The organism is Kribbella pratensis (assembly GCF_004366075.1).
In the GTDB taxonomy this organism is placed as follows: Bacteria; Actinomycetota; Actinomycetes; order Propionibacteriales; family Kribbellaceae; genus Kribbella; species Kribbella pratensis.
The window spans coordinates 863,238-919,204 of sequence record NZ_SODU01000002.1; the positions used below are offsets into that span (position 1 = coordinate 863,238).

Annotated in this window: 56 protein-coding genes, 1 tRNA gene, 1 other RNA gene and 1 pseudogene (2 of these 59 cut by a window edge); 39 read left to right on the forward strand and 20 right to left on the reverse strand. The window is 68.5% G+C overall.

Going from position 1 to position 55,967, the window contains the following annotated elements; translation table 11 throughout:
- Both EV137_RS19285 and EV137_RS19290 read left to right on the forward strand, forming a co-directional pair.
- Positions 1-396 carry the 3' portion of a carbohydrate ABC transporter permease gene (locus tag EV137_RS19285; protein ID WP_133786602.1) on the forward strand. Its footprint begins 543 nt before the window's first position, so the window shows 396 of its 939 coding nt (coding positions 544-939); the start codon falls outside the window, past its left edge; it ends in the stop codon at positions 394-396.
- Positions 389-1,291, forward strand: a complete 903-nt coding sequence (locus tag EV137_RS19290; protein WP_134002274.1) for a carbohydrate ABC transporter permease — start codon at positions 389-391, stop codon at positions 1,289-1,291. The genes EV137_RS19285 and EV137_RS19290 overlap by 8 nt, the downstream gene beginning before the upstream one ends.
- Positions 1,292-1,541: 250 nt before the next feature.
- On the opposite strand, the gene EV137_RS19295 is transcribed toward EV137_RS19290, so the two are convergent.
- Positions 1,542-2,075: a TetR/AcrR family transcriptional regulator gene (locus EV137_RS19295; RefSeq protein WP_238175418.1), complete on the reverse strand. Its 534-nt coding sequence runs from the start codon at positions 2,073-2,075 to the stop codon at positions 1,542-1,544.
- Positions 2,076-2,285: 210 nt separating this feature from the next.
- On the opposite strand from EV137_RS19295, the gene EV137_RS19300 reads away from it, so the two are divergent.
- On the forward strand, positions 2,286-3,074 hold the full coding sequence (locus EV137_RS19300; RefSeq protein ID WP_255517831.1) for a nitroreductase/quinone reductase family protein: 789 nt from the start codon (positions 2,286-2,288) through the stop codon (positions 3,072-3,074).
- Here the strand turns inward: EV137_RS19300 and EV137_RS19305 are convergent.
- Genes EV137_RS19305 through EV137_RS19320 form a run of 4 tightly spaced genes read right to left on the reverse strand, consistent with a single transcriptional unit; the run spans position 3,051 to position 7,312 of the window.
- Positions 3,051-3,806, reverse strand: a complete 756-nt coding sequence (locus tag EV137_RS19305) for a class I SAM-dependent methyltransferase (protein WP_134130239.1) — start codon at positions 3,804-3,806, stop codon at positions 3,051-3,053. The genes EV137_RS19300 and EV137_RS19305 overlap by 24 nt on opposite strands.
- Positions 3,807-3,814: 8 nt before the next feature.
- Positions 3,815-4,285 carry a nucleotidyltransferase domain-containing protein gene (locus EV137_RS19310; protein ID WP_134130240.1) on the reverse strand — a complete coding sequence of 157 codons (471 nt, stop codon included), beginning with the start codon at positions 4,283-4,285 and terminating at the stop codon, positions 3,815-3,817.
- 13 nt (positions 4,286-4,298) lie between these two features.
- Positions 4,299-6,566, reverse strand: a complete 2,268-nt coding sequence (locus EV137_RS19315; RefSeq protein WP_238175420.1) for an ABC transporter permease — start codon at positions 6,564-6,566, stop codon at positions 4,299-4,301.
- 44 nt (positions 6,567-6,610) lie between these two features.
- Positions 6,611-7,312, reverse strand: coding sequence for an ABC transporter ATP-binding protein (locus EV137_RS19320; RefSeq protein ID WP_133786596.1), 702 nt, complete (start codon positions 7,310-7,312; stop codon positions 6,611-6,613).
- Positions 7,313-7,453: 141 nt separating this feature from the next.
- On the opposite strand from EV137_RS19320, the gene EV137_RS19325 reads away from it, so the two are divergent.
- The 3 genes from EV137_RS19325 to EV137_RS19335 all read left to right on the forward strand — a co-directional run bounded on the left by EV137_RS19325 (position 7,454) and on the right by EV137_RS19335 (position 9,845).
- Positions 7,454-8,242 carry a sensor histidine kinase gene (locus EV137_RS19325; RefSeq protein ID WP_134130242.1) on the forward strand — a complete coding sequence of 263 codons (789 nt, stop codon included), beginning with the start codon at positions 7,454-7,456 and terminating at the stop codon, positions 8,240-8,242.
- The gene (locus tag EV137_RS19330) at positions 8,239-8,898 is read left to right on the forward strand and encodes a response regulator (RefSeq protein ID WP_134130243.1); all 660 of its coding nucleotides are present in this window, start codon (positions 8,239-8,241) and stop codon (positions 8,896-8,898) included. Before EV137_RS19325 ends, EV137_RS19330 begins: the two co-directional genes overlap by 4 nt.
- A gap of 65 nt (positions 8,899-8,963) precedes the next feature.
- On the forward strand, positions 8,964-9,845 hold the full coding sequence (locus EV137_RS19335) for a class I SAM-dependent methyltransferase (RefSeq protein WP_134002293.1): 882 nt from the start codon (positions 8,964-8,966) through the stop codon (positions 9,843-9,845).
- 69 nt (positions 9,846-9,914) lie between these two features.
- On the opposite strand, the gene EV137_RS19340 is transcribed toward EV137_RS19335, so the two are convergent.
- From EV137_RS19340 to EV137_RS19350, 3 genes are all read right to left on the reverse strand, one after another.
- Positions 9,915-10,002 (reverse strand) — tRNA-Ser (locus tag EV137_RS19340).
- Between the two features lie 108 nt (positions 10,003-10,110).
- Entirely contained in the window at positions 10,111-10,926 is an 816-nt protein-coding gene (locus tag EV137_RS19345) for a TIGR03620 family F420-dependent LLM class oxidoreductase (protein WP_166679935.1), read from the reverse strand.
- A 46-nt stretch (positions 10,927-10,972) separates the two neighbouring features.
- Positions 10,973-11,308, reverse strand: coding sequence for a DUF3140 domain-containing protein (locus EV137_RS19350; protein ID WP_134130245.1), 336 nt, complete (start codon positions 11,306-11,308; stop codon positions 10,973-10,975).
- 94 nt (positions 11,309-11,402) lie between these two features.
- Between EV137_RS19350 and ffs the strand changes: the two genes are divergently transcribed.
- Together ffs and nadE are read left to right on the forward strand one after the other, a co-directional pair.
- Positions 11,403-11,499: signal recognition particle sRNA small type (gene ffs / locus EV137_RS19355), an RNA gene on the forward strand.
- Between the two features lie 34 nt (positions 11,500-11,533).
- On the forward strand, positions 11,534-12,352 hold the full coding sequence (gene nadE, locus EV137_RS19360) for an NAD(+) synthase (protein WP_134130246.1): 819 nt from the start codon (positions 11,534-11,536) through the stop codon (positions 12,350-12,352).
- Here the strand turns inward: nadE and EV137_RS19365 are convergent.
- From EV137_RS19365 to EV137_RS19375, 3 genes are read right to left on the reverse strand one after another with little or no spacing between them, the layout of a single operon-like run.
- Positions 12,345-13,193 (reverse strand): alpha/beta fold hydrolase, encoded by an 849-nt coding sequence (locus tag EV137_RS19365; RefSeq protein ID WP_134002301.1) that lies wholly within the window; start codon positions 13,191-13,193, stop codon positions 12,345-12,347. The genes nadE and EV137_RS19365 overlap by 8 nt on opposite strands.
- A 25-nt stretch (positions 13,194-13,218) precedes the next feature.
- Positions 13,219-13,623, reverse strand: a complete 405-nt coding sequence (locus EV137_RS19370; RefSeq protein ID WP_133786587.1) for an SRPBCC family protein — start codon at positions 13,621-13,623, stop codon at positions 13,219-13,221.
- Between the two features lie 2 nt (positions 13,624-13,625).
- Positions 13,626-14,102 (reverse strand): MarR family winged helix-turn-helix transcriptional regulator, encoded by a 477-nt coding sequence (locus EV137_RS19375; RefSeq protein WP_134130247.1) that lies wholly within the window; start codon positions 14,100-14,102, stop codon positions 13,626-13,628.
- A 163-nt stretch (positions 14,103-14,265) separates the two neighbouring features.
- Between EV137_RS19375 and EV137_RS19380 the strand changes: the two genes are divergently transcribed.
- A complete protein-coding gene (locus tag EV137_RS19380; protein WP_166679936.1) occupies positions 14,266-15,891 on the forward strand; it encodes a long-chain fatty acid--CoA ligase in 1,626 nt (541 codons plus the stop codon).
- Between the two features lie 6 nt (positions 15,892-15,897).
- On the opposite strand, the gene EV137_RS19385 is transcribed toward EV137_RS19380, so the two are convergent.
- Positions 15,898-16,713: a nucleotidyltransferase domain-containing protein gene (locus tag EV137_RS19385; protein ID WP_134130248.1), complete on the reverse strand. Its 816-nt coding sequence runs from the start codon at positions 16,711-16,713 to the stop codon at positions 15,898-15,900.
- A gap of 70 nt (positions 16,714-16,783) precedes the next feature.
- Here EV137_RS19385 and EV137_RS19390 point away from each other — a divergent pair.
- The 8 genes and pseudogenes from EV137_RS19390 to EV137_RS19425 all read left to right on the forward strand — a co-directional run.
- Positions 16,784-18,931: pseudogene (locus tag EV137_RS19390) on the forward strand (DNA polymerase III subunit gamma and tau); the annotation flags it as partial.
- A gap of 776 nt (positions 18,932-19,707) precedes the next feature.
- Positions 19,708-20,394, forward strand: coding sequence for a Crp/Fnr family transcriptional regulator (locus EV137_RS19395; protein WP_166679937.1), 687 nt, complete (start codon positions 19,708-19,710; stop codon positions 20,392-20,394).
- A gap of 112 nt (positions 20,395-20,506) precedes the next feature.
- Positions 20,507-21,400 carry an N-acyl homoserine lactonase family protein gene (locus tag EV137_RS19400; RefSeq protein WP_134002313.1) on the forward strand — a complete coding sequence of 298 codons (894 nt, stop codon included), beginning with the start codon at positions 20,507-20,509 and terminating at the stop codon, positions 21,398-21,400.
- On the forward strand, positions 21,397-21,843 hold the full coding sequence (locus tag EV137_RS19405; protein ID WP_134130251.1) for an SRPBCC family protein: 447 nt from the start codon (positions 21,397-21,399) through the stop codon (positions 21,841-21,843). Before EV137_RS19400 ends, EV137_RS19405 begins: the two co-directional genes overlap by 4 nt.
- Positions 21,844-21,956: 113 nt before the next feature.
- Positions 21,957-22,583 carry a YbaB/EbfC family nucleoid-associated protein gene (locus EV137_RS41475; protein ID WP_238175421.1) on the forward strand — a complete coding sequence of 209 codons (627 nt, stop codon included), beginning with the start codon at positions 21,957-21,959 and terminating at the stop codon, positions 22,581-22,583.
- Between the two features lies 1 nt (position 22,584).
- Positions 22,585-23,184 carry a recombination mediator RecR gene (recR, locus tag EV137_RS19415; RefSeq protein ID WP_130386913.1) on the forward strand — a complete coding sequence of 200 codons (600 nt, stop codon included), beginning with the start codon at positions 22,585-22,587 and terminating at the stop codon, positions 23,182-23,184.
- The gene (locus EV137_RS19420) at positions 23,177-23,821 is read left to right on the forward strand and encodes a DUF5063 domain-containing protein (RefSeq protein WP_133786583.1); all 645 of its coding nucleotides are present in this window, start codon (positions 23,177-23,179) and stop codon (positions 23,819-23,821) included. Before recR ends, EV137_RS19420 begins: the two co-directional genes overlap by 8 nt.
- 4 nt (positions 23,822-23,825) lie before the next feature.
- A complete protein-coding gene (locus EV137_RS19425) occupies positions 23,826-24,467 on the forward strand; it encodes a hypothetical protein (RefSeq protein WP_134130252.1) in 642 nt (213 codons plus the stop codon).
- Here the strand turns inward: EV137_RS19425 and dinB are convergent.
- Positions 24,464-25,666, reverse strand: coding sequence for a DNA polymerase IV (gene dinB / locus EV137_RS19430; RefSeq protein WP_134130253.1), 1,203 nt, complete (start codon positions 25,664-25,666; stop codon positions 24,464-24,466). The two genes, EV137_RS19425 and dinB, sit on opposite strands and share 4 nt — an antisense overlap.
- 81 nt (positions 25,667-25,747) lie before the next feature.
- Between dinB and EV137_RS19435 the strand changes: the two genes are divergently transcribed.
- The gene (locus tag EV137_RS19435; RefSeq protein ID WP_238175422.1) at positions 25,748-26,959 is read left to right on the forward strand and encodes an MFS transporter; all 1,212 of its coding nucleotides are present in this window, start codon (positions 25,748-25,750) and stop codon (positions 26,957-26,959) included.
- On the opposite strand, the gene EV137_RS19440 is transcribed toward EV137_RS19435, so the two are convergent.
- On the reverse strand, positions 26,842-27,429 hold the full coding sequence (locus EV137_RS19440; RefSeq protein ID WP_134002323.1) for a dihydrofolate reductase family protein: 588 nt from the start codon (positions 27,427-27,429) through the stop codon (positions 26,842-26,844). The two genes, EV137_RS19435 and EV137_RS19440, sit on opposite strands and share 118 nt — an antisense overlap.
- 31 nt (positions 27,430-27,460) lie before the next feature.
- Complete coding sequence (locus tag EV137_RS19445; RefSeq protein WP_134002325.1) at positions 27,461-27,781, reverse strand: ArsR/SmtB family transcription factor; 321 nt, start codon at positions 27,779-27,781, stop codon at positions 27,461-27,463.
- Between the two features lie 161 nt (positions 27,782-27,942).
- On the opposite strand from EV137_RS19445, the gene EV137_RS19450 reads away from it, so the two are divergent.
- Together EV137_RS19450 and EV137_RS19455 are read left to right on the forward strand one after the other, a co-directional pair.
- Positions 27,943-29,211, forward strand: a complete 1,269-nt coding sequence (locus tag EV137_RS19450; RefSeq protein WP_131292797.1) for an aspartate kinase — start codon at positions 27,943-27,945, stop codon at positions 29,209-29,211.
- Positions 29,208-30,314 carry an aspartate-semialdehyde dehydrogenase gene (locus EV137_RS19455; RefSeq protein ID WP_202871046.1) on the forward strand — a complete coding sequence of 369 codons (1,107 nt, stop codon included), beginning with the start codon at positions 29,208-29,210 and terminating at the stop codon, positions 30,312-30,314. Before EV137_RS19450 ends, EV137_RS19455 begins: the two co-directional genes overlap by 4 nt.
- 106 nt (positions 30,315-30,420) lie before the next feature.
- On the opposite strand, the gene EV137_RS19460 is transcribed toward EV137_RS19455, so the two are convergent.
- Entirely contained in the window at positions 30,421-31,410 is a 990-nt protein-coding gene (locus tag EV137_RS19460) for a helix-turn-helix domain-containing protein (RefSeq protein ID WP_130386921.1), read from the reverse strand.
- A gap of 580 nt (positions 31,411-31,990) precedes the next feature.
- Here EV137_RS19460 and EV137_RS19465 point away from each other — a divergent pair.
- The 15 genes from EV137_RS19465 to EV137_RS19535 all read left to right on the forward strand — a co-directional run bounded on the left by EV137_RS19465 (position 31,991) and on the right by EV137_RS19535 (position 48,664).
- Positions 31,991-32,254, forward strand: a complete 264-nt coding sequence (locus tag EV137_RS19465; protein WP_134130255.1) for a hypothetical protein — start codon at positions 31,991-31,993, stop codon at positions 32,252-32,254.
- Positions 32,255-32,605: 351 nt separating this feature from the next.
- Positions 32,606-33,472, forward strand: a complete 867-nt coding sequence (locus tag EV137_RS19470) for an ABC transporter permease (protein ID WP_133786576.1) — start codon at positions 32,606-32,608, stop codon at positions 33,470-33,472.
- A 16-nt stretch (positions 33,473-33,488) separates the two neighbouring features.
- Entirely contained in the window at positions 33,489-34,277 is a 789-nt protein-coding gene (locus tag EV137_RS19475) for an ABC transporter ATP-binding protein (protein ID WP_134002327.1), read from the forward strand.
- A gap of 3 nt (positions 34,278-34,280) precedes the next feature.
- Complete coding sequence (locus EV137_RS19480; protein ID WP_134002329.1) at positions 34,281-35,375, forward strand: glycosyltransferase; 1,095 nt, start codon at positions 34,281-34,283, stop codon at positions 35,373-35,375.
- A complete protein-coding gene (locus EV137_RS19485; RefSeq protein WP_238175423.1) occupies positions 35,372-36,694 on the forward strand; it encodes a glycosyltransferase in 1,323 nt (440 codons plus the stop codon). The genes EV137_RS19480 and EV137_RS19485 overlap by 4 nt, the downstream gene beginning before the upstream one ends.
- Entirely contained in the window at positions 36,691-37,410 is a 720-nt protein-coding gene (locus tag EV137_RS19490) for a hypothetical protein (RefSeq protein ID WP_134002331.1), read from the forward strand. The genes EV137_RS19485 and EV137_RS19490 overlap by 4 nt, the downstream gene beginning before the upstream one ends.
- A gap of 17 nt (positions 37,411-37,427) precedes the next feature.
- Entirely contained in the window at positions 37,428-38,603 is a 1,176-nt protein-coding gene (locus EV137_RS19495; RefSeq protein ID WP_238175424.1) for a hypothetical protein, read from the forward strand.
- Positions 38,600-39,211: an acyltransferase gene (locus tag EV137_RS19500; protein WP_133786571.1), complete on the forward strand. Its 612-nt coding sequence runs from the start codon at positions 38,600-38,602 to the stop codon at positions 39,209-39,211. Before EV137_RS19495 ends, EV137_RS19500 begins: the two co-directional genes overlap by 4 nt.
- Positions 39,208-40,299 carry a DegT/DnrJ/EryC1/StrS family aminotransferase gene (locus tag EV137_RS19505; protein WP_202871113.1) on the forward strand — a complete coding sequence of 364 codons (1,092 nt, stop codon included), beginning with the start codon at positions 39,208-39,210 and terminating at the stop codon, positions 40,297-40,299. The genes EV137_RS19500 and EV137_RS19505 overlap by 4 nt, the downstream gene beginning before the upstream one ends.
- A 1-nt stretch (position 40,300) precedes the next feature.
- A complete protein-coding gene (locus tag EV137_RS19510) occupies positions 40,301-41,302 on the forward strand; it encodes a Gfo/Idh/MocA family protein (RefSeq protein ID WP_134130258.1) in 1,002 nt (333 codons plus the stop codon).
- A gap of 2 nt (positions 41,303-41,304) precedes the next feature.
- The gene (gene wecB / locus EV137_RS19515; RefSeq protein ID WP_133786568.1) at positions 41,305-42,357 is read left to right on the forward strand and encodes a non-hydrolyzing UDP-N-acetylglucosamine 2-epimerase; all 1,053 of its coding nucleotides are present in this window, start codon (positions 41,305-41,307) and stop codon (positions 42,355-42,357) included.
- Positions 42,358-42,361: 4 nt separating this feature from the next.
- Entirely contained in the window at positions 42,362-43,564 is a 1,203-nt protein-coding gene (locus tag EV137_RS19520; protein WP_134002340.1) for an acyltransferase family protein, read from the forward strand.
- A gap of 25 nt (positions 43,565-43,589) precedes the next feature.
- Positions 43,590-44,891, forward strand: coding sequence for a nucleotide sugar dehydrogenase (locus tag EV137_RS19525; protein ID WP_134130259.1), 1,302 nt, complete (start codon positions 43,590-43,592; stop codon positions 44,889-44,891).
- Positions 44,888-47,512, forward strand: coding sequence for a glycosyltransferase family 4 protein (locus EV137_RS19530; protein WP_134002344.1), 2,625 nt, complete (start codon positions 44,888-44,890; stop codon positions 47,510-47,512). The genes EV137_RS19525 and EV137_RS19530 overlap by 4 nt, the downstream gene beginning before the upstream one ends.
- 12 nt (positions 47,513-47,524) lie before the next feature.
- Positions 47,525-48,664, forward strand: coding sequence for a glycosyltransferase (locus tag EV137_RS19535; RefSeq protein WP_134130260.1), 1,140 nt, complete (start codon positions 47,525-47,527; stop codon positions 48,662-48,664).
- Between the two features lie 72 nt (positions 48,665-48,736).
- On the opposite strand, the gene EV137_RS19540 is transcribed toward EV137_RS19535, so the two are convergent.
- Complete coding sequence (locus EV137_RS19540; RefSeq protein WP_202871047.1) at positions 48,737-49,567, reverse strand: helix-turn-helix transcriptional regulator; 831 nt, start codon at positions 49,565-49,567, stop codon at positions 48,737-48,739.
- Positions 49,568-49,669: 102 nt separating this feature from the next.
- Here EV137_RS19540 and EV137_RS19545 point away from each other — a divergent pair, with 102 nt between their 5' ends.
- Positions 49,670-50,416, forward strand: coding sequence for an SDR family oxidoreductase (locus EV137_RS19545; RefSeq protein ID WP_134130261.1), 747 nt, complete (start codon positions 49,670-49,672; stop codon positions 50,414-50,416).
- A 302-nt stretch (positions 50,417-50,718) separates the two neighbouring features.
- On the opposite strand, the gene EV137_RS19555 is transcribed toward EV137_RS19545, so the two are convergent.
- Both EV137_RS19555 and EV137_RS19560 read right to left on the reverse strand, forming a co-directional pair.
- A complete protein-coding gene (locus tag EV137_RS19555; RefSeq protein ID WP_134130262.1) occupies positions 50,719-51,594 on the reverse strand; it encodes an NAD(+)/NADH kinase in 876 nt (291 codons plus the stop codon).
- Positions 51,591-52,583, reverse strand: a complete 993-nt coding sequence (locus EV137_RS19560; RefSeq protein ID WP_134002354.1) for an SPFH domain-containing protein — start codon at positions 52,581-52,583, stop codon at positions 51,591-51,593. The genes EV137_RS19555 and EV137_RS19560 overlap by 4 nt, the downstream gene beginning before the upstream one ends.
- 78 nt (positions 52,584-52,661) lie before the next feature.
- Between EV137_RS19560 and EV137_RS19565 the strand changes: the two genes are divergently transcribed.
- Positions 52,662-53,345, forward strand: coding sequence for an NUDIX hydrolase (locus EV137_RS19565; RefSeq protein WP_134130263.1), 684 nt, complete (start codon positions 52,662-52,664; stop codon positions 53,343-53,345).
- Positions 53,346-53,396: 51 nt separating this feature from the next.
- Complete coding sequence (locus EV137_RS19570; protein WP_134130264.1) at positions 53,397-53,912, forward strand: hypothetical protein; 516 nt, start codon at positions 53,397-53,399, stop codon at positions 53,910-53,912.
- A 114-nt stretch (positions 53,913-54,026) separates the two neighbouring features.
- Here the strand turns inward: EV137_RS19570 and EV137_RS19575 are convergent, their stop codons facing one another.
- Complete coding sequence (locus EV137_RS19575) at positions 54,027-54,920, reverse strand: carbohydrate kinase family protein (RefSeq protein ID WP_134002360.1); 894 nt, start codon at positions 54,918-54,920, stop codon at positions 54,027-54,029.
- A gap of 88 nt (positions 54,921-55,008) precedes the next feature.
- On the opposite strand from EV137_RS19575, the gene EV137_RS19580 reads away from it, so the two are divergent.
- Positions 55,009-55,967, forward strand: partial view of an alpha/beta hydrolase family protein gene (locus EV137_RS19580; protein ID WP_134130265.1) — the 5' portion only. Its footprint extends 307 nt past the window's final position; the window shows 959 of its 1,266 coding nt (coding positions 1-959); it begins with the start codon at positions 55,009-55,011; the stop codon falls past the right edge of the window.

Here is a 55,967-nt window from a genome sequence, read left to right on the forward strand (position 1 = left end):
GTGGTTGGCATCTGGCAAGGTCTCGGGACCAAGATCATCATCTACCTGGCCGCGCTCCAGGGCGTCTCCCGGGATCTGATCGAGTCGGCCGAACTGGACGGCGCGGGCCGCTGGCAGCGGTTCGCCAACGTCACCTGGCCGGCCATCGGCCCGGTCCAGTTCTTCGTCCTGATCACGTCGATCGTCGGCACCTTCCAGGTGTTCGACCTGGTGTACGTGATGACGCAGGGCGGTCCCGGCTCGGAGACCCGCGTGCTGGTGATGGACATCTATCAGAACGCGTTCCAGGACCTGAAACTCGGCTACGCGTCCGCCGAGACCGTGATCATGATGATCGTGATCGCGCTCTTCATCGGCGTCGGACGCCTGCTCCAGAAGGCGGATGCCAATGACTAGCGTTTCGTTGCCGGCGGCGGCCGCGGCCAAGCCGTCCGTACTCCGGCCCGGCCGGATCCTGCTGTACGTCGTCCTCACGGTCGGCGCGATCCTGATGATCACGCCGTTCGTGTGGATGCTGCTGACCGCGTTCAAGAGCAACCTGGAGATCGCGAAGTTCGGGTGGCTGCCGTCGGAGCTGCGCTGGCGGAACTTCGTCGAGGCGATGCAGACCGCGCCGTTCCTCACGTACTTCCGCAACAGCCTGTTCATCGCGGTCGGCGAGACCGCGTTCACGCTGGCGGTCTGTACGACGGCCGGCTACGCGCTGGCGAAGCTGCCGATCCGCGGCGGCAAGACGCTGCTGAACTACTTCATCGTGCTGCTGCTGGTGCCGTTCCAGATCATCCTGGTGCCGCTGTTCCTGATCGTGAAGTCGATCCCGCTGTTCGGCGGCAACAACATCCTCGGGCACGGCGGGATCGGCTGGCTGAACTCGTGGTGGGGCCTGATCATCCCGCTCGGCGCGGCGCCCTTGTTCACGTTCCTGGCGCGGCAGTTCTACGTCTCGCTGCCGGACCAGCTGGCGCAGGCGGCGCGGGTCGACGGGCTCGGCGAGTTCGGGATCTTCTGGCGGATCATGACCCCGCTGATCAAGCCGGCGTTGATCACGATCGCGGTCTTCCAGATCGAGGCGGCCTGGAACGGGTTCCTCTGGCCGCTGATGATCACCACGTCGGACGACCTGCGGCCGCTGCAGCTCGGGCTGGCGATCTTCTCCCAGAACCCTGCGGAGATCCAGTGGCCGTACCTGATGGCCGGTACGGCGCTCGCGACGCTGCCGATGATCGTGCTGTTCGTGTTCGCCCAGAAGCGGTTCGTCGAAGGAATGGCGAACGTGGGGATCAAGGGCTAGCGGATCGGGGGCAGATCCTCGAACAGGTGCTCACCCCGCCCCGGGTGAGCACCTGCGAGGCCCCCTCCACATGCGGTGGTCCCGAAGAAACACCGGAACTTCCCACTAGGTCCCCCCTGCTGGGTCGTTCACCCGTTTATCGGCGGAGTGTGCCGCCTGTTACAGCATTCGTGAGGATTTTTCGCCGGTTCCCGAAATGATTTCCCGAAGACGGCAGGAAGTACGACGTATCGCGACGACCTGTACACAATCAGTGCATATGGCTGTGGACGACGTACCGGACGATCGGCTCGAGGTCCGTCGTACCGAGGAGTTCCAGGGCGTTGGTGGCGCGGAGCGTGGCGAGGCCGTGGATGTTGGTCCACAGGGCGGTGGCGCGGAGGCCGGCGTCGTCGGGGTGGATCCGGGCGACCAGGTCGACGAAGTTCTGGAACAGCGGGAGCGAGGTCGCGCGGAGGTTGCCGCCGGAGCCGGCCAGTAGGTCGTGGCGGAAGATCAGGTCGAACATGCCGGGGCGTTCGGCGGCGAACTCCAGGTAGTTCTTGGCAGCCGCCACCAATTGTTCTTCGGGTGCTCCGCCGCTCGTCTCGAGCCGGGCGGCGAGATCCTGCAGTCCGGTGGCGGCGATCGCGGCCAGCAGCGCGCCGTGGGTGGGGAAGTAGCGTCGCGGTGCGCCGTGCGAGACGCCTGTACGGCGGGCGATCGCGCGCAGCGTGAGGTCGGCGAGGCCGTCCTCCTCGAGGAGTTCGACCCCGGCCTGGACGAGCCGGTCGGGCAGTGCCACGTAGACATTGTCTCCTGTTTGGGCTGACCCTGCGGTCCGGGTACGATCTCCGGCGTGACTGCCGGGTCGGCCTTGAGCCATTCACGAGTTGGGTTCCCGGCTGCGCGCTGAGCGCCGCGCGGGCCCCGCCGCCCGCTTCTCTCTGTCTGCAAAACCCTTTTTCACGACACCAGAGAGAAGCGAATCCTGAACGATTTCACTGCACAACTCATTGCGGAGTTCAAGGCGAACGACGGGCGCGTCGGCGGGCCTTTCGAGAACTCCAGGTTGTTGCTCCTGACAACCACCGGCGCGCGGACCGGGCAACCGCGCACCGCGATCCTCGGGTACTACCCGGACGGTGACCGCGTCCTCGTCGTCGGCTCGGCCGGTGGCAGTCCGAAGCACCCGGACTGGTACCACAACCTGCTCGCGAATCCGGAGGTCGGCGTCGACCTCGGGCTCTTCGACTATCGAGCAACGGCAGTCGTACTGCGTGGCACCGAGCGGGACGAGGTCTTCGCCCGACTCGTCGAGGCCGATCCGGGGTGGGGCGAGTACCAGAAGCAGACGACCCGGACCATTCCGGTCGTGGCGCTGGTCCAGCAACCGGGACCGCCTGCTGCCCGCGGGTCTCTTGCTGAGATGTTGAAGACCATCCACTCCGCGTTCCGGCGGGAACTGGCCTTGATTCGGCATGAGATCGCGACCTCCGGGACGCTGGGCGCGCAACTCCGCATCAACTGCCTGACCGTCTGCCAGGGCCTGCACTACCACCACACCGGCGAGTCGACCGGGTTGTTCCCGGCCCTGGTCGAGCAGCACCCGGAGCTGACCGACGTCATCGCCGTACTGCAGAAGGAACACGACCAGATCGCAGTACTGCTCGCTGAGCTCGAGCAGCTGGTCGATGCAGACGTCCTGGACCAGGTGGACGAGCTGATCGCTCAGCTCAACGCCCACCTGGACCGCGAAGAGGCGGCACTGCTGCCTTATCTAGAGGGGCCTCTGCGCCAGTAGTGCGTAGGAGTTGGGGAGCTGGCCGGACCACGCTGCGGCGTTCGTGTCGTCCTGCGGGCGCCAGAACGGTTCGGCGTACTCCTCGAGGACCTGGAGCCGTAGGCCGGCCTTGGTGACCGCAGTGACGATCTGGCCGAGGGTCCACTGCCACTCCTGGGCGCCGTTGCCCGGGAACGTGTCGTTGATGTGCGACTCGGCGAAGTAGCTCCGGTCCGGCCGGATCCGCGGCTCGTCCTCGTCCCAGGTCCACAGCGGTACGGCCGGGTGGCTCTCGTACACGAAGAGATGTCCACCCGGCCGCACCACGCGCGCGGCATCGCGTGCCCACGCGTCGATGTCGCGCATCCAGATCAGTGCGCCCTTGCCCGTGTACACGAGGTCGACGGACGCGTCCCGCACCGGTACGCCGGGAACCTCGGCGACGACGTACCGACAGGCCGTCCCCACCTCCCGCGCCCGCCGCTGCGCCGCGCCGGCCGCCACGGAGCTGTAGTCCACGCCGATGACGCTCTTCGCCCCTGCCTTCACCAGCGCGACGTCATCAAGCCCATGCCCACTCTGGAAGTGCACCACCACGGGCCCCTCCGCCAGCACCGGCCCCAACAACTCCCGCTCTCGAGCGAACAGCCCGCCTTCCCCACGAGCCTCCTCCAGCAACTCGTCGTACTCGTGAACGTGCTTCTGAGAAGCCCGCTCCCACACCAGCCGATTGCCCGCGACCACCTCGTCCATGCCCTAAGTCAGCCTGACCCGAGCTGTTCCAGCAACCGCATATCGTGCAGATCCACCGGCCTGAGCTGGTAGCCCTGGTGCGCCCGGAGTTGCGCACTGATCGGCATACACCGCACCAGCCGCCCACCGATCCGGCCCTCGACGGCGGGGGGTATGAGATAGGTGTTCCCGTCGAAGTCGAGCTGCTCGGTTCCACCGCCGGCGACCGGCGTACTCGGATGCAGGTCCACCCGATGCCCTTCGGCCGCATGTGCCAGCTGCACGGTGACCTGCACGAACCGTGCATCCGTCACGGCGTACCCCAGCCCTTCCAGCACCTCCACGACCTGGTCCAGCTGCGGCCTGACCACACCGAGGTCCAGGTCTCCGTGCGGCCGCGTCTGGCGCCCGACCAACGCATCCACGCCCCATCCGCCGTCCACCCAGACATCCAATGGCTCCAGTGCGTCGAGGAGTTGCAGTACTCGTTCCGGCGTCACCGCACGCCTTCCTTTATTCGTTGTGGAGGACCTCGGCGATCGTGGTGCGGGCTGCTGTGCGGGCGGGGAAGTAGGCGCCCGCGGCGGAGATCACGATGCCGGCGAGGACCAGCAGGGCAAGCAGGCCCGCAGGGTATACCTCGAGCATGAAGTCCGGCAGTTCAATTTGGGCGCCGTTGGCCATAGCGGGGACGACCAGGCGGTGGGCGACGATGCCTACCGGGATGCCTAGCAGGCCGCCGACGGCTCCTAGGGCGATCATCGAGGTGACGACCATCAGGGTGACCTGTGCGGGCGTCATGCCGATCGACTTGAGCATGCCCAGGTCGCGGCGGCGTTCGCGGGTGTTGAGTACGACGGTGTTGAAGACACCGAGCGCGGCAACGGTCCCGAGCATCAGCGTGAGGAGTACGACGGTCGCGAGTACGACGGCCACGAACGTGCCGGCGTCCTGACCCTCGGTCTCCTGCAGCCCGGAGTCCTTCGCCTGCACGGCTTTGACTACCGCGTCCAGGTCCGTCCCGGGCTTCACGTTGACCTCGTAGATGTTCGCGCGCAGGTCAGGTGCGATCAGCGCCAGTGTCGCCCAGTTGGACAGCACCTCGTCGCCGGAGTTGTACATCGCCTTCCCGACGATCTGCGCCCGTACGCTCTTGCCCTTCGACTGCAGCGTGATCGTGTCGCCGACGGCCAGACCGCGTTGCTTCAGGAACCGTTCCGACACCACCACCTGTCCCGGACCGTCGAACCAGCGCCCGGCGAGTATCCGATAGCCGACCTGCTCGAAGTCGCCGCGGTAGAACGACACGCGGAGGTCCGACTGTGTACCAGCCAGCCGCATCTCCAGGTCAGCCATCGCCGCCACCGACGTGACGCCAGGCGCAGAACGCAGTACGGCCTCGTCCTCGGCATCGGTCAGCTTCGCACCAGGTGGTGCACCCGGTCCTTCTGGCCCGGAGCCGTTCGGACCCGCGAAGATCGCCAGGTCAACAGCACCCGCTCGACTCGCAGCTGTCTGGTACGTCGTCAGCGACTTCCCCAGGCCCACGGCCAACGTCACGCTGGTGACGCCGAGCACCACAGCCGCGAGCGTCAACGCCGTACGTCCAGGACGAGCGAAGGGCAGCCCCAGGCCCAGACTGACCGACCGGGGCAGCCGGGTCCCGCTCAGCACCCGCTGCACCCGTAGACCTCGCCCAGCTCGCGGTGCGCTCCCCGCGCTGATCGCCTGCGCCGCTGACAGGCTCCGCGCCTTTAGAGCCGGTAGGAACGCGGAGAGCGCAACGAGCGCAGGTACGCCGAGTAGCGTGACTACGTCGACCCAGATCGGGACGCTCGTCCCACCGGCGCCGTAGTTCTCGAAAGCCCGTGTCAGTAGGGATGTGGCGAGTACGTTGCCTAGGACAACACCGCCGGCGCACCCGACGACAGCAGGGATCGAAACCATCCCCAGGTACACCGTCAGTACCTGTGTCGGTGTGAACCCCAGTGACTTCAGCACACCGATGTGCTTGAACCCTGCGACCACAGCACCACTGACGACGTTGGCCACGATCAGTACGGCGACAGCGAGCCCCAGCCACCCGAACACCATCAGGAACGGTATGAAGGTGTTCGGCTGACCCGCTGTGAGAGCCCGCAGCGCCAGGTACGACTGGGTGCCGATGAGCGCATCGCTCGGCAAACCAGCCGTTACAGCCTTCTGTCCGGCCGTGAGCTCTGCGTTGGTGGCGGCGTGGGTGAAGCGGTAGAGCATCTGTGTCGACGTCGGATGCAGTGCGTTCAACTGCTCCGGCGTGACCCACGCGTCGGCCGACTGACTCACGCTGTACGCGAATCCGACGATGGTGAGCGTCTGTCCCCCGGCGGACAGTGTCCCGTTCAGCTGCGGCTTACCGCGACCACTGGACTCTGTCGGGTTCCGGTTGAGCACGATCTCGCCGGGTTTGGTCGCCCAGCGGCCCTTCCACACGTTGAGCCGGTCGACAGCGCCACCGGGATCCGCACGCCCCACAGCTACCAGTGACCCCATCATCTGAGGTTGAGCGAGGTCGAGCGTCACCTGGGGGAACGGTCCGCCGACAGCTGCCGCACTGCGCGCTGCCTCTGTCAGCTGTGCATCAGTCACCTTGCTGCGGTCGTACGACGCAGTCAGCTGCGAACCGCTCTGCTTCGCGTACGCACGGTCGAACGGACCGCTCGACGCAGCCAGCAGGCCCAGTGCGACGACGATCATCGTGGTGGAGAGCAGTACGACGACGCCGATCACCACTGTCTGCACACGACGACGCCGTACAGCCGCTCGCGCTACAGGCCACACGGCGCTCACGCCGTACGCTCCAGGCTGCGTTCGCCGGCAATCTGCCCGTCGACGAAGTCGATGACCCGGCTGGCGCAGCGTGTCGCGAGTTGCTGGTCGTGTGTCACCAGCAGAAGCGTCTGGCCGATCTGGTTGAGGTCCAGGAGCAGGTCCATCACCTGCTCGCCGGCACGAGTGTCGAGTGCACCTGTCGGTTCGTCGGCGAGGAGGATGGCTGGGCGGTTCATGAGCGCACGCGCGACCGCGACTCGTTGCCGCTCGCCACCACTCAGCTGGGACGGGTAGGTGTTGCGGCGACCGGCTATGCCCAGCTCCTCGAACAGCTCGAGTGCGCGCTTTCGTGCGTGCGCGGCCGACGTACCGGTGAGCTGCGCGGCCAGTGCGACGTTGTCGAGCGCTGACAGGTCGTCCAGCAGGTTGAAGAACTGGAAGATCATCCCGATCCGTCGGCGCCGGAACAGCGCCAGCCCTTTCTCGTCCAGCGTCCCCAGGTCGTCGCCGTGCACCACGACGGACCCTGAGGTCGGCCGGTCCAGCCCGGCGACCATGCTGAGCAGGGTCGACTTGCCACTGCCGGACGGTCCCATCACCGCGACCGCCTCACCGGCGTGGATCTCCAGCGACACTCCGTCGAGTGCGGCGGATTCGCCGTACTCCTTGCGTACGGCGGTGAGCTGTACGACTGCCTGTCCGTTGTCGTCCGTCATGCTGCTCACGCTAGGGCCGGCAGGCGACCGCTGACGTCACCCTGCCGAGGTAATGTCCGCGCGCTGTCATCCTGGAGATGTACGGCGTGCGTCTGGCGGATGATGCGCTTGGGGGGACGGCTTGGGACAGTGGACCTCGTGATGTGGTTCCTTGTGGCGTTGCCGGCCGTGGCCGCTGGTCTGCTCGCGTTCGCATACGTGCGGGCGCGGCGTGCCCACACGCGGGCGCTGGAGGAGCGCGGGTGGTTGCTGGAGCGCGAACGGGAGACAGCGGCGCGGAACGCGGTGGACGCGGAGCGGGCCCGGATAGCGCACGACCTGCACGACATCGTGAGCCACAACGTCAGCGTCATGGTCATCCAGACCGGTGCGGCCCGGCAGGTGCTGGCAACCTCACTGAACGAGGCGGAGGCAGCCCTGCTTGCGGTAGAAGCTGCAGGCCGCGACACCATGGCTGAACTGCGGCACCTGCTCGGGCTACTCGCACCTAAGGCCGACGGCTTCGAGGACGACGCCCTCGCTCCCCAGCCGAGTCTGACTCGTCTGAGCGAGCTGATCGACCGGATCGCGTTCGCCGGTCTCCCTGTCGAGGTGCGGATCTCTGGGGATCCGTACCCGCTTCCGACCGGCTTGGACGTCACGGCGTACCGCGTCATCCAGGAGGCGCTGACCAACGCGCTCAAGCACGGCGACGGCGTCAGGGCCGAGGTAACCGTCCGCTACGCGCCACACGCGTTGCGGGTCGAGGTCCTCAACTCCGGCCCGAGCGTCCTGACTGGCAGCGGTCGTCCAGTGGGAGTTGACGGTGAAGGCCGGGGGCTCCTCGGCCTCAAGCAACGGGTCGCCGTGTACGGCGGCCAGCTCGACGCCCGCCGGCGCCTCGGTGGGGGCTTCCGCGTCCGCGCCAAGCTCCCGCTGGAGCGCCCGTGACCACGCGCGTGGTGATCGCGGACGACCAGGCCCTGGTACGCACCGGCTTCCGTATGATCCTCACCGCCCGCGGCATCGAGGTCGTCGGCGAGGCCGCGGACGGTGCCGAAGCAGTCGACGCCGTACGCCGTCTGCACCCGGACGTCGTCCTGATGGACATCCGCATGCCCACGATGGACGGTCTGGAAGCCACTCGCCGCATCCTGGCCACCCCGACCGACTGCCGCGTCCTGATCCTCACCACGTTCGACCTCGACAGCTACGTGTACGCCGCCCTGGCCGCCGGCGCCAGCGGCTTCCTCCTGAAGGACGTGACGCCCGAACACCTGGCCGCAGCCGTCCGCCTGGTCACCACCGGCGACGCCCTCTTGTCACCCTCCATCACCCGCCGCCTGGTCGAACGCTTCGCCACCCCGGCAGCGGCCCAACCCGCCATCCACCGCGACCTGTCCAACCTCACGCCCCGCGAACTGGAAGTCCTCACCCTGATGGGCCAAGGCCTGTCCAACACCGAGATCGCGACCACCCTCACCCTCAGCGAAGCCACCGTGAAGACCCACGTCGCCCGAATCTTCGCCAAACTAGCCCTCCGAGACCGCTCCCAAGCCGTGGTCCTCGCCTACGAAACCGGCCTGGTCACCCCCGGAGAGCGCTAACCCTTGCTGATTGACTTCCGGGTCAACTAGATTCGCCACCTTCTCAATCGCGGGGACGGATCGCCATGCGTGACGAAACGGTATGCATTCTGTGTGCGGCGCGGGGACCTTTCCGCCGTCGCTTCACCAAGGACGACTACGGCATCGCCGAATGCCTGACGTGCGGCCTCGTTCAGCTCCAGCCCACGCCGACACCGGAAACCCTCCGCGCCCTGTACGAGACAGACTCGTACTTCGGCGGTGAGGGCTCGGGCTACTCGGAGTACGAGAGCCAAGAGCCGGAGTACCTCGCAACCTTCCGGGAGGACGTCCGCCGGATCGCCGAGTTCGCCCCGTCCGGCAAGGTCCTGGAGGTGGGCTGCGGCTACGGCTACTTCCTTCAGTGCGCGCTGCAGGCCGGGTATGACGCCTACGGCATCGATCTCTCACCAACCGCGGTCAAGTGGGCGTCGGAGCGGCTGCCGAACCGGGTCTTCTGCGGTTTGCTGGAGGAGGTGCCGGAGATCCAGGGCCAGCAGTACGACGTGATTTTCGGATCGCACCTCATCGAACACCTCACCGAACCAGGCGCGTTCCTCGAGCGCGCCGGCAAGCTGCTCCGGCCGGGCGGTCTGCTCGTCCTGGTAACGCCCAACATCGCAAGCCTGCTGTCGCGGGCGTCCGGCCGACGATGGGTGTCCTACAAGATCCCCGAGCACGTCAGCTACTACGACCCCCGCACAATCACAGCTCTCCTGGACCGCGCCGGCTTCTCCGTCCGCGCCGTCGACAGCGCCTACCAGTACTACGCCCTCCCGTTCGTGGCCAGCCGCGTCCGTGAACTCCTGGACCCCGTCTCCCGCCTCATCCCACCCATCGAGCGCCTCCGCCCCCTAACCACCCGCCGAATCCGAGTAACCAGCGGCTCGATGCGAGTAGTCGCAACCCGGAACGACACACCCCTCTGACCTCGTACAACAGCAGAAAGGCCCCACCGCGAACAGTGGGACCTTTCAACAACTGCCCTCTCGGGGAAGTGGCGGAGGATACGAGATTCGAACTCGTGAGGGGTTGCCCCCAACACGCTTTCCAAGCGTGCGCCCTAGGCCTCTAGGCGAATCCTCCAAGCGGAGAGAATACCGAGGCGCAGCGGGAATCCGAAATCGGGGCGGGAACCTGAGGGGCGCCGGCGCGGTCGGACCCTAGGGTCAGCGGATGGGTGACGAGAAGCAGCTAGCCGAGCAGGGCTGGAGCTAGCGCGCGCCACTGCTCGATGGGCTGGGGGCCTGTTACTCCGGTGATCACGTTGACGGCGACGTGGTTCGCGCCGGCGTCGAGGTGCTCGGTCAGCTTGGACTTGATGTCCGCCGGACTGCCCCAGGCGGCGAGTGAGTCGACCATGTGGTCGGGCAGTTCGGACAGGTCGCTCTCACTGAAGCCCTGCCGCTTCAGCGAGGCGGCGTACCCAGGGATGCGCGGGAAGAAGTTGATGGTGTCCCGTGCGATCGCCCGAGCCCGGTCCGCGTCTGTCTCCAGTACGACGAGGTGGCTGACGGCCAGGAGCTTGTCCGGACCAAGGACCTTCCGCGCCTCAGCGGAGTACGCCGCGCTGGTCAGGAACGGGTACGCGCCGGCGGACCGGTCCGCGGCGAGCTTCAGCATCCGTGGACCAAGCGCAGCGAGCACTCGACGCTCCACAGGTACGTCCAGCTCGTCCAGGTACGCGTTGAGCGTGGCGATCGGTTTGGCGCCGTGCGCCCCACCCAGACCGACGGTGAACCGTCCCGGCGCAGATGCCTCCAGCTCGGCGTACGTCGTACTCACGTCGGCCGCGCTGTACTTCACCACCGCCAGGATCCCGCTGACGAACTTGATCGCCGTCGTCGCGCCCACCAGATCGGTGATGGTCTGCAGGCCCGGCAGCGGGCCGCCGGACAGCCAGATCGCCGGATACCCGAGTTCTTCGGCCGCCCGCGCCGCCGCGATGGACTCCGCACTGCTGTCGAGCCCGGTCGTGATACCGAAGGGGCCGAATTGATGATCCGTCACTGAACCAGAGTGATCCTGATCGGGTCCGGCCGCCAGGGGTGTTCGCTCAGAGCGTTCGCAGGGGATCGTGGCCGACCGACATCAGCCGGTGCCGCCAGTGCGCGTCCCCGGCCGTGGGCTCCGGTTCGTCACCACGCTGCTGACGAACCCGCCGTACGACGCGCTCCATCGCCGCCATGTCGTCGTCCGTGAGATCGGCCCGCCGCTTGCCGAGGATGTGCACCACGTGCTCCCCGAGCTCGTGGCCCGTCTCGTCCGGCGTCGGCTCGGTCGCCTCGCCCGCGGCATCCGTCCGCAGCCAGTCCTCGAGCTCCCTCGACGTCATGTTCACCAGTTGGTGGAATTCGTTCCACAGGTCATCGCTGACCCGGTTCTCGGCCATCACTACCTCCTCCGTAGGCGGGTACCCACAGCAGCGAGCCGAAATCAGGGCCCGGCCGATTCCCGGATGGCGAGGGGGATCCCGTACACTTCTTGCTGGTTCCCCGCGTGGCGGTATCTCGCCCAATCCCCCCAGGGCCGGAAGGCAGCAAGGGTAAGTGAGCTCTTCCGGGTGCGCGGGGAATCCTCATGTCTAGGCTCGGTCCTCCCGAGACAGAGGAGCGCGATGAACCCCGAGAGTCGTTACCTGCAGGAACTGATCATCGCGGAGCTCGGTGTGCCCGCGACGTTCGAGGTGGACAACGAGGTCGAGCAGCGGGTCGAGTTCCTCGCGGAGCGACTGCGGCGGACCGGCGCGACGGCGTACGTGCTCGGGATCAGCGGCGGCGTCGACTCCGCCACGGCGGGCCGCCTCTGCCAGCTCGCGGTGGAGCGGGTCCGGTCGGAGGGTGGTCAGGCGACGTTCGTCGCGATGCGGCTGCCGTACGGTGTGCAGGCCGACGAGGCGGACGCGCAGCGCTCACTCGAGTTCATCAAGCCCGACGAGACCCTCGTCGTCGACGTGAAGCCGGCCACCGACGCCATGGTCGAGGCGGTGCGGCACTCCGGCCTCGGCGACCGTGAGGACTTCCACGTCGGCAACATCAAGGCCCGTCAGCGCATGGTCGCGCAGTACCTCGTGGCAGGTGCCCGCGGCGGTCTGGTGGTCGGCACCGACCACTCGGCGGAGGCGGTGATGGGCTTCTTCACCAAGTACGGCGACGGCGCCTGCGACCTGACGCCGCTGTCCGGGCTCACGAAGCGGCGCGTCCGCGCCGTCGGCGAGCGGCTCGGCGCATCACCGGACATCACCGGCAAGGTGCCGACCGCGGACCTGGAGACGAACAACCCGGGCGTCCCGGACGAGACCGTCCTGGGCGTGACGTACGACGAGATCGACGACTTCCTCGAGGGCCGCGACGTGGACGAGAAGGCCGCGAGCACGATCATCGCGACACACCGCCGTACGGCCCACAAACGAGCCGTCCCCCTCGCCTTCAGCTGAGGAACTCCGTCACCAGCCGGGCGAAGAGGTCCGCTTGCTCGGCGTGCAGGAAGTGCCCGGCGCCGGTCGCGTAGTAGTAAGTGCCTTCCGGTACGTCGGAACGGAACAGCTCGATCTCCCGCGGGCTGGTGGCCGGGTCGTGCTCGCCCTTGATCAGGAGAGCCGGCTGCGTCAGTTGACCGAGGTACTGCAAGAGGGGCTCCACGAAGCCGGCTGACTTGGTGATCTCGCTGGAGAAATGGCCGGAGCGCTCGTGGTACTCGTCGGGGAGCTCAATGCCGGCGGGTAGCTGCAGATCCTGGGAGTCCGGGCCGAGGTACATCCCCATGCGCTTGTCGCCGAGCTGGGCGAGCAGTGCGATCCGCTCGTCCCACATTTGCTTGGTTGCCGGACCGGTGTGTGGCGGGAGCTGGACACCCGGGAGAAGTGGCAGTGCGGCGCGGACGAGGTTCTCGGTGGCGAGCGCCATGTCCCAGGCGGGGTTCTCGAAAACGACGCGGGTGACCGAGTCCGGGTGCGCGACGGCGTACCGGAGTGCGAGGCGGCCGCCGTACGAATGACCGAGCAGGGACCACCGCTCGATTCCGAGGTGCTCGCGTAGCGCCTCGAAGTCGGCGATCAGGTCCTGTTCGTCCACCGGACCGGTGAGTGCGTCGGACCGCTGTACGCCGCGCTGGTCGACACCGATCAGATGGAAGTCCCTGGCGAGCCGGTCGCCCTGGAACGCCATGAAGTCGTACGAGCCCGCACCGGGGCCGCCGTGGACGAAGAGCAGTGGCGGCGCATCTGTGCGGCCGCGCTGGTCGACGTACAGCCTGGTGTCACGGACCTCCGTCAGCATGACCGGAGCGTAGTGCGCGCCTGGTTCAGGCGGTGTGGGCGAGTTGTAGCTGGCGGACGCGGTTGGCGAGGCGGGCCAGGCGGATGGTGGCGATGTTCCGGTACGCCGGGCGGAGGACCGTCGCGAGCGGGCCCGACTGCTCGAACGTGTGGGTGACCCGGCTGTCCGCCCCGATGGTCCACACGCCGACCTCGCGGAACCCGGGGACCTGCCAGACGATCTCGACGCGGTCCGCCTCGACCACTGTGTACTGCAGCTCGCCGGAGAAGCCTGGACGCACGCGGAGCGCGTAGCGGGTCCCCGGGTTCGTCTCGCGGGGGCCGTCGATGGCGATGAACGCCTCGTTCCACTCCGGCAGGCCCAGGGCGTCCAGCAGCACCTGCCGGATCGCCGCCTGGCCGGCGTGGATGGTCTCGGTGGCCTGTTCCATGACTAGTTCTCCTGGTGGGCGAGTGCGGGACCCCGACGGCGGGCCAAGGCAGCCCCGGTCGGGAAGGCGTCGGCTAGCGAGCGCAGGGTCGAGATCGTCTCGTCGAGCGCCTGGCCGGCGAGACGGTCGTCCATGGTGCGGTGCAGCCGGTTCTCCGCGGTGATGATGCGGCGGTGCAGCGCGCGGCCCTGCGGAGTCAGGCTGAGCGCGAGATAACGCCGGTCGACCTTGTCGATGCCGCGTTTGACCAGGCCCTGCGCGACGAGCCGGTCGACGAGACGGCTCGGACTGTTGCCGGTCTCGCAGACGAGCAGCCCGCCGAGAGCGTTCAGCGTCAATGGGCCGTGGTCGCGCAGCACGCGCAGAACCTCTGCCTGGGAAGGCGTTATGCCGAGCGGGCGCAGCTCCGCCGCGAGCAGGCGGTTGCCCTCACGCTGGATCGCCAGCACGAGATAACGAAGCTCCTCGACAACCTTCATGGCAGATATATTACACGACACGTGTGTCATGTCATCTGTTGGTCGTGAGTGTCTCGGCAACTGTTGCCTGAGGCGACAGTTCCGGATGAGTTCCGGAGGAGTGCCGGAGAAAGTCCGGTTGAGGTCATGGTCAAGGTGACACCGCGACTGGCACAGTGTCTGCATGAAGGGTCTGATGCAGAGTTACCAGCTGTCCCTGGACACGATCTTCCGGCGGGCGGAGCAGTTCTACCCGGACAAGACCGTCTACACAGGCGGTCCGGCACCGACGAACGTGACGTACGGCGAGTGGGCGGACCGGACCAGACGCCTGGGCGGGGTGCTGGACACGCTCGGGATCAGCCCTGACGGCCGCGTCGCCACCTTCGCGTGGAACTCGGGACGTCACCTCGAGCTGTACTTCGCCGCGCCCTGCACCGGCCGGGTGCTGCACACGCTGAACATCAGACTCTTCCCCGATCAGGTCGTGTACATCGCGAACCATGCCGAGGACGAGGTCGTGTTCGTCGACCGCTCGCTGCTCGGGTTGTTCCTGCCGTTGCTGGAGCGGCTGCCGAAGGTTCGCCATGTCGTCGTCATGGACGACCTGCCGGCGGGGGCGCCGTCGGCGGAGATCCCGGACGACCCGCGGTTCCACGACTACGAGGAGCTGGTCGCCGCGGCCCAACCGGTGGAGTTCCACGTCGAGGACGAGAACCAGGCTGCCGCGATGTGTTACACGAGCGGTACGACGGGAAACCCGAAGGGCGTCGTCTACTCACACCGGTCCACCTGGCTGCACTCGATCGGTGTGCTGACCAACGCCGGCATCGGACTCGCCGAGACCGACACCGTGATGCCGGTCGTGCCGATGTTCCACGCGAACGCCTGGGGCCTGGCACACGCGGCGCCGATGGCCGGTGCGTCGCTGGTGTTCCCAGGGCCGGACATGAGCCCGCAGGGGATTCTCAAACTGCTCCAGGAGCAGGAGGTCACGCTGTCGGCGGGCGTACCAACGATCTGGCAGGGTTTGCTGCCGCTGCTCGAAGGGGTGGAGTTGCCGAAGTTGCGTCGGATCCCGTGCGGTGGGTCCGCGGTACCGGAGGCGCTGTCGGAGGCGTTCCGTGCGAAGTTGGGCCGGCCGATCCTGCAGGCGTGGGGGATGACGGAGACCAGCCCGGTGGCGACCGCGGCGCACGTGCCCGAGCGGAACAAGGACCTTCCGGAGGAGGAGCAGGCGCATCTGCGGGCGCGGGCCGGTCTGCCGTTGCCGGGGGTCGAGGTGCGGATTGTCGAGCCCGGTTCGATCACGCCGTTGCCGTGGGACGACGAGGCGACCGGCGAGCTGCAGGTGCGTGGACCGTGGATCGCTGCGGAGTACTACCGGCCGGACGACGGGGTGCAGCTGAACACGGAGGACGGGTGGATGAAGACCGGGGACGTCGCCGCCATCGATCAGTACGGGTCGGTGCGGATCGTCGACCGGACGAAGGACCTGGTGAAGTCCGGCGGCGAGTGGATCAGCTCGGTCGAGCTGGAGAACCTGCTGATGGCCCATCCTGCGGTGAAGGAGGCCGCGGTGATCGGCGTACCGCATCCGAAGTGGGACGAGCGGCCGCTGGCGTGTGTCGTTCTTCAGGAGGGTGCGAGCGCGACGGGCGAGGAGATCCTCGAGTACCTGCAGCCGTTGGTCGCGAAATGGTGGCTCCCCGATGCGGTCGAGTTCATCGACGAGGTCCCGAAGACGTCAGTTGGCAAGTTCTCGAAGAAGGACCTCCGCAGCCGCTTCGCGAACTACCACTTGAAGTAGGGGTGCTCAGGCGAAGCTGACGTGGAAGTGGTTCTGGAGGTGCGCGAGGGTTACGTCCACGAACTCTTGAGGCCACTCGCCGCCGGTTCGTTCGGCGAGGGCGGTGCCGCGGGTGATGAACTGGCGGCAGATGTACTGGTGCGCCGCGATGATGTCCGCGAGCTCGGTGCCGGCGGCCGGGATGGACTCCAGAGCGGCGCGTTGCTCGTCGGACAGGAACGCGTTCAGGCGCTTGGCTCCGCCGTTTCGGCGTACGCCGCGTTCGGCGAGCATGAGCGCGATGAGCTGGTCGCGGACGACGCCGATGCCCTGATTGCCGACGATCCGCTCGTCGCGCCCGAGGACCGTGACCAGATTTCCGAGGAAGTAGAAGAAGAGGTTCACGGTGGCGGCCGGCCAGTACGGTTCCCCGGGCCGGCCACCCTTCGGTGCGAGATCGCCCTCCGGGAACAGGGTCCCGTCCCGGTCGAACAGCACCCGTACGCCGTCGTACTGGAACCGGTCGAACGAGGCGAGCGGATGCACGATCAGATCGACGTGCAACCAGTCCGCCGTGATCCCGACCCCGCCGATCATCCCCGGCAGCCGGTCCGCCAGCACGGTCGGCCCGGCGAGCTCCCGCAGTACGTCGTCCCAATGCTCCGTGAACCACTCGGTGCTGTCGTCGGTCACCACCAGATGTACGTCGACATCGCTGAACCGATCGGATGCGCCTGTCGCGTAACTGCCGATCAGGTACACCGCCAGGACCCGCGCGTCGCCGCGCAGTACCTCTCCCGCGCGCGCGATCACCGCCTGCTGCCGCTGGTCCCCAGTCGTCACCGGACCACCCTAGGACGCTCAGCAGGGCGGGGGCGGGGAATTGTCCGCGGGCGGCGCTAGGGTTGCGGGCGTGGAAGCGCCCCTTGCCTTGTACCGCCGGTACCGCCCGGACACGTTCGCGCAAGTGATCGGGCAGGACCACGTCACCGCGCCGCTGCGGAACGCGCTGAGCAACAACCGGGTGAATCACGCCTACCTGTTCTCCGGGCCGCGCGGATGCGGAAAGACCACCAGCGCGCGGATCCTCGCCCGGGCGATCAACTGTGAGAAGGGACCGATCGCCGAGCCGTGCGGGGTGTGCAAGTCGTGCACCGATCTGGCGCGCGGCGGGCCCGGCAGTATCGACGTGATCGAGATCGACGCGGCGTCGCACGGTGGTGTCGACGACGCCCGTGACCTGCGCGAGCGGGCGTTCTTTGCGCCGGTCGAGAGCCGCTACAAGATCTACATCATCGACGAGGCGCACATGGTGACCACGCAGGGCTTCAACGCCCTGCTGAAGCTGGTCGAGGAGCCGCCGCCGCACCTCAAGTTCATCTTCGCCACCACCGAGCCCGACAAGGTGATCGGGACGATCCGGTCGCGGACGCACCACTATCCGTTCCGCCTGGTGCCGCCGAAGGTGCTCGCGGACTACATGGCGACCCTGTGCGAGTCCGAGGGTGTGTCGATCGAGCCGGCCGCGCTGCCGCTGGTCGTGCGGGCCGGCGCCGGGTCGGTGCGTGACTCGCTGAGCGTGCTCGACCAGTTGATCGGTGGTGCGGGGCCGGCCGGGGTGACATACGAGCTGGCGGTCGCGCTGCTCGGGTTCACGCCGGACTCGCTGCTCGACGCGTGCGTGGACGGGTTCGCGGCGCATGACAGCGCGGCGGTGTTCGAGACGATCGAGAAGGTTATCGAGACCGGTCAGGACCCGAAGCGGTTCGCCGAGGACCTGCTGCGGCGGCTGCGGGACCTCGTCATCCTGTCCGCCGTGCCGACGGCTGTGACCTCCGGGCTGATCGAGGCCGCTGAAGACCAGGCGGAGCGACTGCAGACGCAGGCCGCTGGGATCGGCCCGGCGGAGCTGACGCGGGCGGCGGACATCGTCGCGGAGGGCTTGCTGGACATGCGTGGCGCGACCGCGCCCCGTCTGCAGCTCGAGCTGATCTGCGCGAAGGTGCTCCTTCCAGGGGCCGACGACTCCACGAACGGCATCCAAGCCCGCCTCGACCGCATGGAACGCCGCCTCACGATCGGAGTCCCCGGAGGCTCGGCGGATGCTGCAGCGGTCAGCGCAGGTAGGCCGGACTCCCCCCAAGCACCTGCTGCTACGCCGGGCGCTGCCGCCACGAGCAGAGCGGCCGCCCGAGCCGCCGCAACCACAGGCAATCGCCCAGCACTCACCGAGCCACCCAGTGCACCGCCCGCTCAGGCTGGCCCAGACGTCGCAGTTGCTCCGGGCAGCACGGCCGGCGCGAGCGATGGGGCTGGCAGCGGTGGTCAGTCGGCGGGCAGCGGACCGGAGGGTGCGTCTGGCGGTGACGCATCTGTGGCTGCTGTGTCCGGTGCTGGGGTTGGTGGCGACGAGGCCAGGCGGTCTGGTGGCGGTGCCGGGCCTGCGACACAGGGCTCTAATGGCGGTGCCGGGCCTGCGGCGCAGGGCTCTGGTGGTGGGGCGCGTACGGGTGCCTGGGGTGACGAGGCCGCTGCACAGGTCAGTTCACCTGCACAGCCCAGCACTCCGGCACAGTCCAGTGCGCCTGCGCAGGCTGGTGGGGTCGGGGCCGTTGGGTTGGGGGATATTCGGCGGTTGTGGCCTGAGGTTTTGGAGGCGGTGAAGGCGCAGCGGCGGTTCGCTTGGATCATGCTGAGTCAGAACGCTCAGGTGATCGCGATCGACGATCAGACGCTCACACTCGGGCTGGTGAATGCTGGTGCCCGGGAGAGCTTCGCGCGTTCGGGAAGTGACGAGATTCTTCGCCAGGCGATGATCGACACCATTGGCGTCGATCGCCGGGTCGAGGCTGTCGTCGACCCGTCGACCGACCCGGGAGCGGGGGGCGGCTCGGCCGCCCGGCCCGGCCCGCAATCAGGCGGACCTGCTAACTCAGGTGATTCCAGCCCACAGTCCGGTGGCGCCGGCGGCCCTGGGGCTGCAGGTCCCGGCAGCCCGACCGCTGATGCAGGCGGCGCAGGCATCAGCGGTCCAGGTGCAGGCGGATCGGGTGCAGGCGGTCCAGGTGGCGGACCGGGTGCAGGTGGGCCGGGTGGCGGACCGGGTGCAGGTGGGCCGGGTGCGGGTGGGCCCAGTGTGAGCGGTTCGGAGACGGGCGGTCCGGGGGGTGCGAGGGCAGGTGGTCCCGGCGTGAGCAGTCCCGGGGCTGGCGGTTCAGGTGCTGGCGGTTCAGGTGCTGGCGGTTTGGGTGCAGCTGGATCAGGTGCGGGTGTAGTAGGCCGAGTAGGTGCGGGCGGCGTTGATTCTGGAGCGGCGGGTGTTGCGGCTCGGGGGACTGGGGATGAGGGGCGGACCGGGCAGTGGGGGGATGGGCCTGGGGCGGTTGCTTTGCAGGAGCCGCCTGATTCTGAGTTCGACGTACCGCCGGAAGATCCTTGGATGGACGGGCCGGCCGCACGGCCTGCGAGGCAGCAGCCGGCGCAGCAGTCTGCGGCGGAGCGGCGGGAGCAGGCCGGGAGTAAGCGTCGGGCGGCTGAGGCCGCGGTTGCCGCTGAGCAGGCGCGGCAGGCGGCTTCTGCGGCCGCGGCTGCTCCTGAGGTGCCGCTGACTCCCGAAGAGGAAGCCGACTCGATCGGCGAGGACGACGTCGTCCTGGAAGAGGACTCCCGTTCGCACACGGACCTCCTCCGAGAAACCCTCGGAGCCCAGATCATCACCGAAGAACCCAACTGATCGTCACCCGACCACCCGCCCGGCCGCCCGGCCCCCGGGCATGAGACCGGACAAAAGGCGACCGCCCGGACCCCTGGTGTGGGCTTGTGACGGATGCTGGGCTCGTGGTCGATGAGGACGTCGTAGCAGCGCTGGCGGGCAGCTTTCTCGGGAGGCTGCCACCGGACGTCGTGGGGCAGTTGCTCGCGGCAGGACACCGAACGGATTACCCGGCGGGCAGCACGATCTACCGGGAGGGATCTGCTCCCAAGGCGCTCCTGGTCGTGAACGGGCTCTTGCGCGTTTACATGACCTCGCCAGAGGGACGGCAGGTGACCGTGCGGTACGCGCGGAACTGCGACGTACTCGGAATCGCCGTACTGGTAGGAGGGCCGGCGGATGTCGGTGCACAGACGCTCGCGGACTGCACGCTGTTCCGGATCGATGGCGCGACCTTGACCGCCGTCGGGCGCAACGACAGCTGCGTTGCGTGGGCCTTGGCCGAGGAGCTCGGCCGCAGGCTGTACGAGAACCTGCAACAGACCGCGATCAACGCGTTCGGCACCGTCCGGCAACGGGTCGCCGGTCACCTGCTGGATCTCGCCTCGGCGCAGCAGCGTCCGCGCGGCGACCTCGTCGCACGGGTAACCCAGCAGGACCTCGCCGATGCCGTCGGCTCGGCACGTGAGGTGGTGGCGCGAGTACTCCGGGACTTCCGGCTGGCCGGCCTGGTCGCGACCGCACCGGACCGGATCCAGATCCTCGACGCTGACGGCCTGTACGACCAGTCGTGGAACCCGGCCGCCGGGTGATCGCGGTCACCGGAGCCCACTACAAAAGTCACAGACACGTGGAGACCGCGGGCCGAAGACTGATGCTCTCGGACCCGAATCGGTCGGGCCGATCGCCAGTCGAGGAGGCCAGATGTCCAGCGAAGCGAACACGTCGCAAGCGCTCCGCGGAAATGCAGACCCGATCAAGGCGGTGTCGGTCATCAGCACCGGCAGTGTCGAGATCCACCCCGAGCACGCACTCGGTACGAAGAAGCCGCTGTACTGGTGGTTGCTCACCTCGCGCCGGTGGTTGCCGCCTCGGCCGATCAACGTCTACGTCATCGAACACGCGAAGGGTCTGCTGCTGTTCGACACCGGCCAGGATCGGGCCTCGGTGACCGACGACTCGTACTTCCCCGGCGGGTTCCCGGGCATCGTCTACGAGCGGCTGGCCAAGTTCCACATCGGCGCGGACGAGACGCTCGACACTCAGTTGGCCACCCTCGGGTACGCCGCTTCGGATGTCAGCACTGCGGTGATCTCACACCTGCACCAGGACCATATCGGGGGGATCCCTCGACTCGGCGGTGCCGAACTGCTGATCACTCCGGCGGAATGGGCCCAGCTGACCGGCTTCTCTCCTGAGTCACGCGGATTCCTCCGCGCGCACATCGACGTACCGGGCGCCAAGTGGAAGCACGTCAGCTTCGAACCGGTCACCGACACGGCGCTGGCGCCGTTCACCGAGTCGCTCGACCTGATGGATGACGGCTCGCTGGTCCTGCTCCCGACGCCGGGGCACACGCCGGGCTCGGTCTCACTTCTCGTACGGCGGCGCGCACAGCCGCCGCTGTTGCTCGTCGGAGATCTCACGTACGAGGCCTCGCTGCTCGAACGACGGCAACTACCTGGTGTCGGGAACCGTGATCAGCTCGCGAGGACCACCGAGAACGTCCTGGCCCTCGCCGGACGACTGCCCGGCTTGGTCATCCTTCCGGCGCATGACCCGACGGCGGCGGACCGGCTGCTCGGGGCCTCGCGATGAGCGCGGCGCGGCAGCTGCGATTCACCAACACGATCACGATCGACCGGCCACCGGCCGAGGTGTTCGAGTACTTGGCTCATCTCGAGAACGTGCCGCGGTGGAACTATGCGATCGGTGAGACCCGGAAGATCACCAATGGACCGGTCGGCGTCGGGGCGCGTTACCTGCAGACCCGGACGATCCCGGTCCACGCCGAGGAAACCCTGGAAATCACCGAGTTCGAGCCTGACCGGGGACTCAGCCTCAGCGGAACGCTGAGCTCGATGCCTGCGCGCATCAGTTACACGCTCCATCCGGACGGGAATGCGACCACCCTGACCAACACCATCGAGCTGCAGCCGCCGCGCCACCTGGCGCTGGTGGCGCCGATCGCGGTCCGTCGGATCAAGTCCGCGGTCGCGGCCAACCTCGCAGTACTCCAGGAGATCCTCGAACGCGCCTGAGCGGACCGTGGACGAAGCTGTCCACAGGGGTGTGGAAAAACTGGGGAGACTGGTCGGTTTCTGGGGGTGGGTGGGGTTGTCCGCCGGACCGGCTAGTGTTGAGGCTCCGGTTGTTGAGCGGTTCGGACGAGGAGATCGCAGTGTTCGACGGTGGCGGTGCTGGGGGCTTCGATATGTCCAACCTGCTCGCGCAGGCACAGGCGATGCAGAACCAGTTGATGGAAGCGCAGGCCGACCTGGAGGGTCAGGAGATCGAAGGATCCGCCGGCGGCGGTCTGGTGACCGCCCTGGTGTCCGGCACTGGCGAGCTTCTCAGCCTGGACATCAAGAAAGAGGCCGTCGACCCGGACGACACCGAGACGCTGGCCGACCTGATCGTCGCCGCGGTCCGGGACGCCTCGGAGAACGCGAAGCAGGCCGCGGCCGCCGCGATGGGTCCGCTGGCCGGTGGGCTGGGCGGCGCGTTCGGCGGTGAGGGCGGCTTCCCCGGCTTCGGCGGCGCGCCCGGCGGCGGTTCGTCCGCCCCAGCCGGCTTCGGCCTGCCCGGTGCACGGCCCGCGGTCGAGTCGGGCGACGACGCCGACGGGAACGACGCCCCCCAGACCAACCGGCCGAGCGGCCCCGCCAACCCGGGCTCGGCCAACGAAGGTCAGGCACGCCCAGGCGCGGACGACCGCGGTGGAGTCGGGTTCGTGAACCCGGGCAGCTCGGCCGGCGAGCCCGGTCAGAACCCGGGCTGACGTGTACGAGGGGGCCGTTCAGGATCTCATCGACGAGCTGGGGAGGTTGCCTGGTGTGGGTCCGAAGTCCGCGCAGCGGATCGCGTTCCATCTGCTGGCGGCCGACGAGACCGACGTACGGCGGCTCGCGCATGTGCTCGTGCAGGTGAAGGAGAGGGTCAAGTTCTGCGAGATCTGCGGCAACGTCTCCGAGGAGACGCAGTGTCGGATCTGCCGGGACCCGCGACGCGACCTGAGCCTGATCTGTGTGGTCGAGGAGGCCAAGGACGTGGTCGCCATCGAGCGCACCCGCGAGTTCCGCGGCCGGTACCACGTGCTCGGCGGGGCGATCTCGCCGATCGAGGGCATCGGGCCGGACGAGTTGCGGATCAAGGAGCTCATGCAGCGGCTGGCGAGCGGTGAGGTGACCGAGATCATCCTGGCCACCGATCCGAACCTCGAAGGTGAGGCGACCGCAACGTACTTGAGCCGTCTGCTGCGGCCCATGGGGTTGCGCGTCACCCGATTGGCTAGTGGACTTCCAGTAGGCGGTGACCTCGAGTACGCCGACGAGGTGACCCTCGGACGGGCGTTTGAAGGGCGACGATCGATCGATGACTGAACCAACAGATATTGCAGAGCGGGCACTGAGCACGGACTCCGAGGATCTCGAGGAGTTCGCGGAGCAGATCGCGGACCAGGTCCGGAGCTTCCTGATCTCGGTCCGCGACATCGCCGCGCAGCCGGACGAGGACGGGGTCGACGAGGGCCTCGCCTCGCTGCCGTACCTGCTGCTCGAGGTGAGCCAGTTGCTGCTCGCCGGCGGCCGGCTCGGCGCGTTCGAGGACTTCGTGCCGGAGGAGCGCTTCGAGAGCGACGCCGGCCCGGACCCGGACCTGGATGCGATGCGGGACCGGCTCGCGGCGCTGTTCGAGGGCCTGGACGAGTATGCGGAGGTCTTCGATCCGTATGCCGCTCCGCCGGAGATCACCGTCAACCGGCTCTCCGACGACCTGACCGCGATCGCGACCGACCTGGTGCACGGCCTCGCGCACTACGAGGACGGCCGGGTCGTCGAGGCGCTGTGGTGGTGGCAGTTCTCGTACGTGTCCACGTGGGGTGCCGCTGCGAGCGCCGTACTGCGGGCCATCCAGTCGCTGATCGCGCACGACCGGCTGGAGCCGGCGCACGACGCGGAGACCGAGGCGACCGACCGTGAGCTCGTCGAGGTCGCCGAAGAGGTCGTGCAGCGCCGCTGACGCGATGTCTGTTCTCGAACTCGTACGGCGGTTGCCCGAGCCGGCCGTCGTACGGCGGGTGAGCCGGGCGCTCGCCGTACTCGATCTGGTGCTGAACGACGATGCATCGACCAGGTACTACGAGTTCGACGCGCGCTGGTCCGGGACCGAGGAAGCTGCCCTGATGCGGGACGGGTCGGGGAACGAGTACTCGATCGTGTTCTCGCCGGACGGGACGTTCGCGTACGGGTTCGATCACGAGTCGCCGATGTCGCCGTACGTCAACGGGATGAAGGCCTGGCCCGGGCTGCTGGACGGCGTACCTGAGGTGTTCCACGAGCAGCGGGACGACAAGGCGTTCTGGGACGAAGCGCCGCGGGCGACGGTGTGCTTCTGGCGTACGACGGACGACACCGCCTGGCGCTGCGGTCCGGTGGAAGGCAACGACGGGGCGGACTGGCTGTTCGAACTGGTGGCCGACGGTCGTCCGGAGGCGTACCTGACCTTCGCCGAGGACTACTACGAACAAGCGCTGGACCTCGAGGCCGTCCGGCACGTCTATGCGCTGATGCCGCTGACGGAGTACGTCGTCACGTCGCTCAACCGCCAGCGCCGCTTGGCCGATCTCAAAGACGCCATCGCCGAGATCGGCTACCCGCGTAGTTAGTCCGGCAGCATCGGCATCTCCAGGCCCTGGGACTTGCCGAGGAGGATGCCTCGGGTGATCGCATTGGTGCCGAACTTGTCCTTGACCTGGTCGAGCGCGGAGTCGAGCTCGTTGTTGGCGGCCTTGTCGAAGGGGAGCGCCAGCTGGAGCGCGGCCTCGTTCTCCAGGTTGCCGACGGAGATGCCGATCATGGTGAGGCCCTGGGCGGTGATCAGCGGATGGGCCGCGCGGAGCAGCGCGCGGGCGGTGACCAGGATCGCGCGCGTCTGATCTGTTGCCTGCGGCAACGTGTGGGACCGGGTGGCCCGGGTGAAGTCGTCGAAGCGCAGCCGCAGCGTCACCGTCCGCCCCGAGCGACCCGCGGAGCGCATCCGCCGACTGACGCGATCGACGAGACCTGCGAGTACGGCGTCCAGCGTGGCCGGCGACTTCGGTGAACGGCCCAGTGCCCGTTGCGATCCGATCGACCGGCGCCGTCGCCCCACCTCGATCGGACGCGGGTCCCGGTTGTGCGCGAGGGCGTGCAGATGCCGCCCGGAGGCTCGGCCGAGCATCGCGACCAGCGCCGCCTCGGGCAGCATCGCGACATCGCCCACCTTGGTCAGCCCGCGACTTCGCAGTTTCTCCGCCGTCACTTCGCCGACGCCCCACAGCCGCGAAACATCCAACGGGTGCAGGAACTCCAACTCGCGGTCCGGCGCGACCTCGAGCAGGCCGTCCGGCTTCGCGACGCCGCTCGCCACCTTCGCCAGGAACTTCGTCCGCGCAATCCCGACCGTGATCGGCAGCCCGACCCGCGACAGCACCTCCGCCCGGAGACGTCGCGCGATCTCCAGCGGCGTACCGCGGATCTTCCGCAGACCGCCCACATCCAGGAACGCCTCGTCGATCGAGAGCCCCTCGACCAGTGGAGTGGTGTCCTCGAAGACCTTGAACACCGCCTTGCTGGCCTCGGAGTATGCCGACATCCGCGGCTCGACCACGATCGCGCCCGGGCACCGGCGCAACGCCTGCCCGCCGTTCATCGCCGTCCGCACCCCGAACGCCTTGGCCTCGTAGCTGCACGCGAGCACGACACCGGCGCCCACGATCACCGGCCGGCCGCGCAGGCGTGGGTCATCGCGCTGCTCGACCGATGCGTAGAAGGCGTCGAGGTCGGCATGCAGGATGGTGGCTGCCTGCAATTCGGGCACGAACATATGTTCGCATAGACCGCCGACAAGTGAGATAGGGAGAATTCCCGACGCGGCGGACATCGATGTCAGGAAAGAATGAGCCTTATGGACCTGACGGCGTACCGCGATCTCTGGAAGACCGAAGGCGTGATGGCGCTGCTCGCCTCGGCCTTGATCGCGCGGTTGCCGGTGCTGGCGACGATGGTGCCGCTGGCGTTCCTGGCCAAGGACGCGGCCGGCAACTTCGGCTGGGCCGGTGTGGTCGCAGGCGCCTATTCGGTCGGTACGGCGGTTGCGAGCGTCGTCTGGTCCCGGATGGCGGACCGTAAGGGTGCCCGCAAGGTCGTGATCGGCACCGGGATGGCCTGGGGTGTCTGGATGGCAGTGCTCGCCCTGCTGCCGTACAGCTGGTACCGGCTGTTCCCGATCGCGGCTGCGCTGGCCGGTGTGTTCGTCGCGCCCGTCACGTCCGCACTGCGCGCCAACTGGCCGCGGATCGTGCACGGCTCCCGCCTCCGTGCGGTCTACTCACTGGACGCCACGGCACAGGAGCTGCTGTTCGTCTTCGGTCCGATGCTCGGCGCGGTCATGGTCAGTTTCGCGAGTCCGCGGGCCGGTCTGCTGGCCTGTGCGGTCACGGCGGCGGCAGCGATCTGGTGGTTCGGTCTGAACCAGCAGCCCGGCGTACCGCACAACGAGGGCGCCGGTCCGCGTCCCACTGCCCGGCAGCTGGTGTTCCATCCGCACCGTACGCCGATCCTGTTCGCCTGGGCGTGCCTCGTGATGGGGTTCGCGTCGATGTCACTCGGCATGGTCGCCGTCGCGGACGAGCACGGGAACCGGCTGATCGCGGGCATCCTCGAGACGGTCGCCGCGGTCGGCAGCGTGACCGGCGGTGTGATCAACGGCGCCCTGCCCGGCGGACGTACGTCGGCCGTGTGGCGGCGGATGCTGCTGTTCGCCGGACTGGTCGCCGCCTGCATCTTCGTGACGTCGTCCGTGGTCGCGCTGGCGATCGGGATGTTCGCCGCCGGCTGCATGATCGCTCCGACCGTCGCGGCGCTCTACGAACGCGTCGGCGCGCTCACCCCGGCGTCCGCTCACACCGAGATCTTCGGGTGGACGCAGAGCGGCGGAATGGTTGGTTCGGCCATCGGCTCCGCCGTCGCCGGCGCGGTGGTCGAGGCGTTCGGCGTCCGCTACGCGTGGGTCCTGACGGCGGGCCTCACTGTACTCGCGACCCTGTCCCTGCTCCGCGTTCCGCCCCACCGGCCGGTCGACACCAGTGCCGTCGACGGCGCCGCGGTCGCGGCGTAGCGCACGCGGTAGTCCGCCTCCAGTACGCCGCCGTCGCGGGCGCACATCGAGATCAGTTGCAGGTGCCGCCGGTCCAGAAGCATGCCGCGACCCGCGGCGACCGGGTGGATGAGCAGGGAGATCTCGTCGAGCAGGCGCCACCGCAGCAGCGCCCGGACCAGCGTCAGGCTGCCGATCACGCGCAGGTCGTCACCGGGCACGGCCTTGAGGGCGGACAGCACCCGGCGGGTATCGCCCTGCAGTATCTCGGTGCCCGGCCGCGCGACCACGGGACGGGATCCGACCACGAGGTTCCGGGTGTGCTCGAGTCCTTCGAGCGAACCGGCGTACCGCTCGAACGTGCGCCGGCCCCACAGCACGGTCCCGCTCTCGGGCAGCAGTTGCTCGATCGCCGGCCGTGCAAGCCATTGCTCCGGCCGCTCGACGATGCCGTCCTCGGACATGCACAACCTGGCCACGATGTTCCGCATACCAACTGAGATGCAGGTAATGCCCCGAAGGTTATGTCCGGCGGCCGCGGTGCAGTTCGGTCTCCAGGGCGTCGAGCCGGTTCGTCCAGAACTTGCGGTACCGGTCCAGCCAGCTGTCGATCTCCCGCAGCGGCTCGGGGTCGACGGCGTACAGCCGCCGGGTGCCGTCGACGGTCACGGTTGCGAACCCGTTGTCGCGCAGCACCCGCAGGTGCTGGGACACGGCCGGCTGGCTGATGCCGAACTCCGCGCCGATCGTGCCGGCGATACTGCCGGCCGGCAGCTCGCCGTCGGCGAGCAGCTCCAGGATCCGGCGCCGGACCGGGTCGCCGAGAATGTCGAACGCGTGCACCGGTACAGTATTTCAGTGATGACTTATATGGACAAGTGCGGCTGACCGGTTGCTGGTCAGCCGGTAGGCAACGGTCAGGTCACGGCTAGAATGACCGATGAGACTACGCCTGGTGCAACGCCGCACGGCGTACCGCAACCAGTGGTTTGAGGAGAAACACTGTGGGACGCGTCGTACACAAGTACGGCGGTTCTTCGGTCGCCGACGCCGATTGCATCAAGCGCGTGGCCCAACGGATCGTCGCGACAAAGAAGGCCGGGAACGACGTCGTGGTGGTCATCTCCGCCATGGGCGACACCACCGACGAACTGATGGACCTGGCCCAGCAGGTCTCTCCGCTGCCCCCGCCGCGCGAGCTGGACATGCTGCTCACCTCCGGTGAGCGGATCTCCGCCGCGCTGCTGGCGATGGCGATCGCCAACCTGGGGTACGAGGCCCGGAGCTTCACCGGCTCGCAGGCCGGCGTGATCACGACCGCCGCGCACGGCAACGCGCGCATCATCGACATCACACCGGGCCGGATCGAGGACGCGCTGGGCGAGGGCCACATCGCGATCGTGGCCGGTTTCCAGGGCGTCGCCCAGGACACCAAGGACATCACCACCATGGGCCGCGGCGCCTCCGACACCACCGCGGTCGCGCTCGCCGCCGCGCTGGAGGCCGACTACTGCGAGATCTACACCGACGTGGACGGCATCTTCACCGCGGACCCGCGGATCGTGCCGGCCGCCCAGCAGATCCCGAAGATCTCCTACGAGGAGATGCTCGAGATGGCTGCCTGCGGCGCCAAGGTGCTGCACCTGCGCTGCGTCGAGTACGCGCGGCGTTACAACGTCCCCGTCCACGTGCGTTCCTCCTTCTCGCAGAAGGAAGGCACCTGGGTCGTCGATGCGAAGGAACTGGATCAGATGGAACAGGCGATCATCTCCGGCGTCGTGCAGGACCGCGGCGAAGCCAAGATCACCGTGGTCGGCGTGCCCGACAAGCCGGGTGAGGCGGCCCGGATCTTCGAGACGGTCGCCGGTGCCGACACCAACATCGACATGATCGTGCAGAACGTGTCGGCGGTCGCCACGAACCGCACCGACATCTCGTTCACGCTGCCCCGCGCCGACGGCGCCCGGGCGATGTCCGCGCTGGCGCGGATGAAGGACGAGGTCGGCTACGAGCAGTTGCTGTACGACGACCAGATCGGAAAGGTCTCCGTCGTCGGAGTCGGAATGCGCTCGCACCCGGGCGTTTCCGCGAAGTTCTTCTCCGCGCTCGCCGACGCCGGCGTGAACATCGAGATGATCTCCACCTCGGAGATCCGGATCTCGGTGGTCGTGGACGAGAACCTGGTGGACGCCGCCGTGACCGCGGCGCACACCGCATTCGACCTGGACGACGAGCACACCCAGGCTGTCGTGTACGGAGGAACGGGACGGTGACCCCTGTGAGCGCTGTGGAGAACACGATCGAGGACCGGGCGGGTCTGCCCTCCCTGGCGGTGGTCGGTGCGACCGGCGCCGTCGGGTCGGTGATGCTGACCTTGCTCTCGACCAGGCAGAACGTCTGGGGAGAGATCCGGCTGATCGCCTCCGAGCGCTCCGCGGGCAAGCGGCTCAAGGTCCGCGGCGAGGAGGTCGAGGTGGTCGCGATCAGCGACGCCGCCTTCGACGGCATCGACGTGGCGATGTTCGACGTACCGGACGAGGTGTCGGCGCACTGGGCGCCGATCGCGGCCGCCAAGGGCGCCGTCGTGGTGGACAACTCCGGCGCGTTCCGGATGGACCCGGACGTGCCGCTGGTGGTCCCGGAGGTGAACGCCGAGGCGGCCCGGAACCGGCCGAAGGGCATCATCTCCAACCCGAACTGCACGACGCTGTCGATGATCGTCGCGATGGGCGCGCTGCATCACCGCTACGAGCTCGAGCAGCTGGTGGTGGCGTCGTACCAGGCCGCGTCGGGTGCCGGGCAGTCCGGGATCGACACGCTGTACGACCAGTTGACCAAGGTGGCCGGGAACCGCGAGCTGGGCAGCACGCCTGGTGATGTACGGCGGTTGGTCGGCAACGATCTCGGGCCGTTCCCGGCCCCGTTGGCGCTGAACGTCGTACCGTGGGCCGGCTCGCTCAAGGACGACGGCTGGTCGTCGGAGGAGCTGAAGGTCCGCAACGAGTCCCGCAAGATCCTCGGGCTGCCGGACCTCAAGGTGTCCGCGACCTGTGTGCGGGTCCCGGTCGTCACCACGCACTCGCTGTCGGTGCACGCCCGGTTCGTCCAGGAGGTCGACGCCGACGGCGCTCGTGAGGTACTGCGGGATGCTCCCGGCGTGCTGCTCTTCGACAACCCGGCCGAGGGGGAGTTCCCGACGCCGGCTGACGTGGTCGGCACCGACCCGACGTGGGTGGGGCGGATCCGGAAGTCGCTCGACGATCCGAACGCGCTGGAGCTGTTCGTCTGCGGCGACAACCTCCGCAAGGGCGCCGCGCTGAACACCGCCCAGATCGCCGAGGTCGTCGCCAAGGAGTTCACCCCCGCCAAGGCCTGAACACAAGCCCGATGCCCTACACGGGGGTGGGGTGAGAGGGCCAAGGCCTGAACACGAGCCAAATGCCCTACGCGGGGTGCGAGGGCCGTGGCGGGGGCTGCGTGCGCTACAGCCAGTTTTCTCGGGCTGCGTGGAGGGCTAGTTGGAAGCGGGTGCTGGCGCCTGTGCGGTTCATCAGGCGTTCCAGGTAGCGGAAGAAGGTCCGGCGGCTGATGCCGAGCGTGCGGGCAATGGTGTCGTCCGCGGCGCCGGTCGCCAGCAGGGCCAGCAGGCGGCGCTCGATCGGCTCCAGGCGGTCGTCCTCGGCACCCACCGACGCGTGCAGCGGCAGCGCGTTGCGCCAGCACAGCTCGAACATCCCGATCAGCGCGGACAGCAGGCTGCTCGGCCGGATGATCAGCAGCGACCGGTTCACGTCGGTGTCGCGCGCGGACATCGACACGAACGCGATCGCGCCGTCGATGATCGTCAGCTTCGCCGGTACGTCGGGTAACACCCGCGCCTGCTCACCGGCCTCCACACAGGGGAGGATGTTCTCGGTCAGGTACCCGGGCACCTCGACCGACTCCGGCGAGTACACGACCCGGTAGGAGACGCCGCGGCGGAGCTGGTCGATCTCCTCCTGGTTCGGTCCGCCGATGTAGTACGGCGGGGAGTCGATGGCCAGGATCTCGCGCTGTACGCCGCTCTTGATCTGGTGGATCCGCTCGACGATCGCGCTCCCGGTGACGACCTCGATCAGGTGCGTGGTCGACTCGTTGTGCACGGTCCGGCGGAACTCGTCGTACGCGTTCAGGACCTCGATCCGGGCCTGCTTGAGCTCGGACTCGCGGCGCAGCGTCATCGCCTCCAGGCCCGCGTCCGGCGGCACCGGCAGGTAGCGCGAGTGGTCCGACCCGGATCGCCGCGCCAAGCCGGCCTGCACCAGGCCCCCCAGGGTGGCGTCGATCGAGCGCTCCCGGTCGGGGACCGCCTCGCCCAGTTCGGTGATCGACGACGGACCGGTCCGCAGCAGGTGCTGGTAGACCTTGATCTCGTCGTCGTTGAGCCCGAGCACCTTCAAATGGCCGACACGCTCCGTGTCCGTTGTGCTCACAACGCTCCCCTCCCTCCCGACCGCTGTCACCGTCCGCTACCGCCCCTCCAGCCTAGGCGGGGCAATCCAGAGCCGTCGGCACTGAACGTGTCGACCCAAATGCACGCAGCGAGATTTGTTGTCCTGTCAGCATTATTGTGCCGTGTCACCATCTGGCCACCATTTCCGCGCAGTCGTGAGCGAGAATTGAGGTCCAGCAGCCCGGCGACGGACCACCTGAGCGCCGCCGGGCTGCTGTTCCAATTCTGGCCTGAGTTGGCTGTCTCGTCAGCGGAGCCTGTTTCGGTTGGGTCTCGATCCCGGCGCATCGGTGCCCTCGCACTTCCGTGCCATCACTGGCTGTGCCGGAGGGTGTACAAAATGTGGCATCTCCAATCGTGAGGCCGATGAGGAGGAGTGCCCGATGCGACCGGTTCCGCCCTGTGCCGCCGACCGTACCGGTGCCGCCGTCCCCAGCGTCCGCGGGTCCTCGCAGGGTTCCCGGCGGGCGTTGTCCTCCTGCGGTCTCCGGTCCGTCCCCACACCTGCTGCGCGCACCTGCCGGCGTCCGCAGCCGCTCTGGGGACGGATTGAGGGTGCGATGACCGCCGCCCTGGTCATCGTGCTGCCCGATCCGGCGCGGCTGTCCGCCACCGCCCAGTGCGGACGTGCTCCCGGATCGACGGTGGAACCCCAGGGGGTGCTGAAGGGTGCTCCGTGGATGGTGAGGCTGTCCATGGGGAGCGCGGATGTGATGTTGCGTGTCACGTCCGCCGCCCGGCACGCCCCGGCCAGGACGCACTTCCTGGGGTCCCGCCCACACCACCCGTGCCCGCTGACCTCTCTGGTCACGCGGCCGGTGTGACACGTCACGTCAACTTCGCACGGCGCAGTAGCGTCGTACATCGTGAATTGACCGCGATTTGACTTGGCTGGAAGGCGTTTTGGTCGTCCCAGGCTGTCAAATGTATATTCCGGATAACGATCGGCGAAGGACGACGCAGGTGTTGTGGATGCAGCGGGGTACGACGTTTGGTAGCCGTCCGTACGTCGTTGCTCACTAAGGAGGACCGCTGTGTCGTCGGCGTCCGTGCCGATCCGCTACTCTGCTTCCCGGTCTGCGTGGCACGTCGCCGTACCCCGGGCGGCTACCGCCGAAACCCAGGTGATCGGCCATCGTGGATCCAACTTTCCGGCAGAGAGAGGCATCGCCTGAATGAACGCGACTAGCGTCGACGAGGAGTTCAACCCGTCGGTGCACGTGTACGAACCACACAAGGTCGGTCTGCCGGCACTGCGCCCGTACTTCAAGGCGCTGTGGCAGCGGCGGGAGTTCGCAGCGGAGATGTCCCGGACCAACATCCGGGCCGCGAACACGAACACCTTCTTCGGCCAGGTGTGGCTGGTGCTGAACCCACTGCTGCTGGCAGCGGTCTACTACCTACTGGTCGACATCATCGCCGGTGGGAGTTCCAAGATCGACGCCGGCGAGCGGTTCGCGCACATGTGCGGCGGCCTCTTCGCCTTTTACTACTTCTCCGGTGCCATGACAGCGGGCGCGGCCAGCGTCGTCGGCGGCGGCAAGCTGCTGATGAACCAGTCGTTCCCGCGGATGTTGCTGCCGCTGTCGGCGGTGCGGACCGCGTTCTTCCGCTTCCTGCCGACCTTGGTCGTCTATCTGGTCATCCACCTGGCGATGCGGCAGCCCCTGCACTGGGCGATGCTGCTGGCCCCGGCGTTCCTGATCATGCTGACGGTGTTCGCCGCCGGCATGGGCATGATCTTCGCCGCCCTGCAGGTGTACTTCCGCGACACGACCAGCTTCCTGCCGTACTTCGTGCGGATCTGGCTGTACCTGTCGCCGGTGCTGTGGTTCGCCGAGCAGGCTCCGGCCAAGTTCAAGGGCTTCATCCAGTACAACCCGCTCTACCCGCTGATCGGCGGCTGGGCGGACCTGCTGGTGCGTGGCGACATCCCGAAGTGGCAGATGTGGGCCGGCGGTGGGTTCTGGGCGGTGGTCGCCTTCGTGATCGGCTCGCTGTTCTTCATGTCGAGGGAGCGTGAGTTCGTTGTCCGTCTCTGACACTGAGAAGAAGCCGATGCAGAAGAGCCCTTCGGACATTCCGGCCGTCAAGGTGCAGGACGTGTCCATCACCTACCGGACCACGTTCGAGCGGGTGCCGACCTTCAAGAGCGCCCTGGTGCGTTTCGGTCGCGGCGAGCGGGCGGTCCGCGAGGTCAAGGCCGTCCAGAACGTCTCGTTCGACGTCAACCACGGGACCACGATCGGCATCATCGGCGCGAACGGCGCCGGCAAGTCGACGCTGATGCGCGCGGTCGCCGGCATCCTGCCGCCGACCACGGGCCGGATCGAGGTGCACGGCCGGGTCTCCACCCTGCTGTCGCTGGGCGTCGGCTTCAACGCCGCCCTGTCCGGCAAGGAGAACGTGGTCCTCGGTGGACTCGCGGCGGGTCTGAGCCGCAAGGAGATCGAGGCCCGGTACGAGGAGATCGCGGAGTTCGCCGAGCTCGGTGACTTCATGGAGATGCCGATGCGGACGTACTCCTCCGGTATGTTCAGCCGGCTGGCGTTCTCCGTCGCGGTGCACATGGACCCGGACATCCTGCTGATCGACGAGGCACTGTCCGCCGGTGACGCGTCGTTCAAGACCAAGGCCGCGGCCAAGATGTCGGAGCTGGTCACCAACAGCCGAACGATGTTCCTGGTCAGCCACGCGATGAGCAGCGTCCGCGAGCTGTGCAACGACTGCATCTGGTTGCACAAGGGCAAGCTGATGATGCGCGGCGAGCCGAACGAGGTCATCCAGGCCTACACGAAGTTCCTGCAGGTCGGCGAAGCAGAAGCTGTCTCACTCGAGGACCTCTGACCAATGTCACGCAGCACCGCGCCGGACGTGGGGATCATCACGACCGGCCACGACGTCGCCGATGCGCGCCTGCACAAGATCACCGCTGCCCTGCAGCATCGTGATCTGTCGGTCGAGCTGTGGGGCCTCGGCGACGCCGACGGTGGGCCGGCGGGTGCGGTGGTGCACGCCGGTCCGCGCGGCAACCTGGTGCAGCGGCTGGCTCGCACCGCCGTGCTGCCGTGGCGGACCAACGCCAAGGTGGTCATGACGGTCGACCCGGACATGATCCCGGTCACGCGGCTCGTCACCACGCTGCGGCGACGCAAGTTCGTGGTCGATGTGCACGAGGACTACGAGCGGCTGCTCGCCGATCGCGCGTGGGCGCAGGGTCCGGCGGGTCTGCCGGCCCGGCTGATCGTGCGCGCCGGGTCGAAGCTGGCCGCGGGCGCCGACCTCACCGTGGTCGCCGACTCGCACCTCGCACCGCACCAGGCGAAGCACCGCATCGTGGTGCAGAACCTTCCCAACCGCGGCTTCCTGGCCCCGTCTCCGCCGACCGGCGCACCGCGTGCCGTGTACGTCGGGGACCTGCGCAGGAGCCGTGGCCTGTTCGACATGGTCGAGACCGTCGCCGCGGCGCCGGACTGGTCTCTCGACCTGATCGGCCCGGTCGCACCGTCGGACCGGGACGAGCTGGAGGCCCGGGTCGCCCGGCCCGACCTGAGCGGTCGGGTCCGGCTGCACGGGCGCCAGCCACCGGCGGACGCGTGGCAGCTCACCAAGGGAGCTTGGGCGAGCCTGGCCATGCTGCAGCCGACCCCGGCGTTCGTGGAAGCGATGCCGTCCAAGATCTACGAGTACCTCGCCAGCGGTCTTCCCGTGCTCTCCACTCGCCTGCCCCGGCAGACGAAGGTGATCGAGGAGTCCGGTGGCGGAGTCCTGGTGGACTCGGTGGCGGAGGCGTCCGAGATCCTGCGGCGCTGGTCCGCGGACCCCGGTGAGCTGGAGAAGCTGCGCGACCACGCGCTGCAGTGGGCGGCGGACCATCTGCCCGCGAACACGCCGTACGACGATCTGGCCGACGCGATTCTCAATCTTTTAAGAGGAACTGCATGACCGACCGCCCACACCTGTTGTACGTCGCCTGGGGCTTCCCGCCCTGCCGTGGCGGCGGTGTCTACCGGGCCCTGGCCACGGCCAACCGGTTCGCCGCCCTCGGCTGGAAGGTGACCGTGCTGACGGCCGACCGCGACACGTTCTTCCGGTTCACCGGCGCGGACCTGACCCTCGAGGAGCGGGTCGACCCGTCCGTCGATGTCGTCCGGGTTCCGTTCGAGTGGCCGATTCTCGAAGCCGACCTGCGCCGCTGGTCCAAGCGCCGGGCGTCGAACCCGAAGCTCTGGGCCAAGTGGCGCACGAAGCAGGACCAGATCCCGTTCCCGGAGAGCGGCTACGGGCCGTGGCGTTCGGTGATCGAGAAGGCCGCCGAGCGCATCCACCAGGCGAACAAGGTCGACCTGACGGTCGCCACCGCCAACCCGCACGTCGCGTTCACCGCGGCGTACCACCTGCACAAGAAGTTCCAGGTGCCGTACGTCATGGACTACCGCGACGCGTGGCTGCTGGACGTGTTCACCGGTGACCGGCTGCACGAGCCGAACAGCCGCGCCGCCAAGTGGGAGAAGAAGCTCGTCGAGTCCGCTCGCGAGGTCTGGTTCGTGAACGACCCGATCAAGGACTGGCACGAGAAGCTCTACCCGGCCCAGGCGAGCAAGATGCACACCGTCGCCAACGGCTTCGACCCCGACCTGGTGCCGGACACGCAGGACCGGGGCGCGGTCACCGACCGGCCGCTGGTCTTCGGGTACGTCGGGACGGTATCGCCGAAGGTGCCGCTCGCGGACTTCGTCAAGGGCTGGCAGCTCGCCAAGGAGCAGTCCGAGGAGCTCGCCGGCGCGAAGGCGAAGATCTACGGCTACCTCGGGTACTACGCGCAGCCGCGGGCGGACATGCTCGCGACGATCAACGCCGCCACCGAGGACGGGGTCAGCTACGAGGGCCCGGTCGGCAAGGCGGAGATCGCCAAGGCGTACGACGAGTTCGACGCGCAGCTGCTGATGCTGGGCAAGGGCCGGTACGTGACGAGCGGCAAGGTGTTCGAGTACCTCGCCACCGGGTTGCCGATCGTGTCGGTGCACGACCCGGAGAACGCGGCGTCCGACGTACTGCGTGGGCATCCGTTGTGGTTCCCGGTCGCGGACGTGACGCCGGAGGCGATCGCGGCCGCGCTGATCGAGGCGGCGCACGCGGCCCGCACCGCGGACGAGGGGATCCGGGCGAAGGCGCGCGAGTTCGGTGCGTCGTACCGGCGGGACCTGCAGCTGGATCCGCGGATCGAGTCGCTGGCCGCGAGCGTGAAGGGGATCGCGGCATGAGCAACGTCGTACTGCTGTCGACGCGCAAGCTGCCGCCGACGTACTTCGACCAGGTCCGTGAGGATCTCGGCGACCAGAACATCACCATCGACGTCGTCGGTTGGGTGGCGCCGTCCGCCTGGGTGGCCGACAAGGTCAACAGCTTCACGCTGATCGGCCCGGGCCGTATGCCGGCCGCGCCGGTCGTGGAGCCCGAGCCGGACCCGGCCACGGAGCCGACGGACGAGGCACCGGACGCGGTCATCGCGCCGGAGGCCGTCGCCGATCCGGAAACTGTCGTCGAGGACGAGGCGAAGGTCGCCCCGGCGGCGGCGCAGGTTGCGGCCGCTGCCTCCACTCCGCCTCCTCCGCCTGCCGCTGCGAAGCCGCGTCCGACGGGGGCCAAGCGGGTCGTGAAGGCGGTCGAGTGGCGCGCCCGGAAGGCGAAGAAGGTGGCCGGCCGGATGTTGCCTAAGGCAATCAAGACGTCGGCGCCGGTGAAGTTCCTGCGCGGCCAGCGGGCGACCAGCGATCTCGGCAAGACGTACTGGGAGCGGGTGCTCAGCCGTCGCGACGTACTGGAGACCATCGACCAGGCCGACGTCGTGATCGCGCTCGACGCCGGCGCCATCTGGGCCGGCTGGAACCTCGGTCAGCGGAAGGCCAGCACCCCGGTCGTGCTCGGTCTGCCGGCGGCCCGCCGGGAACTCGACATGATGAAGGCCCCTTCTACGTAATGGGTGACACAGCGACGATGACGATCCGCGAGCACCTGCCTGCGCCGTTGGCCCGGACCGCAGGAGCGGTCCGGCGGCGCCTGCGGGGCTTGCGGTACTCGTACGCGCAGCTGCCGGCGTTCCCGCCGGCAGCGACGACGCCGGTGCGGATGCTGGTCGGACCGACCAACTCCGCCGGTCAGGGGCATGCCTGGGCACAGGCCGCCAAGACCCTGCCCGACGTCGACGCCGTCGCCTTCTCCTTGCACCGCAAGGGCCAGTTCCAGTTCGCCGACGACTACGGCGTACCGCTGGCGTGGTTCGGCCAGCCGCGCTGGCAGCGCGCCCAGCAGCAGTACGTCGTCGAGAACTACACGCATGTGATGGTCGAGTCGCTGCGCCCGATCTTCGGCGCCCGCGGCTTGTCGGACGCCTCCGCCGACATCGAGACGATGCTCGCGAAGGGCATCAACGTGAGTCTGCTCTTCCACGGCTCCGACATCCGCCTGCCCAGCCGGCACGCGAAGCGCGAGCGCTGGTCGCCGTTCACCCCTGGTGACGAGCTGACCGACCGCCTCGAGCCGCAGGCCCGCCGGCACGCCGAGCTGGTCGAGTCGCTGCAGCTCCCGGTTTTCGTGTCCACGGTCGACCTGCTGGACGACGTACCGAACGCCCAGTGGCTGCCGGTCGCGATCGACCCGGTGCCGTGGCAGCAGGCCGCGCGGCCGCTGTTCTCCGGCGAGAAGCCTGTCGTCGCGCACGTCCCGTCGAACGCGAAACTCAAGGGCACCGAGGAGATCGACGCGGTGCTGACCGGGCTGCACGAGCGCGGCGTGGTCGAGTACCGGCGGATCACCGGCGTACCGCACGAGCAGATGGCAAGCGTCATCGGCGATGCCGACATCGTTGTCGACCAACTCCGGATCGGTCTGTACGGCGTGGCAGCCGCCGAAGCGCTCGCTGCCGGGCGGATCGTGGTTTCGTACGTCGGTGACGCGGTGCGCCACCAGGTGCGTAGTCTGGCCGGGCGAGAGGTGCCGATCGTGGAGGCGGATCCCGACACCCTGGGTGATGTCGTCGCGGGCCTGATCGCGGATCGTGACGCCGCCGCCGAGCGGGCGGCCGCCGGCCCCGGTTTCGTGGCGGAGCTGCACGACGGACGCCGCTCGGCCGAAGTACTGAGAAACTGGCTCATTTCGAAGGAGACCCTGTGACGTCCCGCATCGCGCCATCCGCCGACGTCGACGACAGCGCCCAGATCGGCGACGGGTCGTCGGTCTGGCACCTGGCCCAGATCCGCGAGAACGCGGTCCTCGGCAAGAACTGCATCGTCGGCCGCGGTGCCTACGTCGGGACCGGGGTCCGGATGGGCGACAACTGCAAGATCCAGAACTACGCCCTGGTGTACGAGCCCGCGTCCCTCGAGGACGGCGTGTTCATCGGCCCGGCGGTGGTGCTCACCAACGACTACTTCCCGCGCGCGGTGAACCCGGACGGTACGCCGAAGAGCGGGCACGACTGGGAACCGGTCGGGGTGACGATGAAGGAAGGCTGCTCGCTCGGTGCGCGCAGCGTGTGCGTGGCCCCGGTCACCATTGGCCGCTGGGCGACCGTCGCCGCGGGTGCGGTGGTGACCAAGGACGTGCCAGACTTCGCGCTGGTCGCGGGGGTCCCGGCGCGCCGGCTCAAGTGGGTCGGCAAGGCCGGGGTTCCGCTGCTCTCCGTCGGGGACGGCGAGTGGAAGTGCCCGAACACGGGCGAGATGTACATCGAAACCGACGGACGGCTGCGGCCGGCCGGTGAAGCAATGGAGGAGAACTGATGGTGCAGCCGATTCCGGCCGCGAAGCCGATCATCGGGAAGGAGGAGCGCGAGGCTGTCGACCGTGTCATGCAGTCCGGCATGCTCGCCCAGGGTCCTGAGGTGGCGGCGTTCGAGCAGGAGTTCGGCGCAGCGCTGGTCTCCGGCCGGGCGTGCGTCGCGACGAACTCGGGCACGTCGGGTCTCCACCTCGGCCTGCTGGCCGCGGGCGTCGGACCGGGTGACGAGGTCATCGTCCCGTCCTTCACCTTCGCCGCGACCGCGAACAGCGTCGCGCTGACCGGTGCCACCCCGGTGTTCGTCGACATCGAGCCGACGTACTTCTGCCTGGACCCGGCCGCGGTCGAGGCCGCGATCACCGAGAAGACCAAGGCCGTCATGCCGGTGCACCTGTTCGGTCACCCGGCCAACATCACCGCGCTGCAGGCGATCGCCGACAAGCACGGCATCCAGATCTACGAGGACGCCGCGCAGGCCCACGGCGCCACCTGGAACGGCGCCCCGGTCGGTACGTTCGGTGAGTTCGCGATGTTCAGCCTCTACCCGACCAAGAACATGACGTCCGGTGAGGGCGGCATGAACTCGGTCGCGAACGCCGACCTTGAGCGCCGGATGCGGCTGTTCCGCAACCAGGGCATGCTCAAGCAGTACGAGAACGAGGTCGTCGGCCTGAACAACCGGATGACCGACCTGCACGCCGCCATCGGCCGTGTGCAGCTGACCAAGGTCGGCGGCTGGACCAAGCAGCGGCAGGAGAACGCGGCCTTCCTGGACGCGAACCTGCAGGGTGTCGCCGTTCCGGCGGTCGCCGACGAGGCGACCCACGTGTACCACCAGTACACGATCCGCGTGACCGAGGACCGTGACGGTTTCGCGAACGCGCTGCGGACCGAGTACGGCGTCGGCTGCGGCGTGTACTACCCGATCCCGAACCACCGGCTCCCGTCGTTCCAGCGTGAGCTGGACCTGCCGGAGACCGAGAAGGCCGCGGCCGAGGTGCTCTCGCTGCCGGTCCACCCCTCGCTGTCCGAGGAAGACCTGAACCGGATCGTGGCCGCGGTGAACACCGTGGCGAAGGCGGGTGCGTGAGATGGCGAACCTGCGTGCGGGCCTGATCGGCCTGGGCATGATGGGCCGGCACCACGCCCGGGTCCTGGCGTCCCTCGAGGGCGTCGACCTGGTCGCGGTCGCCGACCCGGGTGGTGACAAGTTCGGTGTCGCCGGCGGTCGTCCGGTGCACGAGAACATCGAGCAGCTGATCGGCGAGAGGCTCGACTACTGCATGGTCGCGGTGCCGACGCAGTACCACGCCGAGATCGCGAAGGCGCTGGCCGAGGCCGGCGTGCACGCGATGATCGAGAAGCCGCTGGCCGGCTCCTCGGCCGAGGCGACCGAGATCGCGAAGGCGTTCGAGGCGGCCGGTCTGGTCGGCGCGGTCGGCCACATCGAGCGGTACAACCCGGCGCTGCAGGCGCTGCGGGTGCGGCTGGAGGCCGGCGAGCTGGGCGACATCTACCAGATCACCACCCGCCGTCAGGGCCCGTTCCCGTCCCGGATCGCCGACGTCGGCGTGGTGCTCGACCTGGCCACCCACGACATCGACCTGACGGCCTGGGTGACCCAGTCGCCGTTCGTCTCGGTGTCCGCGCAGAGCGCGCACAAGTCGGGCCGGCAGTTCGAGGACCTGATCGCGGTGACCGGCAAGCTGGCCGACGGCACCGTCACCAGCCACCTGGTCAACTGGCTGTCCCCGATGAAGGAGCGGCTCACCGTCGTCACGGGCGAGAAGGGCGCGTTCATCGCCGACACCCTGCTGGCCGACCTGACCTTCCACTCCAACGGCACGGTCGCCACCGCGTGGGACGACGTCGCGCACTTCCGCGGTGTCAGCGAGGGCGACATGATCCGCTACGCGATCAGCAAGCCGGAGCCGCTGCGCACCGAGCACGAGGCGTTCCGCGACGCGGTGCTCGGCAAGGAGGCGGACATCGTCACGCTGCAGCAGGGTCTGCAGACCGTGAAGGTCGCGGAAGCCGTTCTGCAGTCGGCTGCCGAGGACCGAACTGTCAAGGTCGCCGGGGAGTCCCAGTAACCATGAAGGTTCTGAGCGTTGTCGGGGCGCGCCCGCAGTTCGTGAAGCTGGCGCCGGTGGCGGAGGCTTTTGCCGCTACCGAGCACCAGCACGTGATCGTGCACACCGGGCAGCACTACGACAAGAACATGTCCGACGTGTTCTTCGCCGACCTGCGGATCCCGGCCCCGGACGTCCACCTGGGCGTCGGGTCCGGCAGCCACGGTGTCCAGACCGGCGCGATGCTGGCCGCGATGGACGCCGTACTGGACGAGCACAAGCCGGACTGGGTGCTGGTGTACGGCGACACGAACTCGACACTCGCCGGCACGCTGTCCGCGGTGAAGATGCACCTGCCGGTGGCGCACCTCGAGGCCGGGCTGCGTTCGTTCAACCGGCTGATGCCGGAGGAGCACAACCGGGTGCTCACGGACCACGCGGCGGACCTGCTGCTGGCCCCGACCCAGGTGGCGATGGACCACCTGGCGAACGAGGGTCTGAAGGACAGGTCGCGGCTGGTCGGCGACGTGATGACCGACGTGTGCTTCCGGGTCCGCGACGCGGTCAAGGACAACGACCTCGACCTGCCGTTCAAGCGCGGTGAGTACGTCGTGTCGACCATCCACCGGGCCGAGAACACCGACGACCCGGAGCGGCTGGCCGCGATCGTCGACGGTCTCGGCGCGGCCGGTACGCCGGTCCTGCTGCTGGCCCACCCGCGGCTCGTCGCGAAGTGCGCGGAGCACGGCATCAAGCTGGAGCGTCCGGACGGTTCGCTGCACGTCCGGGAGCCGCTGGCGTACCCGGAGATGGTCGCGGCCGTCCTCGGTTCGGCCGGCGTCGTGACCGACTCCGGCGGTCTCCAGAAGGAGGCCTTCCTGCTCGGCCGGGTGTGCACCACGCTGCGCACCGAGACCGAGTGGGTCGAGACGCTGGACGACGGATGGAACGTGTTGACATCCGACGTGAGTAAGCTTCCCGAGTTGGCTGCCCGGCCGACGCCCACGGGGGACCGCCCGATGCCGTACGGCGACGGCCACGCTGCAGAGCGTGTCGTTTCCACTCTCGCGGAGTAACTACATGACGAAGGCCGCCGAAGAGAACCAGACGACGCCGACCCAGGAAGCCCCGGGGTCGGCCGCTGTCGCGACCCAACCTCCCGGCGCGCCAATCAGTACGACCCCTGCCGACGCGGTCCCACCGCGTCCCGGCGGGAGGTTGCCACGAGTCGAGTCGCTCACCGGTTTGCGCTGGTGGGCGGCCTTCTTCGTGTTCTGCCACCACATGACGAACCTGGCGCCGCTGCCGGTCTACGACTTCCTGAAGTACGGCACCTCCGGCGTCACGTTCTTCTTCGTGCTGTCCGGTTTCGTGCTGACCTGGTCGGCGCAGCCGGGGACGAAGATCCGGACGTTCTACCGGCGCCGGTTCGCGCGGATCTTCCCGCTGTACTTCCTCACGCTGATCGCGGCGATCTTCGTCTTCTACCGGTTCGAGCCGCCGGCCGGGATGTCGTGGATCAAGCCGGTCTCGTACGGCGTGCTGCTGGCGTCGGCGTTCCTGGTGCAGGGCTGGTCGAACAACGCGACCATCCTGTACGGCGGTAACCCGGCGGGCTGGACGCTGTCGGTCGAGGCGTTCTTCTACGCGTACTTCCCGTTCGTCTGGCGGGCTACGCAGCGGCTGAAGACGGCCGGCGGCCTGATCCTGTGCGTCTCGGTGCTCGTGCTCGGCGGGGCGTACCGCCTGGCGCTGTTCCACTACAAGGCCGACGTACCGGTGCTGCCGCAGCCGGTGCTGCACTCGGTGGCGTTCCTGTTCGGTGTCGGCCTGGCGATCTCGCTGCGGTCCGGCTGGAAGCCGCGGATCCCGGTGTGGTTCGCGTTCCTGGTCACCGGCGGCGGGCTGTACCTGCTCTGGTACTCCGGCTCGCACCCGACCGAGGTCCCCGGCGCGGTGACGATGGGCCTGTGCCAGAAGGAGGTCCTCACCTTCCTGTACGGCTTCCTGATCCTCGCGGTCGCCGCCCGCGACACCCGCGGCGGCCGGTCCGTGCTGCGCAGCAAGCCGATGGTGGCGCTGGGCCAGTGGTCGTACGCCTTCTACCTGGTGCACGCCACGATCCTGTACGCGATCAAGGAGTACCACGGTGTCGCCGGCCCGATCGGCTGGTCCAACCTGACCTGGTACGCCGGTGTCCTGGTCATCTCGATCTTCGCCTCGTGGCTGCTCTACAAGTTCGTCGAGCACCCGCTGGAACGGAAGCTCCGAGGCCCCCGATGAAGAATCACTACCTAGTGGAGTTCCTGTGCGTGTCAGTGTTGTTGCCTTAGGCAAGATCGGACTGCCGTTGGCCGTCCAGTTCGCGGCCAAGGGCCATCAGGTCGTCGGCGTCGACATCAACGAGAAGTTCGTCGAGCTGGTGAACGCCGGCCAGGAGCCGTTCCCGGGTGAGGCCCACCTGCAGGAGCTGCTCAGCGAGACCGTGGCCGACGGCCGCCTGCGGGCGACCACGGACTACGCGGACGCGATCCCGAACAGCGACGCGGTCGTCGTGGTCGTGCCGCTGTTCGTGGACGAGCAGACCGGTCAGCCCGAGTTCGGCTGGATGGAGAACGCGACCCGTTCCCTGGCCGAGCACCTGACGCCCGGCACGCTGGTCAGCTACGAGACCACGCTCCCGGTCGGCACCACCCGGAACCGGTGGAAGCCGATGCTCGAGGAGATCTCCGGCCTGACCGAGGGCACCGACTTCCACCTGGTGTTCTCGCCGGAGCGGGTGCTCACCGGCCGGGTCTTCGCGGACCTGCGCAAGTACCCGAAGCTGGTCGGCGGCCTGTCCGAGGAGGGCGCGAAGCGCGCCACCGCGTTCTACGAGGCCGTCCTGGACTTCGACGAGCGCCCGGACCTGGACCGCCCGAACGGCGTCTGGGACCTGGGCTCCGCGGAGGCGGCCGAGCTGGCGAAGCTGGCCGAGACCACCTACCGCGACGTGAACATCGGCCTGGCGAACCAGTTCGCCCGGTTCGCCGGCCAGAACGGCATCGACGTCCACGCCGTCATCGAGGCGTCGAACTCGCAGCCGTACAGCCACATCCACCGGCCGGGTATCGCGGTCGGCGGCCACTGCATCCCGGTCTACCCGCGGCTGTACCTGTACACGGACCCGGACGCCACCGTCGTCCGGGCCGCCCGCGAGGCGAACGCCGGTATGCCCGACTACACGATCGGTCTGCTCGAGGGCGCCTTCGGTGACCTCAAGGGCGCCAAGGTCGTCGTGCTCGGCGCGTCGTACCGCGGTGGCGTCAAGGAGACCGCGTTCTCCGGGGTGTTCCCGGCCGTGGAGGCGTTGAAGGCGCGCGGCGCCGAGGTGTCCGTGCACGACCCGCTGTACACCGCCGAGGAGCTCCAGGGTCTCGGCTTCACGCCGTACACGCTGGGCGCGCCGGTGGACGCGGCGGTGCTGCAGGCGGACCACGCGGAGTACGCGCAGCTGAGCCCGGCCGACCTGCCGGGCGTGAAGGTGCTCGTCGACGGTCGCGACCGCACCGACCCGGCCAAGTGGGCGGGCGTGCGTCGGATTGTGATCGGAAGGTCGGTCAGCCAGTGACACATGCCGACCTGCGGGTCGTGATGATGGTCGCCAACGACGTCACCAACGACAGCCGGGTCCGCAAGGAGGCCGCAGCACTGGCCGAGACCGGAGCAGAGGTGACTGTGCTCGGGGTCTCGGCCAGCGGTCTGCCGTCGAGGGAGATGCTCGACGGAGCGCTGATCGTCCGGGTGGCAGTGCCTTTCACACTGCGTGAGGAACGGAAACGAAGCCGCACGGCGCGCCGCAACTGGCGGCCGCCGTTGGTGGGGTACCGGTACCGAGCAACCTATGTGGCGCGCAGTCAGCGGATCGCGGCCGAGCTCAAGGAGCTCAAGGCGGACTCCGGGCACGCGATCGCGCGCGCCAAGGCGGGCCAGGGGAATCCGGTCAAGTTCAAGGCAGGCGTCGCCACCCGGCTGCTCCGGCGGGCGCGCTGGCAGGCCGCCGAGCGCGCCGCCTGGGTCCGCAAGGGCGTCGGCAACAAGGCGGACGGACCGTTCAAGTTCGGCTGGCGGGCGTACGACGGGGTCCTGCACCGGCTGCCCTGGCCGGCGCCGTGGCGCAAGCTGCACCCAGAGGCACTGGACCTCGAGATCGCGTTCGGCGACCTGATCGACCGCCTCGAGCCGGACGTGGTGCACGCCCACGACATGCACGTGATCGGGGTCGCGACCCGCGCCGCCGGTCGCGCCAAGCTGCGCGGCCGCACGCTGAAGGTCGTGTACGACGCGCACGAGTATGTCGCCGGGCTCTCGCAGTACGGCGCCCGTACCCGACGTTCGATCGCGGCCTGGGCCAACCACGAGCGTGAGTACATCGGCGACGCGGACCGGGTGATCACCGTCAGCCCGGCTATCGCGACCCGGTTGCAGCGCGAGCACAACCTGCGGCACGAGCCGACCGTGGTGATGAACACGCCGAACCCTGCTGACGTGTCGGTCGAGGTGTCCGACATTCGCAGCCGGATCGGCCTGGCATCCGACGTACCGCTGCTCGTCTACAGCGGTGGGGTGACGCGAGCGCGTGGGATCCACACCGCCGTACAGGCGCTGGTGGATCTGCCGGACGCGCACCTGGCCGTCGTGTGTGTGCCTGGCGTGGCGACGGACGCTGTCCGTGAGCTGCAGGCGCAGGCCGTGCAGTTGGAGGTGCAGGACCGCCTGCACTGCCTGGACCCGGTGAAGCCGGACGAGGTGGTCGCGTTCCTGCGGACCGCCGACATCGGGCTGATCCCGATCCTGCGCTACCCGAGCCACGAGATGGCGCTGCCGAACAAGCTGTTCGAGTACGCCTTCGCGGGGCTGCCGGTGGTGGTCAGCGACATGCCGAGCATGAAGGAGTTCGTCGATCGCACCAAGATCGGCGAGGTGTTCACCGCGGCCGACGCGCATGACCTGGCGTCGAAGGTCCGCACGGTCCTCGGTGACCTGGACAGCTACCGCGAGCGGGTTGCGGATCCGGCGTACCAGCAAGAGGTGTCCTGGGCCGGGCAGGCGACCAAGCTCCGTGAGCTGTACAGCGAGCTGACCGGGCAGCAGCTCGACGTCACGCGGCCGGGCGGCAAGGCGCGCAAGACCGGGCGGCACCTGCTGCTGGGGCCGGTCAACAGCGCCGGTCAGGCGTGGTTGTGGGCGACTGCGCTCGAGCGTGAGGTGCCGGACGTCAAGGCGGAGTCGCTCACGACGGGCAGCGGCGCGTTCGACTTCCGCGTGCACCGCACTGGCACGTACCGCCAGTACCGGTCCGATCTGCGCTGGCAGCTGGAGCTGACGGCGTACGCGTTGCGTGAGGTCACCCACGTGCTGTTCGAGGCGGGCCGGCCGATGTTCGGTCAGCAGCGCGGGCAGATGTGGACGACCGACGTACCGATGCTCGACCAGGCCGGGATCAAGCACGGTCTGGTGTTCCACGGGTCTGAGATCCGCGACCCCGCGCAGCACCGCGAGCGGTACCGGTACTCGCCGTTCCGCAACCCGGACGACGAGCTGACGGTGCGTCTGCAGGCCGCGAACAACCTGATGCGCCACCACCTCGAGGGCTACAAGGGACCGGTGTTCGTCACCACGCCGGACCTGCTGGAGTTCGTCGACAACGGCATCTGGCTGCCGCTCGCGGTCGACGTCGACAGCTTCGTGTCGACGCAGCCGGTGCTCGAGCGGGAGGTCCCGGTGGTGCTGCACGCGCCGTCGGCCTCCGCCTTGAAGGGTTCCGCGTACGTCGACCCCGTGCTGACGGACCTGGATGCACGCGGCCTGATCAAGTACAACCGGGTCCAGGGCGTGCCGCACGCGGAGCTCGCCGAGATGGTGAAGAGCGCCGACATCGTGGTCGACCAACTGCTGCTCGGTTCGTACGGCGTGTTCGCCTGCGAGGCGATGGCGGCCGGCCGGGTCACCGTCGGGCACATCGCGGACCCGGTCCGGGACCTGCTGCCGACCGACCTGCCGATCGCCGAGGCGAACCCGGACGACCTGGCGGAAGTGATCGAGCGGCTGGTCGCCGAGCGTGACACGGCCCGCAAGATCGCCGACGCGGGACCGTCGTTCGTGCGTGACCTGCACGACGGGCGGAAGTCGGTCGCGGAACTGCTGCCGTTCCTCAACAACGAACTGGTGTCCGAGGACGAGAGCGAGTAAGTGCGGATTCTGATGATTGCGCAGTCCCCGATCGCCGGGGACTCGCGGATCCTGCGGGAGGCGACGGCGCTCGCCGCGGCCGGTCACACGCTGCACGTGATCGGCCGGGACGTCCCTGAAGGCTTCGAGGTGGGGCCTGGGATCACGGTGGAGTCGGTCTCCCGCTCTTCCGGTCTGCGGGCCGGGAACGGCGGGCTGACGGTCGGGCACGGGCATTCCGGGCCCAAGGTGCTGGCGAAGCGGTTCGGGCGGTGGCTGTTGCTGCCCGAGCACCGGAACCGCACCGAGAAGCAGTGGCGGATCGCCGCGGCCCCGCGAGTGGCCGAGGCAGGTCCGGTCGATGTTGTGCATGCGCACGACTTCAACACGTTGGAACTCGCTGCCGAATACGCCGCCTTGTGGTCGGCCTCGCTTGTGTATGACAGCCACGAGCTGTGGTTCGATCGGGCCCTGCCGGGACGGCCGACGCCGTTGTGGCGAGCGCGTGGGCGGCGGTACGAGGTGGCGCTGGCGTCGAAGGCCCGGGTCGTCTTCACGGTGTCGGACGGGATCGCGGCGCGGCTGCGGTCACGTGGGTTGACCGATGTGCGCGTCGTACGGAACACGTTCCCGCGTGCGGACGACGTACCGCCGGCACCTTCGCAGCCTGAGGGCCTGCTGTACGCCGGACGCGTCGGAGCTGGGCGTGATCTGCCGACTGTGGTTGCCGCGGCTCGTGAGCTGGCGCCGTTCCGGACGGTGCTGATGGGATCGGTGGATCCCAACTATCGCTTGGATCTGGGGCCGGTGGAGACCGTCGCGGAACGGTCCATCGACGAGGTCGACGACACATTGCGCTCGTACGGCATCTCGCTCGTCACCCTGACCAACACCTGCGAGAACCACCGCCTCGCGCTGCCGAACAAACTCTTCCACGCGGTCCGGGCCGGTGTCCCGGTCGTCGCGGCCGACCTGCCCGAGCTGCGGGCAGTCGTCACGCAGTACAAGCTCGGCGGCCTTTACGAGCCCGGCAACGCGCACTCGTTGGCGACGGCGGTCCGCACGGTGATCGACAACTACACGACGTACACCGACGGAGTCCGCTCGGCCGCGGCAGAACTCAACTGGGAACACGACGCCGCCACCCTCGTCGCCGCCTATTCGGAGTTGTGAGAGCGGGGTCCAGGCTGTCGCCAGGACCCCGCCTCAGTTCTACCTCGAAGCCTCGACCATCTGCTTCTCCTTCTACGACTCCCTCAACGGCGAATAGTCGCGGTCCAGTACGGTCGCGAGGCGCGCCTTCGTGGTGTCGTCGGACGGCGTGTACGTGATGACGAACTGCCCGTCGTCGCCGGGTAGCTGGAGTGATTCCAGCGAGAAGGTGAGTTGCCCGGCGACCGGGTGGTTCAGGATCTTCGGGCAGTGGGAGCGGCTCTGGACATCCTGGGAGGTCCAGAAGCGTTCGAACTCGGGGCTGGCGGTGCGGAGTTCGTCGACCAGGGCCGCCAGTTCGGTGTCGTCGGCGTACTCGGCCGAAGCCTTCCTGAGCAGCGCGACCGCGTCTTCTGCCACCGTCTCCCAGTCGGCGTAGTACTCGCGGGCTCCGGGGTCCAGGAAGTACAGACGCGCCAGATTCCGATGGGCTGAGCCCTCGAAGTCCGCGACGACCTCGAGGGCGGCGGAGTTCCACGTGAGGACGTTGCTCAGGCGGTCCACGACGATCGCCGGGAGGTCGTGCATCGCGTCGATCATTGCCTTCAGCTGCGGGCGTACGGCCGTCTTCGGTGGTACTGCGGGTGGCGCCGAGCAGGCCAGCCGCCGCAGATGATCACGCTCGGCCTGATCCAGCCGGAGCGCGTCCGCGACGGCGGTCAGCACTGTGGTCGACGGGTTGCCGGCGCGGCCCTGCTCCAGGCGGATGTAGTAGTCGACGCTGACGTTCGCGAGCAGCGCGACCTCCTCCCGGCGCAGACCGGAAACGCGCCGCTCCCGGCCGGAGCGCAGACCGACATCCTCGGGCCGCACCCGAGCCCGTCGGGTCTGCAGGAACTGTCCCAGTTGCGGTCGCGCGCTCACCGCACCAGTATCCCCACACGGCCCAGCCCACTGGGTGGTACTGCCAGACCTACGGTGGAAGCGGATCTTCTGAGCGAGCGCCCTCCGGCGGAGCGTGGAGCCATGAGCACTTCACGCATCGCACTCGTCACCGGCGCCGCCAGCGGAATCGGCGCCGCCATCGCCACTCGTCTCGCAGCCGACGGCGCGTCCGTCGCGTTGCTTGCCCGACGCCGCGACCGCCTCGAGAAAGTCGCCGCCCAGATCGCCGAGGCCGGCGGTACGGCGCTCGTCGTCCCGGCCGATGTCACCTCGGAGCAGTCCGTCACCGAGGCCGCCGCTCTCGTACAGGACCGCTACGGCGATCTCGACCTGCTGATTAACAACGCGGGGGTCATGCACGTGGTCCCGTTCGCGGACGGCCCGGTAGACGCGTGGCGCAGTACCGTCGACGTCAATCTGACCGGCGTCATCAACGTCACGCACGCGTTCCTCCCGGCCCTGCGCCGATCGGCGGCGACCCGGACGACTGACCTGATCAACGTGTCGTCCCTGGCCGGTGAGCGCGTCAATCCCGGCATGGCGGCGTACGGCGCCTCGAAGGCAGCCGTCAGCCACCTCACGCGAACGCTGCGTGCCGAACTGGCCGGCGAGGGGATCCGCGTCACCGACCTGGAGCCCGGGATGATCGACGGCACCGAACTCGCGGACAGCTTCCCCGCCGAGCTGCAGTCGATGGTGGACGACCTCCGCAGCACCCTCCCCGCGGTCCCGGTCAGCGAGGTAGCCGACCTCATCGCGTACGTCGTCAGCCGCCCCCGAAACGTAAACCTCCCGCACCTGATCATCCAACCGTCCAAGGAGATCTAGTGAGCCGGGGTTGGGGAGGGTTTCTTCCCAGATCGGGCACACAACCCTCCCCAAGTCACCTCGAAGGGGTTATCACGCGCAACCGTTGTTGGCTGAGGCCGTACGGCGTGGATGCGAGCTGATCCAGGTCGTTCCGGATCTGACGCAGATCAAGCCGGGTGATCCGGTGCCGGTCGCGACGCTGAGCGACGTACCGCAAGCTGATCTGCTGGTAGCGAACGGTGCTTCGGACTGGCCGGCTGATGTGGCTGCGGCGTCGGCGGGTCCGCGCGGCGGCTGTACTCCGTGTGGCGCGCCACGGTTCAGAGCACCAGGTGCAACTTGACCGGGGCTACGCCGATCTCGATTCGTTGACCCCAGCCGATGCTCAGGGTGTCGGACTCCATTCCGTCGCCGAACACGACCAGGTCAGACTCGGCTGTGATCGTCAGCGAATCCGGCGCCTTGAGCAGCCCTTCGGTGTTGTCGGTGCCGGTCGCCGGTGACGGCCAGGCCTCGCGGACGAACCAGCACAGCACCGGATCGGTCGGCGTTGGCAGCGCCAACGGACTGCGCCGTTCCTGCCACGCCGATCGGCACCAGCCAGTAGATCCGGTCCCGGTGCCGATCAGGATCCCGGACGACGACTGCCGCTCCGGTGATCCGTCGGGCGAACTCAGCCGGTAGCGCGCGGACTGGTGTGTCCGGTGGCCGACGTACACCTCGTTCAACGCGACCAGTTGCTGCCCGTCGTCGGTGCTCGCGGCAACCATCGTCCGCTCGGCGACCTGGCGTTCGGTCAGGAGATCGGCGATCGCGGCGGGCTCGTGTGGCACGAGTACGCCGGGGTTGCGGGACGGCTCGGGGTTGATGCCGATCACCGGCTGGCTGTCCAGGTACTTCGCCACGTTCGCGACCAGACCGTCCTGGCCGACCGCGATCACCACATCCTCCGGGCCGAACCCGAACCGGTCCAGGTCGTTGCGCTCGGCAACCGCGCGGCGCCAGTCCAGCGGGATCGCCGCCGAGACCGTGGCGAGCGCGTCCTGCTGGGCCTGGTGCCGGGCGTCGAGTTCCGCCAGATCCCGCCCGCGGCCGGCCAGGAAGAACCCGGCCTGCTGCCGCGTCCCATGCCGGGCGATCAGCTCGGTGAGTTCGGTCGCCCGATGCACGATCACCGCCCGTGGAGGAAGCGTCATCGCTGCTCGGCCAGCCTCGTGAGGAGCGGCGTGATCAGGTCCGGCGTCACGTTGAGCGTGCCGATCTCCGGTAGTGCGCCCTGCTTGATCGCGAGCGCGAGGATGGTCGCCTGGTCGAGTTCGGCGTACGCCTCCAGCAAGGCCTTCTCGGCAGCAGCCTCCGCCGCGCCGATCACCCGCTTGGCGTCCGCCTCCGCCTCGGCCAGCGCGCGCTGGCGACTTGCCGCGGCCTGCGTCTCGATCTGACCGGCCGCCGCGGCCTCGGTCGCACGCATGCGCTCGTTCTGGCCGCGCTGGTTGACCAGTTGCTCTTCGCGCCGGGCGAGCTCGATCTGGTTCTGCAGCTCGTTCTCCGCGATCGACCGCTCCCGCTCGACAGCCATTGCCCGGCGTTCGTACGTCGCCTTGTCCGCGGCCTGCTGCACCATCTCGCGCGTCGGTGTCTGCAGCGCCTTCTCCACATCCCGCTCCGCACGTACTGCGACCACGCGCACATCCTCGACGCCGATGCCGAGCCCGGTCAGCCGCTGGTCCTCCCGGAGGCCGGTGCCCACCGCCTGGCGGAGCGCGGTCATGCCCTCCGACAGCGCCTCGGTGAGCGTCATCCGCGCCAGCAGGTCGAGCGCGGTCTGTTGTGCCAGCTCGGTCAGCAGCCCGCCGAGCTGCTCGAGCGGGGTCGACCGCCAGAGCCCGGTGTCCGGGTCGATGCCGAAGTCCAGCCGGCTCGCTGCGAGTGCCGGGTCGGTAACCCGGTAGGTGACGGTGGCCTGAACCACGACGTCCTGGAAGTCCTGCGTGCGGCCGTGGAACAGCAGCGGCTGCTCGCGGTCGTCGACCGGGATCTCGCTCAGCGACGAGTTCAAGGCCCGGAACCAGAAGGCTTGGCCGGCGCCGTCGTGCGCGACCTTGCCGTTGCGCAGGTGCCGCACGTGGGTGGTCGGGTTGGCCCGCAGGTGGCTGATGAAGCGGAACCGGGTGATGTCTGCCATCTCTTCGTTCTCCTTGTTGTCATTATGACGATAAGGGGTGGAGTGACTTCTCGTCAAGGTGACGATTAGAGTGTGGTCATGGACTTCGAACCACTTGGCCTGGCCACCGACCTGGTCATCCTGACCGTCCGCGACGGCCGCCTCCAGGTGTTGCTGATCCGCCGCGGCATCCCGCCGTACCAGGGCCGGTGGGCGCTGCCCGGCGGGTTCGTGCGGCCGGACGAAGACCTGGAGACGACTGCACGCCGCGAGTTGGCGGAGGAGACCGGGCTGTCCGCGGAGCGGATCCACCTCGAACAGGTCGCGACGTACGGCGCTCCCGATCGCGACCCGCGCGGCCGGGTGGTCAGCGTCGCGTACCTGGCCTTGGTGCCGGACCTGCCCGCTCCCGTCGCGGGCTCCGACGCCGCGTCGGCGAGCTGGGTCGACGCCACCGACGTACTGGACGACGCGGGTCGGCTGGCGTTCGACCACCACCGCATCCTGACCGACGGCGTGGAACGCGCCCGCGCCAAACTCGAGTACTCACCCCTGGCCACCGCGTTCTGCCCCCCGGAGTTCACGATCTCCGAACTGCGGGGCGTCTACGAAGCAGTCTGGGGCCTCCCCCTGGACCCCCGGAACTTCCACCGCAAGGTCACCAAAACCCCCGACTTCGTAGAACCCGCCGGCGGTACGACGACCCGCGACGGCGGCCGCCCCGCCCAACTTTTCCACCGCGGCGCAGCCACAACCCTCCACCCACCCATGACCCGCGGTTGACCTGTTGACGGTGACTTTGTGCTGTAGAGACACGCACTTAGAGTTCTCTGCATGCCCGCGCACGTGTTCGTCGACGAGAGCAAGACCAAGGGTCTGCTCATGGCGGCGACGATGTGCCCCGCGGTGGATGTGAACGCATACCGCCGCACGATGGCCAGTCTTCTGATGCCTCGCGAGCGGCGGATCCACTTCACCAAAGAGTCCCCGCCGCGGCGGCGGAAGATCCTCGGAGTCATCGCGGAGTTCGGGCTCGCTGCACGGCTGTACCAGGTCGACAAGAACGATGTCGCCGCTCACCGAGCCTGCCTGGCGGCGATGGTCCGTGACATCGCGGGATCGGCCGAGCGGCTGGTGATCGAGCGTGACGAATCCACTGCGACGTTGGACAAGCAGGTGTTGTTCCGCGCTGCGCGGCGCTACGACTGCGCTGAGAGTCTGCAGTACGAGCTGCTTGCGGCCCACGCGGATCCGTTGTTGTGGATACCCGACGCGGTGGCTTGGTCGTGGGTCAAAGGTGGTGAGTGGCGCGATCTCGTCGCGCCGTACTCGACCGTGATCCGGGTCTAGACGCGCGAAACCCGGCTCGCCAACCGTCCGGATGACTGCCGGGTTCACTTCCCGAGGGCTACTGCCCTGAGCTACGCACCACTATACAGGCCGTCACGTCTCGGCACGAAGGCTTCACGCGAGCTCGCGGGTGCGGAGGGCTAGGTCTTCGGCGGTTATGAGGTTGGTGTGGGTGCCGGGGGAGGTGCAGGCCCAGCCGGCGGCTACGGTGCCGGCGGTGGCGGCGGCTTGCCAGGAGGCTCCGTCGAGGTAGCGGGCCAGGAAGGCGGCCACGTAGGCGTCGCCGGCGCCGTTGGTGTCGACCACGGGGCGGTCGGGGAAGGTGATGGCGGGGAAGTGGTGAACCGGTTCGCCGCGGACGTGGAGGTAGCTGCCGTCTGCGCCGGCCATGGCGACCACGACGTCGGCGCGGCCGTTGGCGAGGATCCAGTCGACGCCGTCGGGTGGCAGGGCGGCGGCGGAGACGAACACGATGTCGGACGCGGTGGCGAAGTCCTTGTGGTGGTCGTTGCGGCCGTCCCAGTCGTGCAGGTCGGTGGAGATCGAGCGGTCGGCGGCGATCGCGTCCCCGAGAGCGTCGCGGGCGAAGTCCATGATCGAGACGTGGACGTGCTGGGCGTGCCGGATCACCGGGCGCCACAGGTTCGGGTCGACGCGGAGACCGCGCGGGTGGCGGCCGTCGTACATCGAGAGCCGGCGACCGTCCGGGGCGACCAGGTTGACCGATCGGCGGGTGCCGCTCGGGTGCAGGACGACGCGCAACGGGATGCCGAGTTCGTCGTACGCACGGCGGATCCGCGCACCCTCGGGATCGTCGCCGATCACGTCCACCAGCCCGGTGTTCAGCCCGAGCAGGTGACAGCCGAGCGCGACGCCGTGACCGGTGTGTGCCAGGTACGACTCGATCGGTTCGACCGGAACCGTGTCCACATCCGCCAACGGCAGGCCGGGCACCCGCACGATCGTGTCGATGCCTACTCCGCCGATCACCAGCACATCCAACTCCACCCGTCCCGTCATACCCGACTTTCGCCAGGGATCACAGGTGTCTTTCGCAAGCTGAACGGATAGTTGGTCTCCGGGCACAGTCGGAGCCATGCTGAACCGACGAATTCTGCTCACCTCCGCCGCCCTCGCCCCGCTCGCCACGTTCGCCGCCTCGCAACCAGCGGGGGCGAGCGCTCCCGGAGTAGCTGTCCCCACGCGGGGCGCCGCGTTCGCGACCGTCGGCGGCCGTGCGGTGCCCGTTCCGATTCGGCTTCCGCGGCCGACCGGTCCCTCTCCGGTCGGCACCACCGAGCTTCATCTGGTCGATGCCGGCCGTGACGACCCGTTCGTTCCAGGTCGCCCACGCGAGCTGATGATCAGCATCTGGTATCCGGCGACCCGGCTGACCGCGCCGGCGCCGTACCTCCCGCCGTTGACCGCCGAGGTGTTCGGCGAAGGCGCCGCGATTGCGCTGCAGCAACCCGTCGGGACGATCGACTGGGTCGGCGCCAAGAGTCACGCCGGACTGCTCGCCCCGGTCTGCCCCGGGAAGCGGCCGGTCGTGCTGTTCTCGCCGGGGTTCGGCGTTCCGCGCGGACTCGCGTCGATCAGCGTCACGGAGCTCGCCAGCCGCGGGTACGTCGTGGTGACCGTGGACCACACGTACGAGGTCTCAGCCGTCGAGTTCCCCGGTAACCGGATCGAAGTACAGACCCTGCCGCCCGCGCCGTACGCGATGCTCGCCCGCACGACCCGCTTCGCCGACCTGCGGTTCGTCCTCGACAGCCTCACTCGCCTCGCCCGCGGCGAGAACCCGGACGCCGACCGACGCCGCCTCCCCAGGGGTCTCGGCGACCTCCTCGACCTCGACCGGATCGGGTCGTACGGCCACTCCGCCGGCGGCCTCAGCTCGATCGACCTGCTGGTCGCCGACCCGCGGATCCGCGCCGCCATCGACCTCGACGGCGAGCTCGGCTACGGGTACGACGACCCGGCCGACGCACCGACCGTCGCGAAGGGCACGAACCGCCCGTTCCTCCTGATGGGCTCGGGCGCGGTCGGCCCGGG

What these genes read in the sequence shown, in the direction of transcription:
- EV137_RS19465 (WP_134130255.1), top strand. Translation starts at nt 31,991, where the DNA reads ATGACCGCCGCCCTGGTCATCGTGCTGCCCGATCCGGCGCGGCTGTCC.
- EV137_RS19490 (WP_134002331.1), top strand. Translation starts at nt 36,691, where the DNA reads ATGAGCAACGTCGTACTGCTGTCGACGCGCAAGCTGCCGCCGACGTAC.
- EV137_RS19485 (WP_238175423.1), top strand. Translation starts at nt 35,372, where the DNA reads ATGACCGACCGCCCACACCTGTTGTACGTCGCCTGGGGCTTCCCGCCC.
- EV137_RS19320 (WP_133786596.1), bottom strand. Translation starts at nt 7,312, where the DNA reads ATGACGGACGACAACGGACAGGCAGTCGTACAGCTCACCGCCGTACGC.
- EV137_RS19440 (WP_134002323.1), bottom strand. Translation starts at nt 27,429, where the DNA reads ATGCGGAACATCGTGGCCAGGTTGTGCATGTCCGAGGACGGCATCGTC.
- dinB (WP_134130253.1), bottom strand. Translation starts at nt 25,666, where the DNA reads ATGTTCGTGCCCGAATTGCAGGCAGCCACCATCCTGCATGCCGACCTC.
- EV137_RS19365 (WP_134002301.1), bottom strand. Translation starts at nt 13,193, where the DNA reads ATGCTGACGGAGGTCCGTGACACCAGGCTGTACGTCGACCAGCGCGGC.
- EV137_RS19325 (WP_134130242.1), top strand. Translation starts at nt 7,454, where the DNA reads ATGTGGTTCCTTGTGGCGTTGCCGGCCGTGGCCGCTGGTCTGCTCGCG.
- EV137_RS19370 (WP_133786587.1), bottom strand. Translation starts at nt 13,623, where the DNA reads ATGGAACAGGCCACCGAGACCATCCACGCCGGCCAGGCGGCGATCCGG.
- EV137_RS19565 (WP_134130263.1), top strand. Translation starts at nt 52,662, where the DNA reads ATGGACTTCGAACCACTTGGCCTGGCCACCGACCTGGTCATCCTGACC.
- EV137_RS19545 (WP_134130261.1), top strand. Translation starts at nt 49,670, where the DNA reads ATGAGCACTTCACGCATCGCACTCGTCACCGGCGCCGCCAGCGGAATC.
- EV137_RS19380 (WP_166679936.1), top strand. Translation starts at nt 14,266, where the DNA reads ATGAAGGGTCTGATGCAGAGTTACCAGCTGTCCCTGGACACGATCTTC.
- EV137_RS19475 (WP_134002327.1), top strand. Translation starts at nt 33,489, where the DNA reads ATGCAGAAGAGCCCTTCGGACATTCCGGCCGTCAAGGTGCAGGACGTG.
- EV137_RS19425 (WP_134130252.1), top strand. Translation starts at nt 23,826, where the DNA reads ATGTCTGTTCTCGAACTCGTACGGCGGTTGCCCGAGCCGGCCGTCGTA.
- EV137_RS19335 (WP_134002293.1), top strand. Translation starts at nt 8,964, where the DNA reads ATGCGTGACGAAACGGTATGCATTCTGTGTGCGGCGCGGGGACCTTTC.
- EV137_RS19555 (WP_134130262.1), bottom strand. Translation starts at nt 51,594, where the DNA reads ATGACGCTTCCTCCACGGGCGGTGATCGTGCATCGGGCGACCGAACTC.
- nadE (WP_134130246.1), top strand. Translation starts at nt 11,534, where the DNA reads ATGAACCCCGAGAGTCGTTACCTGCAGGAACTGATCATCGCGGAGCTC.
- EV137_RS19435 (WP_238175422.1), top strand. Translation starts at nt 25,748, where the DNA reads ATGGACCTGACGGCGTACCGCGATCTCTGGAAGACCGAAGGCGTGATG.
- EV137_RS19570 (WP_134130264.1), top strand. Translation starts at nt 53,397, where the DNA reads ATGCCCGCGCACGTGTTCGTCGACGAGAGCAAGACCAAGGGTCTGCTC.
- EV137_RS19510 (WP_134130258.1), top strand. Translation starts at nt 40,301, where the DNA reads ATGGCGAACCTGCGTGCGGGCCTGATCGGCCTGGGCATGATGGGCCGG.
- EV137_RS19305 (WP_134130239.1), bottom strand. Translation starts at nt 3,806, where the DNA reads ATGGACGAGGTGGTCGCGGGCAATCGGCTGGTGTGGGAGCGGGCTTCT.
- EV137_RS19350 (WP_134130245.1), bottom strand. Translation starts at nt 11,308, where the DNA reads ATGGCCGAGAACCGGGTCAGCGATGACCTGTGGAACGAATTCCACCAA.
- EV137_RS19290 (WP_134002274.1), top strand. Translation starts at nt 389, where the DNA reads ATGACTAGCGTTTCGTTGCCGGCGGCGGCCGCGGCCAAGCCGTCCGTA.
- EV137_RS19480 (WP_134002329.1), top strand. Translation starts at nt 34,281, where the DNA reads ATGTCACGCAGCACCGCGCCGGACGTGGGGATCATCACGACCGGCCAC.
- EV137_RS19400 (WP_134002313.1), top strand. Translation starts at nt 20,507, where the DNA reads ATGTCCAGCGAAGCGAACACGTCGCAAGCGCTCCGCGGAAATGCAGAC.
- EV137_RS19405 (WP_134130251.1), top strand. Translation starts at nt 21,397, where the DNA reads ATGAGCGCGGCGCGGCAGCTGCGATTCACCAACACGATCACGATCGAC.
- EV137_RS19420 (WP_133786583.1), top strand. Translation starts at nt 23,177, where the DNA reads ATGACTGAACCAACAGATATTGCAGAGCGGGCACTGAGCACGGACTCC.
- EV137_RS19470 (WP_133786576.1), top strand. Translation starts at nt 32,606, where the DNA reads ATGAACGCGACTAGCGTCGACGAGGAGTTCAACCCGTCGGTGCACGTG.
- EV137_RS19495 (WP_238175424.1), top strand. Translation starts at nt 37,428, where the DNA reads ATGACGATCCGCGAGCACCTGCCTGCGCCGTTGGCCCGGACCGCAGGA.
- EV137_RS19375 (WP_134130247.1), bottom strand. Translation starts at nt 14,102, where the DNA reads ATGAAGGTTGTCGAGGAGCTTCGTTATCTCGTGCTGGCGATCCAGCGT.
- wecB (WP_133786568.1), top strand. Translation starts at nt 41,305, where the DNA reads ATGAAGGTTCTGAGCGTTGTCGGGGCGCGCCCGCAGTTCGTGAAGCTG.
- EV137_RS19535 (WP_134130260.1), top strand. Translation starts at nt 47,525, where the DNA reads ATGATTGCGCAGTCCCCGATCGCCGGGGACTCGCGGATCCTGCGGGAG.
- EV137_RS19520 (WP_134002340.1), top strand. Translation starts at nt 42,362, where the DNA reads ATGACGAAGGCCGCCGAAGAGAACCAGACGACGCCGACCCAGGAAGCC.
- EV137_RS19560 (WP_134002354.1), bottom strand. Translation starts at nt 52,583, where the DNA reads ATGGCAGACATCACCCGGTTCCGCTTCATCAGCCACCTGCGGGCCAAC.